We start from the raw sequence: 57,671 nt of genomic DNA, 5'->3' as shown, positions 1-57,671 counted from the left end.
ACTATTATTGATAGGAACTAAAGATTAAAATTAACCCATTAGCATCAGTGAGTATAACTAACTGATAGGTATTTGACAGACTTGTTAAGAGTTTATGTATGACACTATTAAAAGTTTTACAATTTCCCGATGAAAGATTACGGACACAAGCCACACCTATCACTGAGTTTAATGCTGAATTGCAGACTCAAATCGATGATATGTTCGAAACCATGTACCAAGAAAAAGGAATTGGATTAGCTGCAACTCAAGTGGATTACCATAAACAGCTTATTGTTATGGACTTACAAGATGAAGTCGAGCGGCCAAAGGTGTTTATCAACCCTGAGATTATCGCCAGTAGTGGTGACTTCTGCAACGAAGAAGGCTGTCTATCGGTTCCTGGTATTTATGCCAAAGTTGATCGCGCTGAATTTGTTACGGTAAAAGCCTTAGACAGGCACGGTAATGAATTTATTATTGAGGCTGATGAGCTCTTCGCTATCTGTATTCAACACGAAATGGATCACCTCAAAGGTAAATTGTTTGTTGATTATCTATCACCGCTAAAACGTCAGCGGATCAAACAGAAACTTGAAAAAGCGGCCCGATTGGACGCCAAAGAAGCATAGGATTAGATTTGAAACCACTCAACATCATCTTTGCCGGAACACCAGATTTTGCAGCTCGCCACTTACAAGCACTGTTGGACTCACACCATAATGTGATTGGCGTTTATACCCAGCCCGATAGACCTGCAGGTCGCGGCAAGAAGCTAACCGCAAGTCCAGTAAAAGAACTGGCCATAGCCAATAACATCCCTGTTTATCAACCCGGTTCATTACGCAAAGAGCCTGCACAACAACAGCTTGCCGAGCTTAATGCCGATATTATGGTAGTGGTTGCTTACGGTCTAATTCTGCCAAAAGTCGTACTAGATACACCACGTTTAGGCTGTATTAATGTTCACGGTTCTATTTTGCCACGCTGGCGCGGTGCAGCGCCTATTCAGCGCGCACTGTGGGCGGGCGACACTGAAACGGGTGTGACTGTCATGCAAATGGATGTCGGCTTAGACACGGGCGACATGCTGCTTAAAACCTATCTACCAATTGAAGATAGCGACACTTCAGCCAGTCTTTACGAAAAACTGGCGAAACAAGGCCCTGTTGCCCTATTGCAAGCCCTCGAAGGCTTAGCTAACGGTACTTTAACCGCCGAAAAACAAGATGAAGCCTTAGCCAACTACGCTGAAAAACTCAGCAAAGAAGAAGCCAGGCTCGACTGGAATAAATCTGCCAAACAACTCTGGCAAGAAGTCCGTGCCTTTAATCCTTGGCCAGTGAGTTACTTTGAACACCAAGGCAATACCATTAAGGTGTGGCAAACTCAAGTTAGCGAAACCATTAGCACAGCCGCTCCGGGTACGATTATCAGCGCCAGCAAGAAAGGCATCGACATCGCCACTGCCGATGGCGTGCTAACCCTGCTAAGCATGCAGCTACCAGGGAAAAAACCGCTCAGTGTTGCTGATATTCTCAATGCTCGAGGTGAATGGTTTAGCCCAAATACTCGCCTCGCAAGCGAGGCACAATAGCCATGAACTTGCGCGCGCTGGCAGCTAAAGCCATCTTCGAAGTATTAGAAAAAGGTGTGTCACTGTCAGTGGCACTGCCCGATCAACAAAAGCATCTTGCCAGCGGCAAAGATAAAGCCTTACTCGCTGAGCTTTGCTACGGCGTGATGCGCACTCTGCCACAAATAGAAAAACGCATCAGCGAATGCCTTGAGAAACCCCTCAAAGGTAAACAAAGGATTATCCACCAGCTGTTGATCATTGGGTGTTATCAGCTTTACTTCACTCGCATTCCAAGCCATGCCGCAATTTCAGAAACTGCCGAGGCCTGTCGCCAATTAAAATTTGAAGGCATGGTTAAGGTTGTAAACGGTGTCCTACGCAACATTCAGCGTCAGCTTTCGCCACTAAGCACAGAGTCTGATACGTTAAGTTACAACACACCCGCTTGGTTGATTAAGCGCTTAAAAGAAGCTTATCCCGAGCAGTGGCAAGAAATTATCCAACAGAGTCATGAGCGCCCACCTATGTGGCTGCGTAATAATCGCTTATCCCAGAGCCGTACCGAATACCTCGCCGCCTTAGCCGAACTTGATATTGAAGCGAGCGAAGGCACTAGCGCCGATGCCATTCTCTTGGCCCATCCCAAGGATGTCGCCACCCTGCCACGCTTCCATGACGGTGCGGCATCAGTACAAGATGGCGCAGCGCAATGGGCGGCGACACTGCTTGCCCCACAAGCTAATGAGCTAATACTTGATGCCTGCGCAGCGCCCGGTGGAAAAAGCTGTCATCTACTCGAGCTTGAGCCGAGTATCAAACTCGTCGCCGTCGACTTTGATGCCAAACGCCTCGAGCGCGTGCAACAGAACCTTGACCGCCTATCATTAAAAGCTGAGCTTATACATGGTGATGCGGCCAATATTGACTCATGGTGGCAAGGTGAACAATTTGATCGTATCTTACTGGACGCGCCTTGCTCTGCCACAGGAGTGATTCGCCGTCATCCCGATATCAAGTGGTTACGTAAAAACCATGACATTGAAGAGCTCGCAGGGCTACAACAGCAAATTCTCGATCATTGCTGGAAATGGCTAAAACCGGGCGGTACGCTGCTGTATGCCACTTGCTCGATTTTACCGCAGGAAAATCGCGACCAGATTAGTGCGTTTTTAGAAAGAACGGCAGATGCTAAGCTAGATACATTACCCCAGCAAAATTCGCCACAAGATATAGGTTGGCAAATCACGCCAGGACAAGACAATATGGATGGGTTTTATTATGCCCGTTTATTAAAAGCGACCGATTAGGAAGTAAGCAAGGCCATGAAAATTATCATATTAGGCGCAGGTCAAGTCGGGGGAACCTTGGCAGAAAATTTGGTAGGTGAAAACAATGACATCACCATAGTCGATAATGACAAATCCAGATTACGCGCCCTGCAAGATAAATACGACCTTCGCGTTGTAACAGGCCACGCAGCTAACCCTGATGTACTCAGAGAAGCTGGCGCGGAAGATGCCGACATGCTAATCGCCGTCACTAACAGTGATGAATGCAACATGGCCGCCTGCCAGATTGCTTACACCCTTTTTGGTACCCCCACTAAAATTGCCCGAATTCGTTCAGAACCTTATTTGGCAATGCGCGATAAACTGTTTATCGACAGTGAAACGAAAAATAGCGATGGTCGTCCCCGCGGTGGTTTTGTGATCGATGAGTTAATCGCCCCTGAACAGTTAGTGACTGCTTACATTCAACGTCTTGTTGAGTATCCTGGCGCATTGCAAGTGCTCGAATTTGCCGAGGGTCGCCTAAGTTTAGTGGCTGTTCGTGCCTATTATGGTGGCCCGCTGGTGGGTAATGCTTTAGCGGCACTTCGCGAACATATGCCAAATATTGATACCCGGGTCGCGGCAATTTTTCGCCAAGGTCGAGCAATTATGCCCCGCGGCACCACGATTATCGAGGCCGATGACGAAGTCTTCTTCGTTGCTGATAGTCGTCACATTCGCGCAGTCATGAGCGAAATGCAAAAACTCGATAGCACCTACCGCAATATTATGATCGCTGGCGGCGGTAACATAGGATTAGGCTTAGCCAAACGCCTTGAACGTACTCACTCAGTCAAGTTGATTGAGCATAAATATGAGCGGGCAGAAGCCTTATCGGAACAACTCGAAAATACCACCGTATTTTGCGGTGACGCATCAGATCAAGAATTACTGCTTGAAGAACACATAGACCAAACCGACGTATTCATTGCCGTTACCAATGATGATGAAGCCAATATCATGTCGGCTTTATTAGCCAAACGCATGGGCGCAAAAAAAGTCATGGTATTGATCCAGCGCGAAGCCTATGTTGATATCGTGCAAGAAGCGAATATTGATATCGCAATTTCACCACAACAAGCGACGATTTCAGCCCTATTAACCCATATTCGTCAGGGTGATATTTGTAACGTTTATTCGTTACGCCGCGGCGCGGCAGAAGCGATTGAGGCCATTGCCCACGGTGATTCAAGTACGTCAAAAGTGGTTGGTAAAGCCATTGGTGATGTGAAATTACCACCAGGTACTACAATTGGCGCCCTTGTCCGTAATGACGAAGTACTGATGGGCCACGATAAAACAGTGATAGAACAAGGCGATCACGTCATTTTGTTTTTAGTGAATAAAAAATTTGTTGGCGAAGTCGAGAAACTTTTCCAACCCAGTGCTTTTTTCTTTTAAACCTCTAAGCCCTATCCATGCTGAACTTTAGACCGCTATTGTTTATTTTAGGGCTGTTTTTGTCGATGCTGACAGCCTTCATGTTAATTCCACTACTTCTTGCTATATTCAATGGCGAAGAAACCGTGGGCTCTTTCATGCTATCTGCTTTATTAACTGGCATTAGTGCCAGCCTGTGTTTGCATAATGGGCAGAGTAAAACTATCAATCTTAATATTCGCGATATGTTCTTATTGACCAGCTTAACGTGGTTAATCGTCAGTTTATTTGCTGCCATGCCCTTTACCCTTTACCACGGCATTGGTTACACGGATGCTTTCTTTGAAACCATGTCAGGTATCACGACCACCGGCTCTACCGTCCTATCGGGTTTAGATACCATGGATCACAGTATCCTGATTTGGCGCTCTTTATTACAGTGGTTGGGCGGTATCGGCTTTATTGTGATGGCGGTAGCCATTCTGCCTTTTTTAAACGTCGGCGGAATGAGGCTATTTAGAACAGAATCCTCCGATTGGAGCGATAAAGCGGTTCCTCGTACTCAGAGTATGGCTAAGTATCTATTTCTTGTGTATATCACCCTTACCAGTATCTGTTGCGTAGCCTATCATCTTGCGGGCATGACTTGGTTTCAAGCCGTTAACCATGCTATGACTACCCTATCGACTGGCGGTTACTCAACCTCTGATAACTCAATGGCTGCATTTTCAAACTCTGCTCATTGGGTCGGTGTGGTGTTTATGGCTGCGGGTGGCCTGCCGTTACTGATGTTTGTACACAGCATACAGCAAAGAGATGTGCGGATTTGGAACGATGCTCAGGTTAAGGGCTTTCTGTTTTTTCTGACCATAGTGTCTTGCTCTATTGGATTTTGGCTATGGCAAACCCGCGATATCGCATTACTTGATGCATTGCGTTTATCCAGCTTTAACGTGGTTTCAGTGGTGACCACCACAGGTTATGGCTTAACGGATTACGGTGCTTGGGGCGCCTTTGCAAACATTGCTTTTCTATTTTTAATGTTTGTCGGCAGCTGCTCAGGCTCTACCTCTGGCGGGATAAAAATTTTCCGTTTTCAAATTGCTGGCGCTATTATGCGCGAGCAATTAAAACAACAGTGTCATCCGAATGGTATTTTTAGAGAACGCTACAATAACCGCATCATCAGTGAAGATATTGTGCGTTCACTGATCACTTTTGTGCTGTTATTTATGATGGTTATCGTGGGCTTATCAGTGATTTTAGTATTAACGGGACTCGACCCGATGACGAGCTTTACCGGTGCAATCACCGCGGTTACAAACGTAGGCCCAGGTTTAGGCCCTATTATCGGCCCTGCGGGTAACTTTTCGACGCTACCCGATGTGGCTAAATGGGCATTGGCTCTCGGCATGTTACTCGGACGCTTAGAGATATTGACCGTAGCGGTATTATTTCACCCGAGTTTCTGGAAGTATTAATTCTGTAGAGCTTGGATACTAAAAAGGCGCTTAACTTGTTAAGCGCCTTTTCTATTAAGCCTGACTCGTCCTAAATAGCGGTAACGTCGACTAATTCAAGCAGATGATCGGCATAGACCTTCACATCTTCCCAGTCGGTGTAATCGATAACCGACTTAGGATCGGTTGGGCCTTTGGTCATCTTCATAATCAACTGGATCATCCACCGGTCGTACCAAGGCCATGAAGGATAATCCACTTTACCGGCAATAATTTTAAGGTCTGCAGGTGTCCAAGGTGATAGTGTAATAAACTTTTGCAGATATTTATTATTCTCTGGGATGCGCTTTTCAGGGTTTCTCGCCACCACGTTGACGCAAAAGAAACTGTTTGGTAAGGCATCCAAAGCACGTGCATGCTGCTCAATAAATTGAAACACACTTTTATCATAACTGCCGTAGAGTACACAGGCGCCTAAAGCAACGGCTTGATAATCAGACCAGTTAATAGACTTAGCTGCTGCACTGTTGATATCAATGAGATCAACTTGAACTCCACGTAATATTAATTGGTCGGCAATTGCACTGGCTATCTTGGCGGTGTGGCCGCCACGGGTAAAATAAAGCACAAGAACACGTATCATAGGAAATTCCAAATCTACTCAGTTAGTAGGCTATTGTGGCAAGATTACGCGACATAAACCTCTGATAGGATCACAAAGTAGTCGTATCTCATATTCTTAGATGCAAAAATTGAGATCTACATGGCTGAGCAGTATGATTACGTTGACAGATGTGTTCAATTAGAATTATCTAATAAAAAGCGATAAAGTGAGTGACCTTATGCAAAATGATATAGATGTAGCTGCAATGGTAACTAATGCAGAAAGTGCGGCAAAATGGCTCAAAGCTATAGCGAACCCTTATCGCCTAATGATTTTGTGCCTACTACTCGACAAAGAGTTGAGCGTAACTGAGCTTAATGCCACGGTGCCTTTAAGCCAGTCGGCACTATCCCAACATTTAGCAGTATTACGTACTGAAGATTTGGTTGATACCCGTAAGAGCTCGCAAATTGTTTACTATAAGCTCAAGGACGAACAGGTAACTCAAGTAATTTCAATTCTGTATAGCCGCTACTGCGCGGCATAATACGGCAAATCAGTAAAGTTAAGCTCTAGCATTTTATGCCACTGGGGCTTAAATATCGTTAAGCTTGGCTAAACCGGTTACCAAAAGCGTCAACCTTATCCCAATCAGTAAACTCGAAGGTGCCCGAGATATCAGTAGGGCCTTTTGTCACCCACATGATGAAACGTATCATAGTTCTATCGAATAAACCGTATTTAGGATAATCAATTTTACCCGCAAATACTTCTAACAGCTGTGGTTGCCATAATGATAATTGCAGAAATTTTTGCATGTAAGGGTTAGTTTCTGGTGTATTTTTTAACGGTTTGCGCGCCACAACATTAACGGTAAAAAAACCATTAACCTTAGTATTTAATACTGCATGGTGGCGATTTACAAACTGGTAAAGCGCCGGTCTATGCTTACCATAACGAATGCTGGCACCAATCAATACTTTGTCAAAATCAACCAAGTTCAAAGCTTCAGCCTGTTCTAATGTAACTAACGAAACTTGTTCACCAGCTTGCTCAGCAATGAGCTTCATTTTTTGGCAAATAGCTAAGGTTTGGCCATCTATTGTTGAATAGATTATTAATGTTTGCATGATTAGTTCTTCCAAAAAGTTGGCGTAAACAAAATGAGTAAAGTAAAGACTTCTAATCGCCCAAAAAGCATAGCAATCAAGAGTACCCATTTAGCGCCATCACCAATACTGGCATAGTTGCTGGCAACGGCGCCTAAACCTGGGCCTAAGTTATTAAGGCATGCTGCTGTAGCGCTAAAAGCGGTAATATCATCAAGCCCTAGCGCCATCAGAGCGAGCATAGATACAACAAAAACAAGGGCATAAGCTGAAAAGAACCCCCACACTGCATCAATAACGCGATCAGATAGCACTTTAGAACCAATACGAATCGAAAACATCGCTTTAGGATGGACTAAACGTTTTAACTCACGGGAGCCTTGCAATAATAATAGAATAATACGGATAACTTTAATGCCGCCAGCAGTAGAACCACCACAGCCGCCAATAAAACTTGAAAAAATCAATAGGATGGGTAAAAAGAGTGGCCATAAATGGAAGCTTTCACTACCAAATCCTGCGGTAGTCGCCACCGATACCACCTGAAATAACGCATGATCGAGTGTTTCTTCAGGTGTATCGTAAATGCCAGACTGGTAAAGGGTTACAAAACAGATCGCCGTCAAGGTAAACTGAATCGCCACCAGCATTTTAAATTCAGTATCTTTAAAATATACTTTTACGTTGATACCTCTGCGGGAAAACGCCGCAAAATGCACACTAAAATTGACGGCTGAAACAATTAAAAAGAACGCACAAATAAGATTAATCGCAGGGCTATCAAAATAGCCCATACTGGCATCATGGGTAGAGAATCCGCCAATCGCAATCGTCGAAAATGAGTGACAAACCGCATCAAAAAGACTCATACCCGCCAACCAATAAGCGCTTGCACAAACAACGGTAAGGAATAAATAAATATACCACAGTGCCTTAGCTGTTTCGGCAATACGCGGGGTCATTTTATTATCTTTCACCGGTCCAGGAATTTCTGCCCGATACAGCTGCATTCCTCCAATCCCTAGTACAGGTAAAATAGCTACGGCTAATACGATAATCCCCATACCACCGAGCCATTGCAGCAAATGTCGATAAAATAAGATGGCTTTAGGTAGGGAATCAAGCCCTTCGATAACGGTTGCACCTGTGGTGGTTAATGCAGAAAAAGATTCGAAGAAACTATCCGTCCAGCTAAGATCTGGCTCGCTAGAGAATATAAAAGGTAATGCACCAATCGACCCCAGTACGGTCCAGAATAGAACAACAATAAGAAACCCCTCTCGGGTTCGTAACTCTTCTTTACAGCGACGATTAGGATACCAAAGCCAGAAACCAATAAACAAACTGACAAAAAATGCTTGCACAAATGCTGTACCACCACCATCGTTGTACCATACGGCAATTAGTGCTGGGGGCAACATAGTGATGGAAAACAAGCCGACTAATAGGCCTATAATTCTTATTATTGTTTTATATTGCATTACGCGAGTTCAATTATTCCATAGGCTGCAAAGGTATTTTCAGCATTTAAGCTATTTTGGCATAGTTTACGCAGGCATCACAGCTCAAACTCAGGCAGCAAACTTCCCTGGCTAAGTGTTGCCAGCAACTCACAAAGTAATGCTTGTTGCTGCCGTCCGATTTCAAACTCAATATCAACAGCCTCAGTAAATTGCTTATCAATAATCACCGCATCTACTTGCTGTAAGACATGCTCAACGTCGCGCAGTTGTGCATAATCACAATGCAGCTTAGCAGGATAACGTAATTGTTTAAGCCTAGTCGGTAATTGAAGTAATCCTTGCCTTAATCCGGAGGTGTAAGCGCGTACTAAACCACCAACGCCTAACTTAGTGCCACCATAATAGCGCACTACAATAGCGCCAATTTCGCCAATGTTCGCGCCCTGTAATAGCGTTAACATAGGACGTCCCGCACTTCCTGCTGGCTCGCCATCATCACTCGAACCAATCAAGATGCTATTATCTGGCGCACCGGCAACAAAGGCGTAGCAATAATGGCTTGCACCAGGATAATCACGCTTTATGTCAGTGAGTACTAACTTTAATTTATCAACACTATCGCAATGAAACAGAAAAGAGATAAAGCGGCTATGCTTTATCTCCTCTTCAATCACGATATTCTCGCAGGGAACCTTATAACTTTCGAGCACATATCCGCCCTAACGCTTACCTATGATCAATCAAGTCAAACCGAATTCACGAGTCATATTCTCGTTCCTATCTTGATGTACTATGACGTTATCCTCAATACGAATACCGCCAAAAGGCCTTAACTCATCCACGGTTTTCCAGTTAATCTGCTGGCTACGATCATCTTGTTTTAGCTCATTAAGCAAGGTATCGATGATGTATAAACCTGGTTCCATCGTCAGCACTTGGTTTGGCGCTAAAACTCTAGTACAACGCAGAAACGGATGAGTCGCTGGCGCAGCAATATGAGTACCGCGTTCATCGTGGGAGAAGCCACCAACATCATGCACTTGCAGACCCAACATGTGACCTAAACCATGGGGGAAAAAAGCACTGGTAATGCCCTGTTCGACCAAGCCTTGGATATCACCAGTGGCGAGATCAAAATCCAGCAGCATTTGCGCGATTTTAGCGTGGGTAGCCAAATGTAAATCTGGATAACGCACCCCAGGGCGCATCATGTCGATGAGCTCTAGCTGCGCTTTATTCATTGCCGTGATCAACTCATCAAAACGATTCTTCTCAAATGCATAGGTACGAGTGATATCAGAGGCGTAACCAAAGTAATTTGCTCCCGCATCGATTAAAAATGACAAACGACGCGTAGGATTTTGATTTTCTAATGCGGTGTAATGCAAAATAGCTGCATTTTGGTTGAGGGCGATAATATTACCGTAGGGTACTTCGTTCTCGCCCTGACCGACTGCAGATAAATAGTGCTGCTGAATTTCGAATTCACTCGCACCATTATAAAAAGCATTTTTAGCCGCTAAATGCCCCTGCACTGCGATGTGGTTAGCGCGGCGCATACATTCCAGTTCATATTCGGTTTTGGTACTTCTGTGATAATGCAAATAACTCATTACTGCATCGGGGTTACGGCTAGTAAATCCCAATACTTCAGCCACATCTAAATGTTCCCCCAGATACGCCCAATTCGCGATATCTGTTGGTAATAATTCGGCGACCTTATCAGCCTTAGTTAATAATTTAATATCAAAATGCTCAGTCCAAAACATCTCTGGCACATCAGAAACTTTATGCCAAAAATCAACGGGACGATAAAAAATCAATTGCGGCTTATCGCGGCCATTAACCACTAACCAACAGTTTGGATTGTCCAAAACAGGTAACCACGCCTTGAAGTGCGGATTGGTCTTAAAGGGATAATTAATATCATCTAAAAACATCCGATGGGGCTGACCCGAATGGATCACTAAACCAGAAAAGGCTTCTCGAGATAAAACCTCTGCAACTCGACGATTTAATTCGGCAATATGGGCACGATAGTGATGAGCCAGCTGATCCATTTGTCATCTCCTGCAATGAATAAAAGTTAATAATATGTGCCAGATTTGCTCACATTATCTTAATCTGATCATGAACAACAGATTCACCCAAAACGATAAATTGTTACTCAATCTAAGATGTATAGCCACTAAGTAAGGGACGATAAGCATGTAACTATCTGATTATATTTTAAGTTATATTAAAATATAATATAACTTAAGCTTTGAACTTCTCAGGTAAACAGCTACAAAGACCTATTTATCGGCAAAGTAATCTAATGCATTCTAAGTGTATTGTACTCTGTGCAGTGTATCACAAAGGTGAAAAACCACTCTAGCTGGCAACAAATTAAACAGTCGTTTAAATTGAGTGTTGTAATTTTTCGAATTTCAAAGCACACTGACATACAACTGGTCAAATGATGGCCGAAGCTGCTGTGAGATAGAGAGTTGTACTAATCACCAACACATAATGGTGGGTATTACTTTTAAGCCAAAAGGAAGCAAGCAATGATCTACCAAAGTCCTACAATTCAAGTTGAGTTACTCGAGGATAATATTGCCAAGCTGTGCTTTAACGCACCCGGTTCGGTGAATAAATTCGATAGAGAAACCCTCGCCTCGCTCGATGCAGCATTAGATAGCATCAAGCAAGATTCTAATATCAAAGCATTAGTGCTGACCTCAAGTAAAGACACCTTTATTGTAGGTGCCGATATTACCGAGTTTTTAGGTTTATTTTCGCAAGATGACGCAGTTCTGCTCTCTTGGGTTGAACAAGCTAACGCTGTATTTAATAAACTCGAAGATTTGCCTTTCCCAACAGCATCAGCAATCAAAGGCTTTGCCTTAGGTGGCGGCTGTGAAACTGTTTTGGCAACCGATTTCCGTATCGCAGATACCACAGCCAAAATCGGTTTACCTGAAACTAAACTCGGCATCATCCCAGGTTTTGGTGGCACGGTTCGTTTGCCACGCGTGATTGGTGCAGATAACGCACTTGAGTGGATAACCACAGGTAAAGACCAACGCGCTGAAGATGCATTAAAAGTCGGTGCTGTCGATGCTGTGGTTGCACCGCAAGTACTAGAAGCCGCTGCGATTCAAATGCTGAAAGATGCGGTTGCTGAGAAGCTAGATTGGCAAGCACGACGTAAGCGTAAGCTATCGCCGCTCACGCTGCCAAGACTTGAAGCTATGATGTCATTTACTACTGCTAAAGGCATGGTGTTTGCGGTTGCGGGTAAACACTACCCTGCACCAATGGCAGCCGTTAGCGTGATTGAGCAGGCATCAACTAAAGGCCGCACTGAAGCATTACAAATCGAACATCAAGCCTTTATCAAGTTAGCTAAAACTGACGTAGCTAAAGCACTTATTGGTATTTTCCTTAATGATCAATTTGTTAAAGGAAAAGCGAAAAAAGCAGGTAAGTTAGCCAAAGCAGTAAACAATGCGGCCGTATTAGGCGCAGGCATTATGGGCGGCGGCATCGCCTACCAAAGTGCCAGCAAAGGTACACCAATTGTCATGAAAGACATTGCCCAGCCAGCATTAGATTTAGGCCTCAATGAAGCCGCTAAACTACTGACGGCGCAAGTTGCCCGTGGCCGCTCAACGCCTGAAAAAATGGCTAAAGTACTGAACAACATTACGCCTTCATTAGATTATGCTGCGGTCAAACACAGTGATATCGTCGTAGAAGCCGTTGTTGAGCATCCAAAAGTTAAAGCACAGGTTTTAGCCGAAGTTGAAGGTTATGTGAGTGAAGATACGATTATCGCATCAAATACCTCAACGATTTCAATCAACTTGCTCGCTAAGAGCATGAAAAAACCTGAGCGTTTCTGCGGTATGCATTTCTTCAACCCAGTGCACAAAATGCCATTAGTTGAAGTCATCCGCGGCGAGCATAGCTCTGAAGAAACTATCGCTTCAGTTGTGGCTTACGCCAGCAAAATGGGCAAAACCCCCATAGTAGTTAACGATTGCCCTGGTTTCTTTGTTAACCGTGTACTTTTCCCTTACTTTGCCGGCTTTAATGGCTTACTTGCCGATGGTGGTGACTTTGCCGCTATCGACAAAGTGATGGAAAAACAATTCGGCTGGCCAATGGGCCCAGCTTACCTGCTTGATGTAGTAGGTTTAGACACAGGTCATCATGCTCAAGCAGTTATGGCCGAAGGTTTCCCTGACCGTATGGGTAAATCTGGTACTGACGCGATTGATGTGATGTTTGACAATAAACGTCTTGGCCAGAAAAACGGTAAAGGTTTCTATGTCTATTCAGTCGATAGCCGTGGTAAGCCAAAGAAAGATGTCGATCCAACGAGCTACGGCCTATTGAAAGATGCCTTTGGCGAGTTAAAAGCCTTCGAAGCTGATGACATTATTGCCCGTACTATGATCCCGATGATCATCGAAACCGTGCGCTGTTTAGAAGAAGGTATTGTCGCATCGCCTGCCGAAGCGGATATGGGCCTAGTTTATGGTTTAGGTTTCCCACCATTTAGAGGCGGCGTATTCCGTTATTTGGATACCATGGGTATCGCAAACTTTGTGGCCTTAGCCGATAAATACGCTCACTTGGGCGGCCTGTATCAAGTCACAGATGCGATGCGTGCAAAAGCCACCAATAACGGTAGCTACTACCAAGCCTAATTAGCGGGAAAGGAATTTAATCATGAAACAAGCTGTTATCGTAGACTGTATTCGTACTCCTATGGGCCGTTCTAAAGCAGGCGTATTTCGTAATGTGCGTGCAGAGACTCTGTCTGCCGAATTAATGAAAGGTCTGTTGCTGCGTAATCCGCAACTCGACCCTAACCTGATTGAAGACGTGATTTGGGGTTGCGTGCAACAAACCCTAGAGCAAGGCTTCAACATCGCCCGTAACGCTTCGCTATTAGCGGGCATTCCAAAGACTGCTGGTGCTGTGACGGTTAACCGTTTATGCGGATCGTCAATGGATGCAATCCATCAAGCGGCACGTGCAATTATGACTGGTATGGGCGACACCTTTATTATTGGTGGTGTTGAACACATGGGCCACGTACCAATGAGCCATGGGGTCGACTTCCACCCAGGTCTTGCCAAGAACGTGGCAAAAGCCTCTGGCATGATGGGTTTAACGGCTGAAATGCTAGGTAAACTTCACGGTATTACCCGTGAGCAGCAAGATGCTTTTGCAGTACGTTCACATCAACGTACCTATGCTGCGACTGTAGAAGGCCGCTTTGCCAAGGAAATCTATGGCATTGAAGGTCACGATGCTAACGGCGCCTTAATTAAAGTACTGCAAGACGAAGTAATCCGCCCAGAAACCACAATGGAATCTCTTGCGGCACTGCGCCCAGTATTTGACCCGGTAAATGGTACTGTAACAGCGGGTACTTCTTCTGCATTGTCTGATGGCGCTTCAGCTATGCTGATCATGGAAGAATCTAAAGCACGCGCACTTGGCTTGCCAATTCGTGCACGTATTCGCTCTATGGCGGTTGCAGGTTGTGATGCGGCGATTATGGGCTATGGCCCAGTTCCTGCCACGCAAAAAGCACTGGCTCGCGCCGGTATTACCGTTGCCGATTTAGATGTGATTGAACTTAACGAAGCATTTGCAGCGCAGTCTTTACCTTGTGTAAAAGATTTAGGCCTAGCAGATGTGGTTGACGACAAAATCAACCTCAACGGCGGCGCGATTGCACTAGGTCATCCATTGGGCTGTTCAGGCGCACGTATCTCTACGACGCTGATCAACTTGATGGAAGACAAAGACGCGACCTTAGGTTTAGCGACTATGTGTATTGGTTTAGGCCAAGGTATCGCAACAGTATTCGAACGCGTTTAATTTATTGCTCGAATCATTAAAGCCGGAACACATGTTCCGGCTTTTTTATATTAAAAATTAGCTATCACTCTATTTACAGCCGCTGTACATAACAAAATCTATAAATGTTCCACGTGAAACATTTAATATCTCACATGAATAATGACTCCCAATAATACCCGAGAACAACTCACAAATTTAAATCATCAACTTGGTTTATCATGGGTGCTGGAGTAACATTAGCTCATTCTGCTTAAACGTTCAGTAGAGGTAATATGAACGACGCTTTCTCAACCGCACAGCATAAACTCGACGCCCTTGGCTTACGCTGCCCAGAACCCGTAATGATGGTACGTAAAACAGTAAGACAAATGGCAGCTGGTGAGACATTGCTGATCATTGCTGATGATCCTGCAACAACGCGCGATATTCCAAGTTTTTGTGAGTTTATGGATCACACTCTTATCGCCAGTAAAACAACGCAAACACCCTATCAATATTTGATCAAAAAAGGCCTTTAAGTCGTATAGCAATACAATAACCCTGATCTACTGTGAGAACGTAAAGTTATGCCAAAACTGTTGGGTATTGCCTATAAGACTGCAAGGCGCGGCACTATGAACGAAGTTTTCTGCGCTAACGTCACCCAATTGAAAGGTGTAGAGAACGATATCTTTGGCCGCCCAGGTAAGCGCCAAGTAACGATTCTCTCCCAGCAACAGTGGCTACAGGCATGCCAGAGTATTCAGGCTGATTTACCCTGGATAACTCGCAGAGCAAACTTGCTTATTGATGGTCTGATGTTTAACCGTGCAGACGTAGGTAAACATTTACTGATTGGTGAGTTACGCTTAGAAATTACCGGCGAGACTGATCCCTGCCAAAAGATAGAAATAGCTCATACTGGCTTAGAAGCGGCGTTGAGCCCAGATTGGCGCGGCGGTGTAACCTGCCGAGTTATACATAATGGTATGATCCACCTCGGTGACGACGTCGAAATATTGATAGTCACCATCTAAATCCCGTCTCTTATCTTAAACTCCTTCAGCTCGCTAAACACAAACGCTTTGTTTGCTGCTTTATTTTACCCACGACATGCCCTCAGTCATCACTTGAAACAGTATTTACGTTCTCCTTCTTAGCTATTTATGCGATAACTAGGTTAAACATTAACAAAAATTAATTTTGCGATAAATACAATTTGAGTAGTCCATAAGAACGAGAACAGGAAGTGACATGTTTAAACCTAAACTTACCCCGCTTTACATCGCCCTCACTCTAGGGATAAATACCTTCGTAGTAAATGCCGCAGACACTAAAGAATCAACATGGAATGTTAACGCACCAGCAAATTCCCCCTTACAACAAGTCAATATTGATGTGAATGAGGGAACATGGATGAACCTCAGTGTCAGCCCAGACGGTAAACATATCGTCTTTGACCTACTCGGAGACATTTATCAAATTCCTGTCAATGGAGGTGAGGCTAAGCCATTAGTACGGGGAATTGCTTGGCAGATGCAGCCCATCTATAGCCCAGATGGCAAGCACATTGCATTTACTTCAGATGCCGATGGCGGAGATAATATTTGGATAATGGATGCCGATGGCAGCAATCCACGAACCGTCACCCAGGAAACGTTCAGACTATTAAACAGCCCAGCTTGGAGCCCTGATTCTCAGTATCTTGTTGCCCGTAAGCATTTTACCGCTAGTCGCAGTTTAGGCGCTGGCGAAGTATGGCTCTACCACGTCGCAGGTGGAGAAGGCATTAAACTAACCGAACGCCCTAATGAAGAGAAGGATTTAGGTGAACCGGCATATTCGCCTGATGGCCGTTATATCTACTTTAGCCAGGATGATACGCCTGGTAAGTCCTTCCACTACTCAAAGGACTCGGTAAATGGCATCTATAAAATTAAACGCTATGATACTCAAAGCGGTGATATCGAAATACTAATTGAAGGTACCGGTGGTGCAATTAGACCAACACCGAGCCCTGACGGTACTAAGCTTGCCTATATCAAGCGGGATGATTTTCAATCAGCGCTTTATTTGCTAGATCTAAAGTCTGGCGAAAGCACTAAACTGTTTGGCGAGCTAGACCGCGATATGCAAGAAACTTGGGCAATTCATGGTGTCTACCCAACAATGGCGTGGACTCAAGATAATAAGGATATTTTCTTCTGGGCGAAGGGAAAGATTAACCGCTTAAATATTGCTAATAAAACAGTTACTAATATTCCCTTTAATGTAAAAACCGAGTTAGCAGTTCAGCCCTCAGTGCGTTTTAAGCAAAATATAGATAACGATGTTTTTGATGTGAAAATGTTGCGTATGGCGCAGGTATCCCCAGATGGCAATAGGGTGGTATTCGAAGCACTGGGTAAAATTTGGTTAAAATCATTACCAGACGGAAAAATGTCGCGTTTAACTGAACTCAGCAACGAGATTGAAGAACTGTATCCACAATGGTCCCGTGATGGTAAAAATATTGTTTTCACCACTTGGAACGACCAAGACCAAGGGACAGTTCAAGTTATTAGCGCTAACGGTGGTAAGCCTAAGCAACTCACGGCTGACCCAGGAAAGTATATCGAAGCCACCTTTTCCCCCAATGGCGAACTTGTAGTGTATCGCAAAGCTCAAGGCGGTAACCTTACACCTCGAACTTGGTCGCAGGAACCTGGACTATATAAGGTCGATATCAAAGGTAAAAACAATAAAAAAATCAGCACTGATGGCTACCAAGCACAATTTGGTGCCAATGCCGAACGTATCTTTTTTATGGATAGCAGCGAAGATGAAACGCCACAGTTAGCCTCCATCAACTTAGATGGCTTCGATAAGCGGGTTCATTACAGTAGCAAACATGCGACTGAGTTTAGAGTTTCACCCGATGGTGAACAACTCGCGTTCGCTGAACGCTTTAAGGTATGGGTGACTCCTTTTGCCAAGCACGGCGAGACTGTTGAGATTAGCCCCAATGCCAGTAACCTACCCGTTAGTCAATTAAGCGTCCGCGCCGGTGAAAGTATCAGCTGGAATAGTAAGAGTGATCAACTGTATTGGACACTCGGCCCTGAGCTTTATCAAGCTAAGGTTGATACTCAATATCTCAACAAAGATCAAAAAGCCCAACCAAACATTATTAATTTAGGCTTTACCGAAAATGCAGATGTTCCACGTGGAACAATCGCCTTCGTCGGTGGCAAAGTGATTACCATGGAAAACGACCAAGTCATTGATAATGGCGTGGTCATAGTCAAAGACAATCATATTGTCGCCGTTGGTGATACCAATATTACCATTCCTAAAGATGCGCAGATTATCGATATCAAAGGAAAATCAATCATGCCGGGGCTATTCGATGCTCATGCCCATGGACCACAGGCGGATGATGAAATTGTGCCACAGCAAAACTGGGCATTATATTCAGCCCTTTCCTTGGGTGTCACCACTATTCACGATCCATCGAATGATACCTCTGAGATTTTTGCCGCTTCCGAACAACAAAAAGCAGGACATATCGTTGGCCCGCGTATTTTCTCTACTGGTACTATTTTATATGGCGCCAATGCACCGGGGTATACGTCGCACATCGACTCACTCGATGATGCCAAGTTTCACCTTGAGCGCCTTAAAAAAGTCGGCGCGTTTAGCGTAAAAAGTTACAACCAACCACGCCGTAATCAGAGACAGCAAGTTATTGCTGCCGCACGTGAACTCGAAATGATGGTTGTTCCTGAAGGTGGCAGTTTGTTGCAACACAATCTCACTATGGTCGCTGATGGCCATACTACGGTTGAGCATTCTCTACCCGTTGCGACAATTTATGATGATATCAAACAATTCTGGAGCCAAACTAAAGTCGGTTACACGCCAACCTTAGTCGTCGCCTACGGAGGCATTTCTGGAGAAAACTATTGGTATGATAAAACCGATGTATGGGCACATCCGCGCCTATCCATGTATGTGCCAGCAGATATTTTACAAGCTCGATCAATGCGACGCCCACATGCGCCCGATAGCCATTACAATCATTTCAACGTAGCTAAAGTTGCAAATGAACTCAATAAGGTAGGTGTTCATCCCAATATAGGTGCCCATGGACAGCGCGAAGGTTTAGCAGCACATTGGGAAATGTGGATGTTTGCCCAAGGCGGCATGAGTAATATGGAGGTACTTAAAGCTGCCACTATTAATCCAGCAACCACTTTTGGTATGGAACATCAACTTGGGTCTATTAAACAAGGTAAGCTTGCAGACTTGATCGTGATTGATGGTGACCCACTCGCTGATATACGCGTCACTGACAGAGTCAGTTATACCATGGTCAACGGCAAGCTTTTTAACGCTGAGACAATGAATGAGCTTAATGGGGATAAAGAAAAACGTCAGCCGTTTTTCTTTGAGAAAATCTAAGTTAATTCTTAAAGGCTAAAATTGCAGAATAGTTTGTTGCTGTAACTATTTTGGCGAGCAATACATAACCTTAAAAATCAAAAGGCATGTTCCACGTGGAACATGCCTTTTTGTCTCTGGATTTCAAATAGCACTGTGGTGCGCATTGTCGTCAAAAAATCAGCCAATAAAGTGATTAATGCTTCTCAAGATTATGCGTAAGTTAACTGAGTTCAACACATGCCTGATACGAAATACAATCGACTAGGTGATCGTTCACCATACCTACCGCCTGCATAAAGGCATAACAAATTGTTGGGCCGACAAAATTAAAGCCCTGCTTCTTTAATGCTTTAGACATAGCTTCTGATTCTGCTGTCTGTGTCGGAATCTGCGACATTGATGTGAATTGATTAACTATGGGTTTGCCACCAACAAAACTCCATAAAAATTCAGAGAAATCCTTTCCATCCGCTGTATAAGCTAAATAACCTTTAGCATTCTTGATGATAGAATTCACCTTTAATCGATTGCGTACTATGCCAGCGTTTAACATTAACTCTTCAACTTTCGCTTCATCAAAAGTCGCAATAACTTCAGGCTCAAAATTGGCAAAGGCTTGTTCATAGTTTTGTTGTTTCTTCAGGATCGTGATCCAAGATAATCCGGCCTGCTGCCCATCTAAACATAACTTGGCAAATAGCTCCCGAGGATCTCGAACCGGTCGCCCCCACACTTTGTCGTGGTATTCCCTATATAAGGGATCATCACTTACCCAGCCGCAGCGGATCTCATCCATCTCACATCCCCTATTGTTTTAATTAAGAAGGTAGAAAATAACCTACATAAGCAGATATCTACAAGGTATAATCGAAACCATTTTCTATTCAGGCTGACGGCAGTAGACAAGTAGACATGACGACAAAACACGACGTAAAAACATTCCAGGGTTTCATTCTCACCCTGCAAGAATATTGGGCACAGCAAGGCTGTGCAATCGTTCAACCTCTAGATATGGAAGTCGGCGCGGGTACATTCCACCCACAAACTTTCTTGCGTTCTTTAGGGCCAGAACCTATGAGCAGTGCCTATGTGCAGCCATCGCGCCGCCCTACGGACGGTCGTTACGGTGAAAACCCTAACCGTTTACAGCACTATTACCAATTCCAAGTCGTGTTGAAGCCTTCTCCTGACAATATCCAAGAACTCTATTTAGGCTCACTGCAAGCATTGGGTATTGACACTCAAATCCATGACATCCGCTTTGTAGAAGATAACTGGGAATCTCCAACGCTAGGTGCTTGGGGCTTAGGCTGGGAAATATGGCTCAACGGTATGGAAGTGACTCAATTTACTTACTTTCAACAGGTTGGCGGCATCGAATGTAGTCCGGTCACAGGTGAAATCACCTATGGTCTTGAACGTCTAGCCATGTATATTCAAGGTGTTGATAGTGTCTATGATCTCGTTTGGACCGATGGTCCGCTGGGGCGCATCACCTATGGTGATGTATTCCATCAAAACGAAGTCGAGCAATCGACCTATAACTTTGAGCACGCAGACGTAGATTTTATGTTTACCTTATTCGATCAGTGCGAAAAAATGTGTCAGCATTTATTGTCACTGGAAAAACCATTACCTCTACCCGCCTATGAGCAAGTAATGAAAGCCTCACACGCCTTCAACCTACTCGATGCTCGCCACGCTATTTCAGTTACCGAGCGCCAACGCTACATCTTACGCGTTCGAACTATGGCAAAAGCGGTCGCTGAATCTTATTATCAGGCACGCGAAGCACTTGGCTTCCCAATGTGTAAGTAGAGGTAAAAACATGAATTTTGAAAACTTACTCATAGAGTTAGGCACGGAAGAATTACCACCTAAATCATTACGTAAACTAGCTGAATCATTTCTAGCTAACTTTACCGAAGAACTCACCAAAGCCGATTTAGCGTTTAGCTCAGCCGTTTGGTACGCAACGCCACGTCGTCTGGCGATTAACATCACTGAACTTGCCCTTGCACAAGCCGACAAAGTGGTTGAAAAACGCGGCCCCGCCGTGAGTTCAGCCTTTGATACTGAAGGTAAACCGACTAAAGCCGCTGAAGGTTGGGCACGTGGCAATGGCATAACCGTTGAGCAAGCCGAGCGTTTAGCTACAGATAAAGGCGAATGGTTAGTCCATAACGCCAAAGTAGAAGGCGTTGAAACCAAAAGTTTAATTGCAGCTATGGCGCAGCGTGCTCTCGATAAACTGCCTATTCCTAAGCCAATGCGCTGGGGTAATAATAAAACCCAATTTATCCGCCCTGTCCATACTGCCACTATGTTGTTAGGCAGTGAGTTGATTGAAGGTGAATTATTAGGTATTAAATCGGCACGTACCATTCGCGGTCACCGCTTTATGGGTCTCAAGCAGTTTGAATTAGCGCATGCTGATAACTACCTTACTGAGCTAAAAGAAAAAGGTAAAGTCATCGCCGATTATGAAAGCCGTAAAACGTTAATCAAAGCTGATGCCGAAAAAGCCGCTACTAAGATTGGTGGCGCAGCCGATATCGAAGAGAATCTGCTTGAAGAAGTGACCTCTTTAGTTGAATGGCCGGTGGTATTAACCGCAAGCTTTGAAGATAAGTTTTTGGCCGTACCGTCTGAAGCTTTGGTCTACACCATGAAGGGCGATCAGAAATACTTCCCTGTTTTTGACGCTGCGGGTAAATTGCTACCCAACTTTATCTTTGTAACCAACATAGAATCTAAAGACCCAGCACAAATTATCTCTGGTAATGAAAAAGTTGTCCGTCCACGTTTAGCCGATGCCGAATTCTTCTTTAATACCGATAAAAAGCACACTCTAGAATCGCGCCTGCCAAGCCTTGAAACCGTATTATTCCAAAAGCAATTAGGCACATTAAAAGATAAAGTTAACCGTATCAGTTCCCTAGCCGCTTATATTGCGGAGCAAACTGGCGTCAATACCGTTGATGCAGCCCGTGCAGGTTTATTATCTAAAACCGATTTAATGACCAATATGGTAATGGAGTTTACCGACACTCAAGGCACTATGGGTATGCATTACGCCCGCCTTGATGGTGAAACTGAAGCCGTTGCTTTAGCACAGGAAGAGCAATACAAGCCTAAGTTCTCTGGTGATACAGTACCAACAGCGGGCGTATCTTGCGCCGTCGCATTAGCAGATAAGCTTGATACATTAGTCGGTATCTTTGGCATTGGCCAAGCACCTAAAGGCGCAGCGGATCCATTTGCCCTACGCCGCGCGGCCATTGGCGTACTACGTATTATAGTTGAAAATAAGCTACCGCTTGATTTGGTTGACCTTATTACTAAAGCACAAGCACTGCACGGCACTAACTTAAGCAACGCCAATGCAAGCGACGAAGTGTTAGAGTTTTTAATGGCACGCTTCCGCGCTTGGTATCAAGATAAAGGCATAGGTGTTGATGTGATCTTAGCCGTGCTTGCACGTCGTCCAACACGCCCTGCTGATTTTGATAGTCGTATCAATGCGGTATCCCACTTTAAAGGCCTAGAAGCTTCTAGCGCACTTGCGGCAGCGAACAAACGTGTATCTAATATTCTCGCTAAGGTTGAAGGGGCTTTACCGACAACCATCAATGCGAATTTATTAACCGAAGTCGCAGAACAAGCATTAGCAGCCAAATTAAACGAGCTGCAACCACAGTTAGCACCATTATTTGCCAATGCCGATTACCAGCAAGCATTAACTCTGTTGGCCGGCCTACGTGAAAGCGTAGATAAGTTCTTCGAAGATGTAATGGTTATGGCAGATGATGATGCTTTGAAAAACAATCGCTTAGCTTTATTAAATAACCTACGCGAGCAGTTCTTGCACGTAGCAGATATTTCACTACTGCAATAACGATACGGTGCTTACGCTTTATAAAAACGCGCTAACTAGCGCGTTTTTTTATTGTCCCGATTTTATTTAGCCCTTAAACGATGCGCCTAATTTAGCTAAACAGTAGGAATCCACATAACCTGAATTAGGGATAATGAGTATCGAAAAATCTAAATTTAACAAACTAAATCAATGCTATAAATGAGTAGTTTGAAACGAAAAATCTATTTTCCGACTGAATGCGCAGATTTTTGCGCATATCAAGGCGCTCTGCCGTACGGCAGAGCAACGCAGAGAGGCCCGAAAAGATGCCGATTCAGCGGCTCTGCTTATCCCGAGCTCAGGTTACATAATAAAAAATGTGCTAAATAGTAGATATAAAAAGGGAAAGCCTAAGCTTTCCCTTAATTACTAACTTCATCACGCGTCACTTAAAACGCATTACCTAGCTAGCACTATACGTCTAAGTTTGCCACGTTCAACGCGTTAGCTTCGATAAACTCGCGACGTGGTTCAACTTGATCACCCATCAAACAAGTAAATAACTGATCGGCGCCCACAGCATCATCAATCGTTACTTGCAACATACGGCGTGATTCAGGATCCATTGTAGTTTCCCACAATTGCTCAGGGTTCATCTCACCCAATCCTTTATAACGTTGGATATATAAACCGCGTTTAGCTTCAGAAATCGTCCAATCTAGTGCTTCAAGGAAGCTATCGACTTCTTTAACACGTTCGCCACGTTGTACATAACCACCTTCTTCAATCATGCCTTCTAACGCTGCACCTAACTTACCGATACGTTGATAATCGCTTGATTGGAAGAAATCATAAGTAAACAGATAATTAGTATCGATACCGTGTTTACGAATAGTGACTTTAGGCAGATAAACTTTACGCTCAGGATCCAAAATTGGCTCAGCAGAATACAAGACGCCGCTACTCTCCATTTCCACCAGTTCATTGATAAAGGCATCGATCCATTCTTTCATCTTGCCTTCATCGGCCAACATCTCATTGGTGATCATTGGGTGGTAAAGCATACGGTTAGTAATATGTGTTGGATAGCGCTGTGCTAAACGAGCCACAATAGCTTCTACTTCACGATATTGAGTCACTAAACGCTCTAACGGTTCACCAGACATTCCCATTGCGCCCTGCGTCGGGTAGACAATAGTGCCATCCAATGCTTGAGTTGTTAGGTATTGAGTCAACGCAGGCTCATCTTTAAGATACTGTTCTTGTTTACCCTTTTTAACTTTGAATAAAGGTGGCTGAGCAATATAGATGTAACCACGCTCAATCAATTCAGGCATTTGACGGAAGAAAAAGGTCAACAGCAAAGTACGAATGTGCGAGCCGTCGACGTCAGCATCCGTCATGATGATGATGTTGTGATAACGTGTTTTATCAGGGTTATATTCATCGCGACCAATGCCACAGCCAAGTGCCGTGATAAGTGTGGCCACTTCTTGAGAAGACAGCATCTTATCGAAGCGCGCTTTCTCAACGTTTAGAATTTTACCTTTAAGTGGCAAAATCGCTTGGTTTTTACGGTTACGCCCCTGCTTGGCACTACCACCAGCAGAGTCACCTTCCACAATATAGATTTCAGAAAGACCTGGGTCTTTCTCTTGGCAATCGGCCAGCTTACCTGGCAAACCACCTAAATCGAGCGCGCCTTTACGACGAGTCATTTCACGGGCTTTACGCGCCGCTTCACGGGCACGAGCCGCATCAACAATCTTACCGACGATTAACTTAGCATCTGAAGGGTTTTCCAACAGATAATCGTTCAGTTTTTCACCCATGGTTTGCTCAACCGCGGTTTTCACTTCGCTTGAAACCAGTTTATCTTTGGTTTGTGAGCTGAACTTTGGATCAGGTACTTTAACAGAGATAACAGCAGTCAAACCTTCGCGGGCATCGTCGCCGGTCGCGCTAGTTTTACCTTTTTTGTTATAGCCTTCATTTTCCATGTAACTGTTAAGGTTACGCGTTAAAGCACTACGGAAACCGACTAAGTGAGTACCGCCATCACGTTGTGGAATATTGTTGGTAAAACAGAAGATACTTTCTTGATAACCATCATTCCACTGCATAGCCACTTCAACAGTAATACCGTCATCACGTTCTTGAATGAAGTGGAACACATCTTTGTTGATGGGTGTTTTATTGCGGTTCAAGTAATCAACGAATGCGCTAATGCCGCCTTCGTATTTGAATAATTCATTTTTATTATCGCGTTCATCAATCAGGCGGATACCCACGCCTGAGTTGAGGAATGATAATTCACGCACACGTTTTGCCAGAATTTCAAAATGAAACTCGATATTACTAAAAGTATTTTCACTTGGCCAAAAACGGATTTCAGTACCGGTTTTAGTCGCATCACCAATCTCTTTTATTGGCGCATCAGGTACGCCGTGTGTATAAAATTGCTCATACACTTTGCCTGCACGACGAATGGTCATCTGCAGCTTTTTAGATAAAGCATTAACTACCGACACGCCCACACCGTGTAAGCCGCCAGACACTTTATAAGAGTTATCGTCAAACTTACCACCGGCATGCAATACCGTCATAATAACTTCAGCTGCCGATACACCCTCTTCTTCATGGATAGAAACCGGAATACCACGGCCATCATCCTTAACAGATACAGAGCCATCAACATGGATAGTAATCGTAATTTCACTACAGTGGCCGGCTAAGGCTTCATCGATAGAGTTATCGACTACTTCGAACACCATATGATGTAGACCCGTACCGTCGTCGGTGTCACCAATATACATCCCAGGTCTCTTACGTACTGCATCAAGGCCCTTAAGGACCTTAATACTCGAAGAATCGTAACTATTCTCTGACATATTATTCTCTCAATGGTTATTCAATTACCGTTACACGTCCCTGTTCCACATGGAACATCCTACTAGGAGGCGTGTGTAACGAATCGACTATTGCAGCAGGATCGATAGCGGTCACAAACACTTGTGCTCCGGTATCCGTTAACTGCTTAAGCAATAGCTGCCTATGCTGTGCATCCAACTCGGACGGAAGATCGTCCACAAGATAAATACTGTGCTTATCTATTTGTTGTTTGAGCAACTTTCCCTGTGCAATACGCAGTGCACAGACTAATAATTTTAATTGACCACGGGACAGGGCATCCTGCGCTGGCAAAGTGCCTACACGAAGTCTAAGGTCAGCTTTATGGGGACCGCTGACGGTATGACCTGTGGCCAAATCTCTGGAATATTGATTTTCGAGTAGTTCAGCAAAATCCGTTTTACTATCCCAGCCGCGCGTAAATGAAACCTTCACATCTACACTCGGTAAAAACTCCCCGATTATACCCTTAAGTAGCTCATTTAACGAGTCTACATAATGGTTTCGTATTTCGGTAACCTGCTCGGCATAACGTACAAACTCTTGGTCCCAAAATTGAATATTACCATAGGACGAACCACTCCTAAGTAGTTGATTTCTTTGCTTAAGAACTCGCCTAACATTCACCCAAGCAGTGTAAAACTGTGGATCAGCATGAAATGCTCCCCAATCGATAAATTGTCGACGAGATTTAGGGCCTTCAAACAGTAGAGAAAAACTTTCAGGCGTGATCACTTGGATAGGTAAAGTTTCAGCCAATGTCGATAATCGTTTAACTTTTTCGCCATCAATTTTTACTTCGGTCTCACCACTACGAAACCGTCGTAAACCGATTTTACTGTCACCACGCGCTAGGTTTAACGTGGCAAATAAGGTCAACTTCTCATCATCGTTATTAATCACGCGCTGGGATAAATGGCTACGAAACGAGCGTCCCATGCCAAGAAAATAAATCGCCTCAAGAATACTAGTTTTGCCACTGCCATTTTGGCCGTAAATCAAGTTAATCCCCGGTGCAGGAATTAGCTGGGCAGATTGAATATTACGAAAGGCTTCGATATTAAGACGAGTCAGGCTCATGTATTACTCATAGCGCCGCGTAAACAGCATAGACAAAGACTCATAGCACTTAGCATATCGAGCTCGCTGCTGACCGTCAAAACGACTGGGACATAAATGAAGGAGTCGCCAATGCTGCATATTAAACATAACGCCGCGCTTAGGCGGCATCAGCATTAAAGACAAAGGAGCTAACACGGATAGCGTAAAAATAGAGCTTATAAGCGCATCGGCATAACCACATACATGGAATCTTCTTCCAAATGGTTTTCGATTAGGGCGCTGGAGTTACCATCAATCAGCGTGATACGTACATCGTCTGACTTAAGATTGTTAAGCACGTCCAGTAAATAGCTTACGTTAAAACCAATTTCTAAGGCTGGATGATTGTATTCAACATCGATGATCTCTTCCGCCTCTTCCTGCTCAGGATTATTAGCAGTGATTTTTAGCAAACCATTTTCGAGTTGAATGCGTACGCCACGGAATTTTTCATTAGATAAAATAGAGGCACGTGTCAGCGCTTGCTTTAAGTGATTACGACTCGCTATCACAATTTTATCACCGCCCCTAGGCAGTACACGTCGATAATCAGGAAAACGACCATCGACTAATTTACTGGTAAAAACGGTATTACCGGTCGTGGCTCGAATGGCGTTATCGCCAATAGCAATCGTGATATCAAGATCATCCGACTCTAATAAACGTGCCATTTCCATTATGCCTTTACGCGGCACAATCACTTGTTTTTCAGGTAATTGCGCTTCAATCTTTCGGTGGCTTAACGCTAGACGATGGCCATCAGTCGCAATCGCACGTAACGTATTACCTTCGGTTTCAAACAGTAAACCATTGAGGTAATAGCGCACATCTTGGTTAGCCATAGAAAACTGCGTTGAATCAATAATCGACTTTAACATGCCCTGCTTTATGCTAAATTCAATCTCTGCTTGGAAAGCTTCAACGTTAGGATATTCTTCCGCGGGTAAAGTCGCTAACGAAAAACGGCTGCGGCCTGAACGCAGCAACCATTTGTTATCTTGTTGTTCGACTTTTAATTCACTTTGTTCTGGTAAAGATTTAACAATATCGAGTAACTTCCTAGCCGGCACGGTAGTGCGGCCTTCAGCGATATCGCCGTGAATAGCGGCTTGGCCAACGAGTTCAACTTCTAAATCTGTGCCGGTCAATTTAAGTGTGTGACCACTTACTTCTACAAGAAGATTCGACAAAATTGGCACATTATGGCGCTTTTCAACAGCACCACAGACCAATTGTAACGGCTTTAATAGGGTGTCCCTATCAATTGAGAATTTCATCGTGTCCAAATTCCTTGTTTAAGAAGATAAAGTTCTAATTAAATTAGCGTAATCTTCTTTTATATCGTGACTTTCTTCCCGTAGCTGAGCAATTTTACGACAGGCATGCAATACAGTGGTGTGATCTCGACCACCAAAAGCATCACCTATTTCCGGCAAGCTTTGGTTAGTTAATTCTTTAGATAACGCCATTGCAACTTGTCTTGGCCGCGCCACACTGCGTGAACGGCGTTTAGACAACATATCAGCCATCTTAATCTTGTAGTATTCCGCTACGGTTTTCTGAATATTGTCTATAGTGACTAATTTTTCTTGAAGTGCCAAGAGGTCACGTAAAGCTTCACGAACAAAATCAATGGTTATTGGCCGACCGGTGAAGTTAGCGTTAGCAATAACACGGTTTAACGCCCCTTCCAGCTCTCGCACGTTAGAACGTAAACGCTTGGCAATAAAGAAGGCCACTTCATCAGGTAAATTAATGCCACTTTCTTGTGCTTTACGCATCAAAATCGCGACACGGGTTTCTAACTCGGGTGGTTCAATTGCTACCGTTAACCCCCAGCCAAAACGCGATTTTAATCTATCTTCGACACCATCGATTTCTTTTGGATAACGATCCGATGTTAAAATAATTTGGTGATTACCCTCAAGCAAGGCATTGAAAGTATGAAAGAACTCTTCTTGTGATCTGTCTTTGTTGGCAAAAAATTGAATATCATCAATAAACAATGCATCGACGCTACGGTAGTAACGCTTAAATTCTTCGATCGCATTATTTTGCAGTGCTTTAACCATATCCTGCACAAAACGCTCGGAATGCATATAAACCACTTTGGCATTGGGATTATTTTTAATGATCCCGTTACCGACAGCATGCAACAAATGCGTCTTACCCAAACCCGTACCGCCATACAAGAAAAGTGGGTTATAAGCACCACCTGGATTTTCAGCCACTTGCATTGCTGCAGCTTTACCTAATTGGTTTGACTTACCTTCAACGAAGTTATCAAACTGGTAGCTTGGGTTAATGTTACTGCGATGATTTGCATTCGCCATAGGCTCAGCTTGGACATTAAATGTTGTACCCACAGTCGCTTTAGTTTGAGTATACGGAGTCCGAGTTGGCGCAATAGGTGCCGGCACGCTAGGCTTTTTCGCCGAAGGGCGACTACCAATATCAAAACGTAATTTAGGCGCATTACTGCCCATTTGCTCAATAAAGAACTGATTAATGATATTAATGTATTTATCTCTGACCCAATCAAGCACGAAGCGGTTGGGCGCATAAAGCACCAGAGTATCTCCATCCATTTCAGCTTGTAACGGTCTGATCCACATACTAAACTGCTGAGCAGAAAGCTCATCTTGCAGACGTCCGATACATTGTTGCCAAAGTGAAACCGCCACTTAGTTATCCCCAAAAGATCATCAAAAAAGAGGTGTATTCTATAGCGAGATCTCAATGATCGCCATCCTTAAAAAATATTTATCCCCAGCGAGATCATTCTGCTTAAAACTCGTCGATCATCAAAGATCTAAAACGATCCTTTTATTCTGCACTAAGCGCAAATCCTGCTTTATTAAGCGATCCACATTGATCTATAATAGCGGCCCTTAGATCGGCTTGAACATAGGCTTAACTACTATATGTAGTGTCTATGCACAGAGTTATCCACATCTTATAGTGTATTTTGAGGATTAATCTAAGGACTCGCTGGCAGAAATAAAATACTTACTTACTTTCGTTGTTGACGGGACTCAGTAAAGTGATTACAATTCGGCCTCTTTTTTGCCCTTACCTCTAACTTTGGAGATAAGGATATATTCACTAATAACAAAGACGGATTGCCATCATGAGTAAACGTACTTTTCAACCTAGCAACCTGAAGCGCAAGCGTTCTCACGGCTTCCGCGCTCGTATGGCTACTGTAGGCGGCCGTAAGGTGCTTGCACGTCGTCGTGCGAAAGGTCGCGCTCGTTTATCTGCTTAATAAGTGGGTAACTAGTTGACTAGCTATACCTTTACGCGGGAGTTACGTTTGTTAACTCCCGCGCAATTTAAATCTGTATTTTCCAATCCCATCAAAGCATCTTCTGCTGAAATTACCTTGCTCGCTATTCCTAACACGGAACAACATCCGCGTATGGGCCTTACTGTTGCTAAACGTTATGTAAAACGCGCTAACCAACGCAACCGTATTAAACGCGTAATAAGAGATAGTTTTCGCTTAAATCAACACGACATTCCTCATCTTGATATTGTTGTGCTTGTCAGAAATGGCGTGATGGAAATGGAAAACGCTGAAATCAACAAATTGATAGAGAAGCTATGGCGCAAACTCAGTCGCCGCTACAATGGCTAGCGACCACGTTTATTCGTGGCTATCAAGTATTCATAAGCCCTATACTGGGCCCTAGATGCCGTTTCAATCCCACCTGCTCTCACTACGCTATTGAAGCAATAAAAGTGCATGGAACTGCAAAAGGTTGTTGGTTTGCATTGAAACGCATATTAAAATGTCACCCTTTACATCCCGGCGGTAGTGATCCCGTCCCCCCTAAAAATGACAGGTGTAATAAATAGGCTATGGAATCTCAACGCAATATATTGCTCATAGGACTACTGTTTGTCAGCTTTTTGCTGTGGCAACAGTGGCAAACGGATAAAGCTCCTAAACCCGTTACAACCGAATCGTCATTAGTGGCGAACGCGGCAAGCTCACACAGTGCCGATGTTCCAGAAGCTGATACTGGTGTTCCTGCTGCAGCTGTAACAGCAAACAGCAAACTGATTACCGTAAAAACTGATCAGTTAGATATTCAGATTAATCCTGTTGGTGGTGATATCGTATTTGCTGCGTTAGTTTCGCACAAAATGGAACAGGACAAAGAGCAGCCATTCGTATTGCTTGAGCAAACGAAAGATTTCACTTATATCGCCCAAAGCGGTCTAATTGGTCGCGATGGTATCGACAGCAGTGCAAAAGGTCGGGCGTTATATAACACCGCAGCCACTGAATATACGTTAGCTGAAGGCCAAGACACCTTAGAAGTGCCGTTAACCTACGTAGCTGACAATGGCGTAACTTATACTAAAGTATTCGTATTCCATCGCGGTAAGTTCAACGTTGATGTTGATTATAAAATCAATAATACTTCGACAACACCGTTACAAGTTCAGATGTATGGTCAAATTAAGCAAACCATTAAACCGTCTGAAAGCAGCATGGTTATGCCCACCTATCGTGGCGCTGCATTCTCAACGCAAGATGTGCGTTATGAGAAATACAAGTTTGATGACATGGCAAAAGGCAACCTGAACCAAGCGACATTGGGCGGTTGGGCAGCCATGCTACAACATTATTTCGTTTCAGCTTGGATCCCACCAGCTACCGACAGCAATACTATTTTTTCTAGTGTTAGTGCCGGCGGTTTAGCGAATATTGGTTTTCGCGGCGCAGTATACGATATTGCACCTGGATCAACTCAAGAAATCAGCTCACAGTTCTATGTTGGTCCTAAGGATCAAAAAGCACTTTCTGCAATCTCTGATACCTTAAATCTAGTCGTTGATTACGGTTTCCTATGGTGGTTAGCGGTTCCAATTCACTGGTTACTGATGTTCTATCAGTCATTTGTTGGTAATTGGGGTGTCGCTATTATCCTGATCACTTTAACCGTTCGTGGTTTACTGTTCCCGTTAACAAAAGCGCAGTACACCTCAATGGCGAAAATGCGTAACCTACAACCTAAATTGACAGAGTTGAAAGAACGCTTTGGTGATGACCGTCAAAAGATGGGTCAGGCCATGATGGAACTGTATAAGAAAGAAAAAGTTAACCCTATGGGTGGCTGTTTACCTATTATTTTACAGATGCCAATCTTCATTGCCTTATACTGGGTATTGCTAGAAAGCTTCGAACTACGTCATGCACCATTTATGTTATGGATCCACGATTTATCGGTACAAGATCCTTACTACATATTGCCGTTGCTGATGGGCGTATCTATGTTTGTGATGCAGAAAATGCAGCCTATTGCACCGACAATGGATCCAATGCAAGTGAAAATGATGCAGTGGATGCCAGTCATCTTTACCGTATTCTTCCTGTGGTTCCCATCAGGTCTAGTATTGTACTGGTTAGTAGGTAACATCGTTGCTATAACGCAACAAAAGATTATTTATGCAGGTCTGGCGAAAAAAGGCTTAAAATAAGCCTAAGATTTCCAAGACTCTAGCGCATCGTTACATATTAATATGAACGATTGACACTAAAAGGCGGCTTAATTGGCCGCCTTTTCCTTTATATGATTAGTAGACATTAGTTGGGTAGGTATTCTTGTGACAACTGACACTATTGTGGCTCAAGCCACCGCACCCGGACGTGGCGGCGTTGGCATCATTCGTATTTCAGGCGACAAAACCTGTGATGTCGCTATGGCCGTATTAGGTCATCTTCCTAAAACTCGATACGCCGATTATTGTGATTTTAAAAGTGCATCGGGCCAAGTGATAGACCAAGGTATTGCGCTATTTTTTAAAGGACCTAATTCCTTTACTGGCGAAGATGTACTTGAACTGCAAGGCCACGGTGGCCAAATCGTTCTCGACATGCTGATCAAACGTGTAATGGAAGTCGGTGGCATTCGTATCGCAAAACCCGGTGAGTTCAGCGAACAAGCCTTTATGAACGATAAGCTCGATTTAACCCAAGCTGAAGCGATTGCTGACCTTATTGACGCAACCAGTGAGCAAGCCGCTAAAAGTGCGCTGCAATCTTTGCAGGGTGAATTTTCTAAGGAAGTCCACGAGCTAGTGGACCAAGTCACTAATCTACGTTTATACGTAGAAGCTGCGATTGATTTTCCCGATGAAGAAGTCGACTTTTTAAGTGATGGCAAAATTGCGAATGCACTCTATAAAATCATCAACAAACTCGACCTAGTACAAGCCAGCGCGAAGCAAGGTTCTATCATCCGTGAAGGCATGAAAGTAGTGATTGCAGGTCGTCCTAATGCCGGCAAATCGAGTTTATTAAATGCATTAGCCGGTAAAGAATCGGCGATTGTGACCGAAATAGCCGGTACAACACGTGACGTATTACGTGAACATATTCATTTAGATGGCATGCCACTGCACATTATTGATACCGCAGGTCTACGTAATACTACTGATACCGTTGAACAAATTGGCATTGAGCGAGCATGGCATGAAATTAATACAGCCGATCGCGTACTGTTTATGGTTGATGGCACCACAACTGCCGCCGTGGATCCCCATGATATTTGGCCAGACTTCGTTGATCGCCTGCCTGCAAACTTAGGCGTAACTGTGGTTCGTAATAAAGCCGATCTCACTGGTGAAGACTTGATGGTGACCGAAGAACAAGGTTATAGCGTCTATCGGATCTCGGCTAAAACAGGCCTAGGTATCGAAGAATTAAAACAGCACTTAAAGTCACTTATGGGTTATCAGAGTAATCTCGAAGGTGGTTTTATCGCCCGTCGTCGTCACTTAGAAGCCCTTGAATTAGCAGCTGAACACTTACAACTAGGTAAAGAACAGTTAGAGGTTTATTTAGCAGGAGAGCTACTGGCCGAAGAGCTACGTATGTGCCAATTAGCATTATCAGAAATTACTGGCCGCTTCACCTCAGATGATTTACTCGGCAAGATTTTTAGCTCTTTCTGTATCGGGAAGTAATATTCTCGCCGTGTAAACTGCTTTCTAGCTAAGGCTTGTTGTACTCAACAAGCCTTTCTTTTAACTAAAATCTCCTCAATTCCGCTTATATTCATTACTAAATCCCTCTCGTTTTACGTGCATAAATCCCAGATTTACACACCATCTCATAGAGACAAGCCTTGTTTTACCTTATGATGACTCCGTATTAGCACCTGAATACAGCCCTAAAAAGGGAGTAAACGAGTGTATTTCAGCTAAATTATCTACAAAAGGTATCGTCATAAATGGCAAAGATTGAAGTAATAGTCGGCACAACATTGGGCAGTGCAGAGTACGTCGCTGACGAAATGATGGCGCAATTGACAGAACAAGGGCACCAAGTTCAAGTACATTTAACGCCAACACTGTATGAAATAGATACCCATGCTCTATGGATTATCGTGTCATCAACTCACGGGGCAGGTGATCTTCCAGATAATATTCAGCCTTTTTTTAACGAAATTACCGAGCAGAAACCGGATCTCAGCCAAGTAAATTTCGCCCTATGTGCAATTGGTGATTCAAGTTACGACACTTTTTGCCAAGGACCCGAAAAATTAATTTCAGCGATTCAACACTGCGATGCAAAAGCTTTTGTGGATAAGATCCAGATCGATGTACAACTCGATCCTGTACCAGAAGACCCTGCCCTTGCATGGTTAGCGCAATGGCAACAAGATATTTAAGATCGCATATAGAATAAGGTCGCGATCTATGTACAGTTTAGATCATACTTACCCACAATTTACTTATAAAAAGTATAAAACTGTGGATAAGCTATTATTTAGATCTGATCAACCTCTGTACTATTCACACTCCGATCTGCTTAATGATCGACCCTGTGGATAAGTAGCCGATCTATCCCCATGTTTAATGCAGTTAGATCGCAATCAGATCACAGGATCCAGATCATGCTAAGTAATGATAAATAAGGATAATTAGGCTTATACACAGAAAATAGCGATCCTAATAGTAAACATAATAAGAAGATCTATATAAAGATCTTAAGATCTATTAGTCCGGATCAACTCGATCGAACAGCGTAAAATGATCATTCACCTATCGCAAAGCAAGTGCTAAAATACGCAGCTCGTACTGAGTCTCTTAGCAATTAAAGGTAGTGGAATGCATTTTCATGAACGGTTTGATGTTATTGTTGTTGGTGGTGGTCATGCCGGAACTGAAGCAGCGCTAGCCGCAGCAAGAATGGGATCTAAAACATTATTACTAACGCACAATATCGATACGTTAGGACAAATGTCATGTAATCCAGCAATCGGTGGCATAGGTAAAGGCCATTTAGTGAAAGAAATTGATGCCTTAGGTGGTTCAATGGCAATCGCAACCGATTATGCAGGCATCCAATTTAGAACCTTAAATTCAAGTAAAGGACCAGCAGTACGAGCAACACGGGCACAAGCAGATCGTGCATTGTATCGTCAAAAAATCCAAAATATATTACAAAACCAACCTAATTTACGTATATTCCAACAAGCCGTAGATGACTTAATTGTTGAAAATAATCAAGTAGTTGGTGTCGTGACTCAAATGGGATTAGCTTTTGAATCCCCTACTGTTGTACTAACAACAGGTACATTTTTAAGCGGTAAAATACACATAGGTTTAGAAAACTACAGCGGTGGCCGTGCAGGCGATCCACCCGCTATTGCATTAGCAAATCGTTTACGTGAATTACCGATTCGAGTAGGTCGTTTAAAAACGGGTACACCACCGCGTATCGATGCTAACACCATTGATTTTTCACAAATGGCTGAGCAAAAAGGTGATTCTCCTTTAGCGGTAATGTCGTTTATGGGGGATGTTAGTCATCATCCAAAACAGATTTCTTGCTGGATCACCCACACCAATGAAAAAACCCATGAAATTATTCGTGGTGGTTTAGACAGAAGCCCAATGTATTCAGGAGTAATTGAAGGTATTGGTCCACGTTATTGCCCTTCAATTGAAGACAAAATTCATCGTTTCGCAGATAAATCTTCACATCAAATTTTCATTGAACCTGAAGGCTTAAATACCAATGAGATCTACCCTAACGGGATTTCTACTAGCTTGCCTTTTGATGTGCAATTGAATTTAGTTCGCTCTATTCAAGGCATGGAAAACGCGGAAATTATGCGCCCTGGTTATGCGATCGAATATGATTATTTCGATCCTAGAGATCTAAAAAACTCATTAGAAACTAAAGCGATTAATGGTTTGTTCTTTGCGGGACAAATCAATGGCACTACGGGCTATGAAGAAGCGGCTGCTCAAGGTTTATTAGCAGGCATGAATGCTTCACTGCAAATTCAAGGTAAAGAAGCTTGGTGTCCACGTCGTGATGAAGCCTATCTTGGTGTATTAGTTGATGATTTATCAACACTTGGTACCAAAGAACCGTATCGCATGTTCACAAGTCGCGCCGAATATCGTTTATTGCTGCGTGAAGACAATGCTGATATTCGTTTAACGGCCAAAGGTCGTGAATTAGGCTTAGTTGATGATATCCGCTGGGCGGCTTTCAGCGAAAAATTAGAATCTATTGAACTTGAGTTACAAAGATTACGTAGCCAGTGGGTTCATCCTAATTCACCATTGCTTCCAGCATTAAATCCGCATTTAAATACACCTATTTCACGCGAAGCTTCTTTTGAAGAATTATTGCGTCGTCCAGAAATGGACTACAGCAAGCTAATGCAGATCGAAGGTTTTGGTCCAGGACTTGAAGATCCACAAGCTGCAGAGCAAGTTCAGATCCAAGTTAAATACTCGGGTTATATTCAACGTCAGCAGGAAGAGATCAACAAAGCCGTGCGTAACGAGAACACAGGTTTACCTTTAACACTCGATTACAAAGAAGTACCTGGTTTGTCGAACGAAGTGATTGCTAAGTTAAATAACCATAAACCAGAAACCATAGGTCAGGCATCACGGATCTCTGGTGTTACCCCTGCGGCTATTTCAATTTTATTAGTGCATCTCAAAAAGCGTGGCTTATTACGTAAGAGTGCCTAAAAGCTAGTTTAATCGCTGCTTAGGTCATAGAAGGGAAGCATTCAGGCTTCCCTTCATCGTTTTCGGGCTTCATAATAGCCTTCGCATTCATAATCGTATTTTTGTTGAGGTTGCTCCGTGTTATCTGCCCAGTTAGAGGCTTATTTAGCCGAAATTAATTTGCCCGCAACTATCGAGCAAAAAAAACAACTAATTGATTTTGTTGGCATGCTCAACAAATGGAATAAAGCCTATAACCTAACGGCAGTTAGAGATCCTGAGGCTATGTTAGTGCGTCATATCATGGACAGCTTAGTAGTTTCAAAACATCTGCAAGGTGAGCGTTTTATTGACGTGGGTACAGGACCGGGTTTACCGGGTATTCCGTTAGCGATTATGAATCCAGATAAACAATTTGTGTTATTAGACAGCTTAGGTAAACGTATTCGTTTTCAAAAACAGGTATCGTTTGAATTAGGCATTCATAACATCAGTTCCGTTGAAAGTCGTGTAGAAGCTTATCAGCCAGAGCAAAAGTTCGACGGTGTTTTAAGTCGTGCATTTGCTTCAATCCAAGATATGCTAACTTGGTGCCATCATCTACCCGCCGAACATGGACAGTTTTATGCGCTTAAAGGCCAGTTGAATGATGAAGAAATGCAACATATCCCAAGCGGGTTTGCAGTAAAAGAAGTCATCGAGCTTAAAGTGCCTAAACTCGACGAACAAAGACATTTATTGAAAATAATCAAAGAATAACAGGCTTGAAAGTGATGAATAAATTCATATTCAAGCAAGGGCAATAAACCAGCATTTACATACAGGGTGATATTGTGGGTAAAGTAATTGCCGTGGCTAACCAGAAAGGTGGCGTAGGAAAAACAACTACTTGCGTTAACCTTGCCGCTTCGTTAGCAGCAACAAAACGTAAAGTATTATTGATCGATCTCGATCCCCAAGGTAATGCCACTATGGGGAGCGGCGTCGATAAATATGAGGTTGAAAATACCGCCTACGAATTACTGGTTGAAGACAAACCCTTCGACGAGCTAGTGATTAAAAATACTGCGGGTAAATATGATCTTATTGCCAGTAATGGTGATGTGACAGCAGCAGAAATAAAACTAATGGAGTTTTTTGCTCGCGAGGTGCGTTTACGCCATGCGTTAGCGCCGATTAAAGATCAATATGATTATATCTTTATCGATTGCCCTCCTTCATTGAACATGCTGACGGTAAACGCTATGTCTGCTGCTGATTCAGTACTCGTGCCAATGCAGTGTGAATATTATGCTCTTGAGGGCTTAACTGCATTGATTGATACCATTACTAAGCTTGCCGCAATGGTCAATCCTGGGCTTTGTATCGAAGGGATTTTACGTACTATGTATGATCCGCGTAATCGTTTATCTAATGATGTGTCCGATCAGCTAAAACAGCATTTTGGTGACAAGGTATATCGTACTGTGATCCCGCGTAATGTCAGATTAGCTGAAGCGCCGAGTTTTGGTGCCCCGGCTATGTATTACGATAAATCCAGTGCCGGCGCTAAGGCGTACCTAGCACTTGCGGGTGAAATGATCCGTCGTTCAGAACAACAAACTCAGGCTAAGCAAGCGTAAAGGATCACCATGACGTTAAAAAAAAGAGGATTAGGCAAAGGGCTAGATGCCCTACTGAGTAATAGCCATGCAGCCAGCAAAAAGCACATCGAAGAAGCTGGTGTTATTGATAAAAAAGAAGAACTTATCCATCTTGATTTAGACTTATTACAACCGGGTAAGTATCAACCACGTAAAGACATGTCACCTGAAGCGTTAGAAGAATTAGCGCACTCTATTCGCAATCAAGGCATTATTCAGCCCATCGTTGTGAGACAAGTGACCAATGATATGTATGAAATCATTGCTGGCGAACGTCGCTGGCGTGCAGCGCAACTTGCTGGTTTAAATAAAATTCCCTGTATTGTCAAACAAGTCCCCGACGAAGCTGCTGTTGCTATCGCTTTGATTGAAAACATTCAACGTGAAGACTTAAATGCTATGGAAGAAGCCATTGCATTACAACGTTTAATGCAAGAATTTGAGCTAACTCACCAACAAGTTGCCGATGTTGTGGGAAAATCCCGAGCGAGTGTATCTAACTTGTTACGTTTAAACGGTTTAAATGAACCGGTGAAACGATTACTTGAGTATGGCGATATTGATATGGGCCATGCACGCGCTTTGTTGGCAATTGAGGGAGAAGAACAAACAAATCTTGCGAGATTAGTGGCAGCTAAGGAATTAACCGTTCGTGAAACTGAACGATTAATTAATCAAACCTTAAATCCATCCAAACCAGCCGAAACTACGACTAAAGATCAAGATGTTTGTCGTTTAGAACAGCAGTTAATTGAAAGATTAGGCGCCAAGGTTTCTATTGCTCATAGTAGTAAAGGAACGGGTAAAATTGTAATTAACTATCAGAACCTCGCTGAATTAGACGGGATTCTTAGTAAAATACACTAAGTTCTGTAGATTAACTGTTTTTAATGTAAATTTGTGACATGTGCAAATATTACATTTTACTTGTTTGGTGTGAGATAACGTTAAAAGTGCTGTTTTTCCTCATCTCAAAGTTGCAATGAAGGCGTTAAACGGTATACTTTCGCAAGCTTTTTGTGCATCGACTAAATACGGATATTTGTCATCCGGTCATCGAAACAAAAAGTAAAAATGCGGAGATGATGAATTGAGTAAGGTTTTAGCGCGTCGTGGCCGGTGGTCAGCCTATAAATTGGTGATGATGCAGGCGGCGGTCGCTGGGGGTACTTCAATTCTCTTTTTCGCCGTGTGGGGAGTTCAGTTTGGCTATTCTGCATTAGCAGGTGGTTCAATTGCTGTACTCCCTAATTTTGTATTCGCAACCCTCGCTTTTTCCCACACGGGAGCAAGTTCAGCTGCAAAAGTCATAAAGACTTTTTACTGGGGGGAAGCGGTAAAGTTGCTGTTAACCATCGCAATGTTTTCGTTTGTATTTATCAATATTAAGGTCGCTTTTATGCCGCTTTTTGTTTGCTATGTGCTGGCGCTAACTGTGCATTGGACAGCTCCTTTATACTTCAAGCAAAGTTAAGTGGGATGAATCATGGCTGCAACTGGTGAAGCGTTAACACCGCAGGGCTATATCCAACATCACCTTACGAACCTGCAGGTTTGTGCTACCGATAATGGGTTAGCAGTTAATCATGCATGTGAAAAGGCAGGCTTTTGGACATGGCACATTGATTCGTTGTTCTTTTCGGTTGGTCTTGGTGTTCTGTTCCTGTGGATTTTCCGCAGCGTTGCTAAAAAAGCGACTTCAGGTGTTCCTGGCAAACTTCAATGTTTTGTCGAAATCCTTGTAGAGTTCGTTAATAACAGCGTTAAAGAAAGTTTTCATGGTCGCAATGCTCTGATCGCGCCTTTAGCTCTGACCATTTTTGTATGGGTATTCATGATGAACCTCATGGATTTGATGCCGATAGATTGGCTGCCTCACGCAGCAAGTTTGATTGGTATTCCCTATCTTAAAGCGGTTCCGACTACTGACGTTAACATCACTTTTAGCTTAGCTATTGGTGTGTTCTTGCTGATTATTTTCTACAGCATTAAAGTCAAAGGTGTGTCTGGGTTTGTTAAAGAACTGACACTACAGCCCTTTAACCATAAGGCAATGATACCCGTCAACCTCCTATTAGAGACTGTTACTTTAGTTGCTAAGCCTATTTCATTGGCATTGCGACTGTTTGGTAATATGTACGCAGGTGAGTTGATCTTCATCCTTATTGCGCTGATGTATGGTACCAACTTGTTATTATCTACCCTAGGTGTGACTCTGCAACTGGGTTGGTTAATTTTCCACATTTTGATTATCACACTGCAAGCGTTTATCTTCATGATGTTGACCATTGTTTATTTAAGCATGGCACATGAAGATCATTAAGGATTGCTGAAGAAATTTTAAACTAAATCATCAACTAACATAGATTTAGATACTGGAGATACTGATGGAAACGATTTTAGGCATGACAGCCATTGCTGTTGCTTTGCTGATTGGTATGGGTGCACTTGGTACTGCTATCGGTTTCGGCTTATTAGGCGGTAAGTTCTTGGAAGGCGCTGCGCGTCAACCAGAAATGGCTCCTATGCTACAAGTTAAAATGTTCATCGTAGCGGGTCTTCTTGACGCCGTAACAATGATCGGTGTTGGTATTGCATTATTTATGCTGTTTACCAACCCATTGGGTGCAATGCTGTAAAAAAACGCTTCTGTCTTAACTCTAAATAGGAGGCTGTTGTGAATTTCAACGCTACCCTAATCGGTCAGACGGTCACCTTTGTTATCTTCGTGTGGTTTTGCATGAAGTTTATTTGGCCCCCTTTGATGAATGCCATCGAAACGCGCCAAAAAAGGATTGCTGACGGTCTAGCTGACGCTGATCGTGCGGTAAAAGACCTGGAGTTGGCACAAGCGAAAGCGACTGACCAACTAAAAGAAGCCAAGGTAACGGCAAACGAGATTATTGAGCAAGCTAACAAGCGCAAAACTCAAATAGTCGAAGAAGCCAAAACCGAAGCAGACGCTGAGCGTGCTAAAATCATCGCTCAGGGTAAAGCAGAAATTGAAGCTGAACGTAATCGCGTGAAAGAGGATCTGCGCAAGCAGGTTGCTACTCTAGCCATCATGGGTGCTGAGAAGATCCTTGAGCGTTCTATAGATCCAGCCGCCCACAGTGACATAGTTAATAAACTAGTCGCTGAAATTTGATAAGGGAGTTGAGTTATGGCTGAATTAACCACCATCGCTCGCCCTTACGCAAAGGCAGCTTTTGACCTTGCAATTGAACAAGATGCAGTAGATACCTGGGTAGAAATGCTCACGTTTGCTGCCATGGTAAGTGAAAACGAAACCATGCAACCACTGTTAGCTGGCTCTTTAGCCAGTACTAAGCTTGCAGCACTCTTTATTAGTGTGTGTGGTGAGCAAGTCAATGCGCAAGGCCAAAACCTGATAAAGGTAATGGCTGAAAACGGTCGCTTAAAGGTACTTCCTGCTGTATCTCAGTTATTTACTGAATACCGTAATGAGTGGGCAAAAGAAGCTGAGGCCACTGTGGTTTCTGCAACTGAGCTTAGCTCTGAACAAAAGCAGCAGATTAGTATTTCTTTAGAGAAACGTCTCGCACGCAAAGTTAAGCTGAATTGTAGCACTGACGCCGCGCTCATAGCCGGTGTAATCATCAAGACAGGAGACCTAGTCATAGATGGCTCGGTCCGCGGTAAGTTATCGCGTCTGTCTGATAAGCTGCAGTCGTAATTGGGAGTTTGAGCATGCAACTGAATTCCACTGAAATCAGCGATCTGATTAAGCAGCGGATCGAGCAGTTCGAAGTCGTTAGCGAATCTCGTAACGAAGGAACTATCGTTGCGGTAAGTGACGGCATCATCCGCATCCACGGCCTAGCCGATGTGATGCAAGGTGAGATGATCGAACTGCCTGGTAACCGTTTTGCAATCGCGTTGAACCTTGAACGTGATTCTGTCGGTGCCGTAGTAATGGGTCCTTATGCTGATTTAGCAGAAGGCGTAAAAGTAAAAACGACTGGCCGTATTCTGGAAGTTCCAGTTGGCCGTGGCCTATTAGGTCGCGTTGTTAACACTCTAGGTGAGCCTATTGACGGAAAAGGACCTATCGAAAACGATGGTTTCTCTCCTGTTGAAGTAATTGCTCCTGGTGTTATTGAGCGTCAGTCGGTAGATCAACCCATACAAACAGGTTACAAAGCCGTTGATGCCATGATCCCTATCGGTCGTGGTCAACGTGAACTGATCATTGGCGACCGTCAAACTGGTAAAACAGCAATGGCGATCGACGCAATCATCAACCAGAAAGATTCTGGCATTAAATGTGTGTACGTAGCGATTGGCCAAAAAGCCTCTACTATCGCTAACGTAGTACGCAAGCTAGAAGAACACGGTGCTTTAGCTAATACTATTGTTGTTGTTGCAACCGCTTCTGAAGCCGCTGCACTGCAATATTTAGCACCTTATTCTGGTTGTTCTATGGGTGAATATTTCCGCGACCGCGGTGAAGATTCTTTGATCGTATACGATGACCTGTCTAAGCAAGCAGTTGCTTACCGTCAGATTTCGTTATTGTTAAAGCGTCCACCAGGCCGTGAAGCTTACCCAGGTGACGTATTCTATCTACATTCACGTTTGTTAGAGCGTGCATCACGCGTTAACGCGATTTATGTAGAAAAGTTCACTAAGGGTGCAGTAACAGGTAAAACTGGTTCATTAACCGCGTTGCCTATTATTGAAACTCAAGCAGGTGACGTATCTGCATTCGTACCGACTAACGTAATTTCGATTACTGACGGTCAGATCTTCCTAGAAACAGACCTATTTAACTCAGGACTTCGTCCAGCGGTTAACCCAGGTATTTCTGTTTCTCGTGTTGGTGGTGCGGCTCAGACTAAAATCATCAAGAAACTGTCTGGTGGTATTCGTACCGCGCTAGCACAGTATCGTGAACTTGCTGCGTTCTCACAGTTTGCATCTGATCTTGATGATGCAACTCGTGCTCAGCTAGAGCATGGTGTGCGTGTTACCGAACTGATGAAGCAAAAGCAATATGCTCCAATGAGCGTAGCCGCTCAAGCTGTGTCTATTTTTGCAGCTGAAAAAGGTTACCTGAAGAGTGTTGAGCTGAACAAGGTCGGTAATTTCGAAGCCGCTCTGCTCTCGTTCATGAACAGCGAGCATGCTGCTTTAATTAAGCTTATTAACGATACTGGCGATTATAACGCTGAAATCGAAGCGGAATTAAAAGCTAGCCTCGACAAGTTCGTAGCAACCCAAACCTGGTAACAATGATAGAGGTGTCTTAAGACACCTCAGGTCCAGATTGGAGAGTAGAGATGGCCGGCGCTAAAGAGATTAAAACCAAGATCGCGAGTGTTAAAAATACTCAGAAGATCACGTCCGCCATGGAAATGGTGGCAGCCAGCAAAATGCGCAGAGCGCAGGAACGCATGGCTGCAAGCCGTCCATATGCGGAAAGCATGCGTAAGGTGATCGGTCACGTAGCGCAAGGTTCTCTCGAGTATAAACACCCCTATTTGGAGGTGCGAGAGGCTAAGCGGGTTGGTTACATTGTTGTGGCAACCGACCGTGGTCTTTGTGGTGGTCTGAACGTTAACCTTTTCAAAAAGGTTATGGCAGACATGAAAATCTGGAAAGCCCAAGGTGCAGAATTTGAATTTTGCCCTATTGGTGCACGTAGTGTTCAGTTTTTCAAAAACTTCGGTGGACAAGTGTCTGCTCACGCTTCAGGTCTTGGCGATGCTCCAAAGCTCGCAGACTTGATCGGGACAGTCAGTGTCATGCTTGAAGCTTACAACGAAGGCAAACTGGATCGTCTGTATGTAGTGTTTAACAAATTTGTGAACACTATGACGCAGACTCCTGTGATCGAGCAGCTGCTACCTTTGCCTAAATCGGAAGACGATGAAATTGCTCATCGTTGGGATTATATCTACGAGCCAGATCCAAAAGCACTTTTGGATACGTTATTGGTTCGTTATGTAGAATCTCAGGTTTACCAAGGTGTTGTTGAAAATATTGCGTCTGAGCAAGCTGCCCGTATGGTGGCAATGAAGGCCGCAACAGACAACGCTGGTGAGCTAATCGACGACTTGCAATTGGTCTATAACAAAGCACGTCAGTCTGCGATTACGCAGGAACTGTCGGAAATTGTTTCTGGCGCCTCTGCGGTTTAGGTTAGGTAACGAATACAAGTTTTAGAGGATTAATCATGAGCACAGGTACTGTTGTCCAAGTGATTGGCGCGGTTGTGGACGTCGAGTTTCCGCAAGATGCTGTACCTCAGGTATATGACGCTCTGAAGATCACAGGTGAAGGCACTTGTAATGGTTTGGTGCTGGAAGTTCAGCAACAGCTAGGTGGTGGCGTAGTCCGTACCATCGCTATGGGTTCTTCTGATGGTCTGCGTCGCGGTCTTGAGGTCGTAAATACGGGTTCACCTATTTCTGTTCCAGTTGGTACTGCCACTCTTGGTCGTATCATGAACGTATTAGGTGAGCCTATTGATGAAGCGGGTCCAATCGGTGAAGTTGAGCGTTATGAAATTCACCGTGCAGCGCCTTCATATGAAGATCAATCGAGCTCTACTGAGCTATTAGAAACGGGTATTAAGGTTATCGACCTTGTTTGTCCGTTTGCTAAGGGTGGTAAAGTCGGTTTGTTCGGTGGTGCGGGTGTTGGTAAAACAGTTAACATGATGGAACTGATTAACAACATCGCTAAAGCCCACTCGGGTCTTTCTGTATTCGCCGGTGTAGGTGAACGTACTCGTGAAGGTAACGACTTCTACTACGAGATGAAAGATTCTGGCGTTCTCGATAAAGTGGCCATGGTTTATGGTCAGATGAACGAGCCACCAGGTAACCGTTTGCGCGTTGCACTGTCAGGTTTGACAATGGCAGAAAAATTCCGTGACGAAGGTCGTGACGTATTGTTGTTCGTTGACAACATTTACCGTTATACCTTAGCCGGTACTGAAGTATCTGCATTGTTAGGTCGTATGCCTTCTGCGGTAGGTTATCAACCAACATTGGCTGAAGAGATGGGCGTTCTGCAAGAACGTATCACTTCAACTAAGACGGGTTCTATTACCTCTGTACAAGCGGTATACGTACCTGCGGATGACTTGACCGATCCGTCACCAGCAACAACCTTCGCTCACTTAGATGCGACTGTTGTACTGTCACGTCAAATTGCTTCACTGGGTATTTACCCAGCGGTTGACCCATTGGATTCGACTTCACGTCAATTAGATCCATTGGTTGTTGGTCAAGAGCATTATGATGTTGCTAACGGCGTGCAAACTGTACTGCAACGTTACAAAGAGCTGAAAGACATTATTGCGATTCTGGGTATGGATGAATTGTCAGATGATGACAAGACTATGGTATTCCGTGCTCGTAAGATTGAACGTTTCTTGTCTCAGCCTTTCTTCGTAGCAGAAGTCTTTACTGGTTCTCCTGGTAAGTACGTTTCTCTTAAAGACACTATCCGTGGCTTTAAGGGTATTCTGAATGGTGAGTTCGATCACCTGCCAGAACAAGCGTTCTACATGGTTGGCTCAATCGATGAAGTCATCGAGAAAGCGAACAAAAAGAAATAACTGAGTAGTAATACTTAGTTTTTTAAGGAGAACGGGATGGCAGCCATGACAGTACATCTTGATATAGTAAGCGCTGAGAGCAACATCTTTTCTGGTCGTGTAGCAAGTCTACAAGTGACTGGTTCAGAGGGTGAGTTGGGCATAATGCATGGTCACGCTCCTTTACTTAGTTATATCAAACCTGGCATGGCGCGCATCGTCAAGCAAGACGGTAGTGAAGAAGTGTTTTACCTTTCAGGTGGTATTCTGGAAGTACAACCCTCTTCAGTTTCCGTATTGGCTGATGTGGTTATGCGTGCCAAAGATATTGATGAGCAAGCGGCATTAGAAGCTAAGCGTCGTGCAGAAGCCCATATGGCAACTGCAGGTGCTGATTTCAATTATGACGCAGCTATGGTTGAGCTATCAAAAGCAATGGCTCAATTACGTGTTATTGAAACCATCAAGAAAAACATTGCCAGATAAGGTTATTGTTTGTGAAAAAAGGCGACCATAAGGTCGCCTTTTTTGTATGTTAAATAAATCAACACATATTTATATGTGTTGATTTATTTAACATACTATCCATTTCGCTTTTCAATGTGCTTTTTGTTAAAATCGCGCCGCTAATACCAATCGTATTAAATATCTGTTTATTTATTGGGAGTTTAACTTACTTTAGACAAGGCGAAGGCTTGAAAGCATAGTGGTGCTCTGTCGAAAGTCTTAAACGCAGTATAAAGCGCGTTGCCATGCAGTTAAATCAACTTAGATAGTTAATGTGATTGGTATACGACCATAATTTCACCCTTTTGGGTATTTGTTCAAGGACATGATAATGGCATTAAACGTAGTGATCTTAGCGGCAGGCAAGGGAACTCGGATGCGTTCAGATCTTCCTAAGGTCTTACACCCTATTGCACATAAAAGCATGGTGCAGCACGTTATTGATACGGCTAAAAACTTAGGTAGTGATGCAATTCAATTAGTTTATGGTTACGGTGCTGACAAATTGCAAGCCGCGCTCGGTGAGCAGGATGTGCAATGGGTATTACAGGCAGAGCAGTTAGGTACAGGCCATGCGGTGGCGCAGGCTAACCCGAATATCAGTGACGATGACACTGTGCTTATTCTTTATGGTGATGTGCCACTTATCCAGCAATCAACATTAATAGACTTATTGGCTGCACGACCAGATAACGGTGTTGCTGTGTTAACGGTGAATCTAGCTAACCCAATGGGTTATGGCCGGATTGTACGTGAAGATGGCAAAGTTGTCGGCATTATCGAGCAAAAAGATGCCAGTGCTGAGCAATTACTGATTAACGAAATCAACACCGGCATTATGGTCGCCCCCGGTAAGCAACTTAAAGACTGGCTTAGCCGCTTGTCGAACAATAATGCTCAAGGCGAATATTATCTAACTGATATTATTGCAATGGCGCATAGCGATGGTGTGGCTATTGATACTGCCCAGCCGCAATCGGCGATTGAAGTGGAAGGCGCCAATAACCGCGTGCAATTAGCGCAGCTTGAACGTGCTTACCAAGCCCGTGAAGCGGAAAAGTTAATGTTAGCAGGAGCAAACCTTCGCGATCCTAACCGTATAGATATTCGTGGTGATGTCACAGTCGGTATGGATGTGATGATTGATGTAAACGTAGTATTTGAAGGTAAAGTGGTGCTGGGCAATAACGTCAGCATTGGCGCTGGTGCGATTTTGATTGACTGTGAGATTGCTGATAACGCAGAGATCAAGCCTTACTCTATTATTGAAGGTGCTAAGTTGGGTGTTGCAGCCAGTGCTGGCCCATTTGCCCGTTTACGCCCAGGCGCTGAGCTTAAACAAGATGCGCATATTGGTAATTTTGTTGAAGTGAAGAAAGCTATTATTGGTGTGGGCTCTAAAGCTGGACACTTAGCTTATTTAGGTGACGCGATAATAGGTGATGGTGTGAATATTGGTGCGGGTACTATTACCTGTAACTATGATGGCGCAAATAAACATCTAACAGTAATTGAAGATAATGTTTTTGTTGGTTCTGATACCCAGCTGGTGGCTCCCGTCACTATTGGTAAGGGCGCAACCTTAGGCGCGGGTTCTACTATTACTCATAATGTGGCTGAAAATGAATTAGTGATCACCCGTGTTAAACAAAAACACCTTACGGGTTGGCAACGTCCAGTAAAAATTAAAAAGTAACTTATAAAACTTAATCCCCAAAAGCGACTATATGTCGCTTTATTTTTTAGATTTTACTTTGCTTAAATAAGAGTTTTACCCGCGCTTATTTAAGGTCTGATTAATGTTGGTGTGTTAAGTGTTTTGTTGTTTTTCAATAAGTTAGACATGGATCACACGCAATTGTAAATTCATGTAAAGAACTATAAATAAAAACACTTCTCATTTATATTGCCTGCAATTTATGAGGCTTCAAATTAATTAGAGGTGTTGGCAATGACATTTAAGTATTCAGGTGTAGGTTTAGCAGTATGGGCAGCACTCAGTGCTATGCCTGTTTTGGCAGAAGATGCCGCTGCAGATAAAAGTCTAAAAGCAGAAAATATTGAACGAATTAATGTCACTGGCCGCACTTTTAATGATTATAAAGTTGGTACAGCCTCTGGTGCTATGCGCGGTGATATTGATTTAATGGATACGCCGCAATCAGTCAATGTGATCCCAGACTTTGTGACCGATGAACAACTAGCTACTAACCTTGCAGAAGTGTTAGTTAATGACTCAAGTGTTACTGCGGGGACGACACGCTGGAACCGTCAAGTTTTTAGCATCCGTGGTTTCGAATTAGATTCTGGCAATGGTTACCTTATTAATGGCCACCAGCAATGGTCTCACTATGTACAGCCTATCGAAACCTTACAGCAGGTCGAAGTCTTAAAAGGCCCTTCGAGTATGTTGTATGGTCAATCTGGCCCTGGTGGCTTAGTGAACATGGTCACTAAAAAGCCAACCTACGATTCTATGCTCGATTTAGGATTTGATACCGATGGTTACGGTTCTACTCGTGCTCAGCTAGACGCGGGTGGTAGTTTAAATGAAGCACAAAGTATTCGTTATCGTACTGTGTTGGTTAAGCAAGATACAAAATACTGGCGTGAATATTCCGCTAATGATGAGAATCAAGAGCGCGACCGTTGGTTAGGCTATCTCAATGTGGAATTTGACCTAAGCGATGATGTACTGTTGTCGGTTAAATACGATCATACTCAAGATAAAGCCGGTATTGATGCCGGTGGTTGGTTAGATAAACAAGGTAATGTTGTTGGCAATCGTAAAACCGTTTGGGATGCCCCTTGGGCTTTTACCGATAATACTGTGTCGAACTTAGGTGCAGATTTAACTTGGCACATGAGTGATAACTGGAAAGTTAAAGGCGGTTATAACGATCAACAGTTTGATCGCCAGCGTTTTGATTCCGCACCGCAATATACAGTCGATCCATTCACCGATGGTTATAGCATTAAGCCATTTGACCGTTACGATGATTGGCAACATAAAACTGCTTATGTTGATTTCACCGGTGAATTTGCTCTGGCAGGTATGGAACATCAACTGCTGATAGGTGCTAACTATGTAGATTATTTCTATCAACAGCAAATTCATCGTGGTGCAACCCAAATTGTAACGCCTGGTCAGCCTGTTGTTAAACCAGATCTGGATTATCATTCAAAGCCTAAAGGCGATGCGAGTACCTATAAGTATTATGGTTTCTATCTGCAGGATTTAATGACGCTCAATGATCAATGGAAACTACTTGCTGGCGTACGTTACGACGAACAAAAGAAAGACGGTGAGGGTGAAAACAGTTATGCCGTGTCGCCTAAGTTTGGCGTAATTTACTCGCCAATGGCTAATGGCAATATCTACGTTAACTATTCAAAAAGTTTCACACCACAAGGTGCTGTTAATAACGAATTCGATGTCAATAACGATCTAAATTTACAGCCTGAATACGGTATTCAGTATGAAGTGGGTACTAAGTGGGAATTGTTTGACGACAGATTACTGTTAACTGCAGCTGTGTTTGATATCACACTTGAAAACATCACAATTTCAGAGAAATTATCCACACCAATAGGTGATTATACTGATATTACGACGCAAGGCGGCGAGCAAAAGCATCGTGGTTTTGAAATGGGTGCTCAAGGTCAGTTAGGTGATAGTTGGTTTGTGACTTCATCAATGATGTATTTAGATGCTGAATACCAAACGGGTGATGCCAAAGATGGTAAAACACCTATTGATGCCCCTGAGTGGTCGGCTAATATCTGGACTCGTTATGAATTATCAGATGCATTAGCCTTTAACTTTGGTGCCATTTATGTTGGTGAACGCTTCGCTAATACAGATAACAGCATTACTAAAGATGGTTATGTGCGTTTTGATATCGGTGCCGCCTACACTATGGATATCATGGGTAAAGATGTGAGCCTGCGTGCTAACGTTAGAAACCTATTCGATACTGAATATTTAGACGGTGGCAGCGATAAAATGGTCACCATCGGTCAAGATCGTAACTTTAGCGTTGCTGTTGAAGCCAAGTTCTAATATTTATTCCGATTTAGCCTTATGAAGGCCGCTTCCTTAATGGAAGCGGCTTTTTTGTTGGTATGCTCTGGTCTAAATTTGGGGTATTCAGATTGAAAAATGCGCTATTTTGCATGAAATAGCACTTCAAAAAGCTAGTAAAAAAATGCGATTTCATTATAATGCATCTTTCGAATCGAAACTTAATTGAAAGATTTTATGAATAAACGAAACACACAACAACGTCGCCACAGTATTATCACCATATTAAATGAGCAAGGTGAAGTGAGCGTTGATGAGTTATCGTTAAGATTTGAAACCTCAGAAGTCACCATTCGTAAAGATCTTGCCACGCTTGAAAAAACGGGTCTATTACTGCGCCGCTATGGTGGCGCTGTTGCGATTCCCGATGAAGTCACCCAACAATTTTCTGCCAAAATAGCGCCCAATAAATTATCTATTGCGAAAACCGCAGCGCAGCTGATTAAAGATCACAATCGCATCATTATCGATAGCGGCACGACCACCTCAGGTTTAATTGAACAACTGAACGATAAGCGTGGGCTGGTGGTCATGACCAATGCGCTGCACCTTGCCAATGCCATCCACGAACTCGAAAACGAGCCAACCTTATTGATGACCGGTGGCACTTGGGACCCGCATTCAGAATCCTTTCAAGGCCAAGTCGCCGAGCAAGTGTTGCGCTCATATAACTTTGACCAACTGTTTATCGGTGCCGATGGTATCGATCTTAAGCGTGGCACCACCACCTTTAACGAGTTAACTGGCCTAAGCAAAGTCATGGCTGAAGTTTCCCGTGAAGTGATCGTTATGGTCGATTCAGACAAAATCGGCAAACGGATCCCCAATTTAGAGTTGCCGTGGGCCAAAGTTAGTGTGCTGGTCACTGACGATCGTATCGACGAGAGCACGCTAACACAAATTTCAAATCAGGGCGTACGAGTGCTGTTAGCGCCCTACGCTCACGAGTGAGTACAAAATAGCTTAACAACTTCATTTTTAATTTATAGGTAAAGACTATGTGTGGAATCGTAGGCGCTGTAGCGCAAAGGGATGTGGCTGAAATTCTGGTAGAAGGCTTACGCCGCTTAGAATATCGCGGATATGATTCCGCAGGCGTTGCCGTTATTAACAATGGTGAACTCAATCGCACACGACGCGTTGGCAAAGTACAAGAGCTGTCAGCTGCACTTGAAACCGATCCATTAGCGGGCGGAACAGGTATCGCGCACACTCGCTGGGCAACCCACGGTGAACCGAGTGAGCGTAATGCTCATCCGCATTTATCGGAAGGTGATATCGCGGTGGTGCATAATGGTATTATTGAAAACCATAATAAACTGCGCGAGATGCTTAAAGGTTTAGGCTATCACTTTAGTTCAGATACAGATACCGAAGTAATTTGTCACTTGGTACACCATGAGCTGAAAACTAACAGCACTTTGCTTTCTGCCGTACAAGCTACAGTTAAACAACTCGAAGGCGCCTATGGAACTGTTGTGCTCGATCGCCGCGACAGTGAACGCTTGATTGTAGCTCGATCAGGTAGTCCTTTAGTGATTGGTTTTGGTCTAGGTGAAAACTTTGTCGCCTCTGATCAACTGGCGCTATTACCTGTGACTCGCTCATTCGCATTCTTAGAAGAAGGTGATGTGGCCGAAATCACTCGCCGCAGTGTAAGCATTTTCGACTTAAACGGTAACGCAGTTGAGCGTGAAGTGAAAGAGTCTGAAGTGACACACGATGCCGGTGATAAAGGTGAATATCGCCATTACATGTTAAAAGAGATTTACGAGCAACCATTGGCACTGACACGCACCATCGAAGGCCGCATTGCTAATAAGCAAGTTTTAGATAGCGCCTTTGGTGATAATGCTGCTGAGTTTTTAAAAGATATCAAACACGTACAAATCATCGCCTGTGGTACTAGCTACCATGCGGGTATGGCGGCGCGTTATTGGTTAGAAGATTGGGCTGGCGTATCTTGTAACGTCGAAATTGCCTCTGAGTTCCGTTATCGCAAGTCGCACTTATTCCCAAATAGCCTGTTGGTGACGATTTCACAGTCTGGTGAAACTGCCGATACCTTAGCGGCCATGCGCTTAGCCAAAGCAATGGGTTACAAAGCCACATTGACGATTTGTAATGCGCCAGGTTCTTCACTAGTACGTGAATCAGACATGGCTTACATGATGAAAGCTGGCGCCGAGATTGGTGTTGCATCCACTAAAGCGTTCACGGTACAGCTTGCTGGTTTATTAATGTTGACTGCGGTGATCGGTCGCCACAATGGTATGTCTGAGCAAATGCAGGCTGACATCACTCAAAGCCTACAATCTATGCCAGCTAAAGTGGAACAAGCTTTAGGCTTAGATGCTGCGATTGCTGAACTGGCTGAGGATTTTGCCGATAAACACCATGCGTTATTCCTTGGCCGTGGCGATCAATACCCGATTGCGATGGAAGGCGCGTTAAAGCTGAAAGAGATTTCTTACATTCATGCTGAAGCCTATGCCTCTGGCGAATTAAAACACGGCCCATTAGCGCTTATTGATGCCGATATGCCAGTAATTGTGGTTGCGCCAAACAATGAGTTGTTAGAAAAGCTTAAATCGAATGTCGAAGAAGTGCGTGCTCGTGGTGGCTTAATGTATGTATTTGCCGATGTGGATGCCGAGTTCGAGTCGGACGACACGATGAAAGTGATCCCCGTGCCACATTGTGACATCTTTATGGCGCCGCTGATTTATACCATTCCATTACAGCTATTGTCATACCACGTTGCATTAATTAAAGGTACTGACGTAGATCAACCACGTAATCTAGCAAAGTCTGTAACTGTCGAATAAATATAGTTTATAAATAAAAACCGCCTTGTTGGCGGTTTTTTTATTTAGAGTAATAATGACTTTTCATTCACAGTAATAACGAATGCTGGTGGCTTAGCCTTTTATGCTGCTATGGTATCTAGCTCGTGTTGCTTTTTTGCCTCAATTCGTTTCCATACTTTTTCATGGAAGTAAAAAACCACTGTGTTGATAGCGGGTTCTACTAGTGCCACTGCACCACCTATTATCACACTGCCAGTGAGCAAATAGGTTACGGTAAAAGCAACGCTAAAATGAAGTACGGCAAAAGTAAGTGTCTTAGTCATGATCTTATCCTCTAAATTGGTTCCCAAAGGGAATACCTAGATGATAACGCTTCTCATTAAAATTAACAGCTGTGTTTTCAGATTAGTTTAAACGGTTTTATCTATTGGTCAGACTTTAAAAACATAAAGCCCTCACAGTGGAGGACTTTGGGGTGTTTAGTCGAAAATTCAAGTTGTTTTAATCAACTAGTAGTGCCAAGGGAAAGCTGAAAAATCTTGATCGCGCTTTTCGAGGAAAGCATCACGCCCTTCCTGTGCTTCGGCACTGGCATAGGCTAAACGTGTGGCTTCTCCAGCAAATAATTGCTGACCGACCATACCATCATCAGTCATATTAAAGCCGTACTTCAGCATACGCATGGCGGTTGGTGATTTAGAGTTAATCTCTTTAGCCCACATTAACGCTTCGGTTTCTAGTTCAGCATGGGGAACGGATTTATTGACCATTCCCATATCAAAGGCTTCGTCAGCGCTGTAGTTAAAACCACAGAAGAAAATTTCTCGGGCACGCTTTTGGCCGATCATTTTAGCTAAATAAGCGCTGCCATAGCCTGAGTCGAAACTCGCTACATCGGGATCGGTTTGTTTAAATATTGCGTGTTCTTTTGAGGCTAAGGTTAAGTCACATACAACATGTAAACTATGGCCGCCTCCTACTGCCCAACCTGGCACAACGGCAATGACTACTTTAGGCATAAAGCGAATTAAGCGCTGTACTTCTAATATATGTAAGCGTCCCATTCTGGCTTGATCGGCTTTACCTTCTTCGGCGCCTTCGTATTTGTAGCCATCTTTACCACGAATCCGTTGATCGCCACCTGAGCAGAACGCCCAGCCACCATCTTTTGCCGAAGGGCCATTACCTGTTAGCAGTACACAACCTACATCTGACCATTGGCGCGCATCGTCGAGAGCGATAAATAATTCATCAACGGTTTTAGGTCTAAATGCATTGCGGCACTCTGGGCGGTTTATGGCGATACGCACAGTGCCATGGGCTTTAGCTCTGTGGTAGGTGATGTCGTCAAATTTAAATCCACTGACTTCATCCCATAGGGTGGGATCAAAAATATCTGATACTTGTTGGGTCATAATACATAGGCCTTTGTACTGTAATGTCTCAAAGGCTAGGCGGAATAACATATAAGGTCAATCACCTAAGCTTAAACCTTAGCGTGTGTTAGCTAAATTCTGTTTACCTATAAGAGTGATAATTACAGGTGATCACATAAATAAAGCTGATTGTCCTTACTAAACACAGGATGTTCAGGTGCCATAGTGCCGCAATAATTAGTTTTAAAGTCTGCAATTGACTCTGGAGTCATTGGGATTTGATTAAATGCATTAAGTTCTAATGTCGATAAACGCTCGACGATGTCGGTTCTTACCTTGGCCAATTTATGGTCGATTTTTATGATTTTTGTTCCCGTCATAGAATCAACTTTATCCTCTATTTTTTTTACCATCAGTTCAGTCTTGGCAATAGGTGCATCCAGTTTGTCTGTTTCTGTATATAAGTAATATAATGCGCCAGCAAGTAGCGCCAATATGAGCCAACCTTTCATCTTTTAGTCCAACATAAGTGAATAACCATTAATAATATGGGTATAATAAGCTAGTTTTCGCCCAATATTAAAGCAGTAAAAGGCCGTAACGATGAAGTCAGAATCAAATAACAAGGATTACTCCAAAACGGATCGAATTAAAATTCATCAACCAGATGCGAGTAAAGCGGATCGCTTTAGCCCTGGTAATCGAATTTATGTCCGAGCTATTGATGGTTTATGGACGAGTGTGCGCCGCCGAATGGGTTGGATAACAATGCTATTCTTCCTACTTTTACCGTGGATCCCATGGGGGAACCGCCAAGCCGTATGGTTTAATTTAGGCGAACAAAAGTTTCATGTTTTCGGTTTAACCATTTGGCCCCAAGATCTTACCTTGCTTGCTGCCATTTTTGTTATCGCTGCTTTTGCACTGTTTTTTGTGACGACATACCTTGGTCGGGTTTGGTGTGGATATACCTGCCCGCAAACCGTATGGACATTTATGTTCATTTGGTTTGAAGAAAAGCTCGAAGGAGCACGTAACAAGCGTATTAAGCTTGACCAAATGCCGTGGAGTTTTAATAAAATATGGCGAAAAACGGCTAAACATACCGCTTGGATACTGCTTTCCCTGATGACGGCAATGACCTTTGTGTCCTATTTTGTGCCCAGCCGTGAAGTCTATATAGATGTGTTTACGCTTAATGCCTCTGGTGGTATCTACTTCTGGGTGGTGTTTTTCACGCTTGCAACATACGGTAATGCGGGTTGGATGCGTGAAATCATGTGTATTCACATGTGCCCTTACGCCCGTTTCCAAGCGGCCATGTTTGATAAGAATACCTATATAGTTGGTTATGATACAAAGCGTGGTGAGGCGCGTGGCCCGCGTTCACGTAAAAATGATCCTAAAGAATTAGGTCTGGGTGATTGTATCGACTGTGATTTATGTGTTCAGGTATGCCCTACGGGGATCGATATCCGCAACGGCCTACAGTATGAGTGTATTAACTGTGGTGCATGTATCGATGCTTGCGATAATACAATGGATCGCATGGGTTACGCTAAAGGACTCATCAGCTATACCACCGAGAACAAGTTAGAAGGTATAAAAGAAAAAGTACTACGACCTAAACTGATTGGTTATGGTGTGGTGCTAACGGTGATGATATTAGTCTTCTTATACGCCAGTGCGACCATAGCGCCAGTCCGTATGGACATCATTCGAGATCGCAATCAGCTATATAGGGAGAACAATCAAGGTTTGATTGAAAATACCTTTACCTTGAAAATTCTTAACAAGACCGAAGAGTCTCATGAATACACTATGAGTGTTGAAGGCTTAAATAACTATAAATGGTATGGACCGACATCCGTCACTATTGCAGCGGGCGAAGTATTAACCTTACCTATTAGTATTGGTATCGATCCAGTTGAGCTTTCTCGCTCAGTGACCAACATAGCGATACAAGTAAAAACTCATGTTGATGGACAAGAGGTCGTGGTTGAACAAGAATCTCGCTTCTTTAGTCCATAAATACCGTCTTTAGTACGAGTTTGATATTAGTAACTCGCACATATTGACCTAAGACATATAAAAAAGGGGCTTTTTAGCCCCTTTTTTATGCGTATCGTTTGATAAATAAACGTCTAAACGGTGAAACATAATTTTCTCACGAAAAGCTCTTGCACAAAATCTCCTGCTGCCTATAATGCGCATCCACTGACACGACGATGCGCGTAAGCGATACGGCGAGTGAGGTTGAATTGAACAGGTTACTCTCTGTTGAGAATGGCACTTAATTCAACAGCAGCAAGAAGTTGTAAAAAACTCCTTGACGCACAATGGGAAATGCGTAGAATACGCAGCCCTAGCCACCTGGAAGCATTTGATGCTCAGCGTGGTACTCAGATTCTCTGATGAGATTGAGTTGCTCTTTAACAATATAAAACAAGAAATCTGTGTGGACACTCACAGGTGTTGAGTTAATCGAAACTGCTTAGCCTTCGGGTTGGCAGTCAAAAATTTAAATCAATGTAACAATGAGTGTTCATAGCAATATGTACAGTTTGTTTCTGCTTCCTTTATAAGGATGTGGAAACAAAAAAATCAGAATTCATTGAGCCGCTGATTGGCTTCTTAT

Annotated in this window: 50 protein-coding genes; 37 read left to right on the top strand and 13 right to left on the bottom strand. The window is 43.5% G+C overall.

What is annotated here, in order from left to right:
- The first annotated feature begins 98 nt into the window (after window positions 1–98).
- The 5 genes from def to BW947_RS16850 are packed head-to-tail and all read left to right on the top strand — an operon-like array spanning window position 99 to window position 5,750.
- Window positions 99–611 (top strand): peptide deformylase, encoded by a 513-nt coding sequence (gene def / locus BW947_RS16870; protein ID WP_076501735.1) that lies wholly within the window; start codon window positions 99–101, stop codon window positions 609–611.
- 8 nt (window positions 612–619) lie between these two features.
- Window positions 620–1,576: a methionyl-tRNA formyltransferase gene (gene fmt / locus BW947_RS16865; protein ID WP_076501732.1), complete on the top strand. Its 957-nt coding sequence runs from the start codon at window positions 620–622 to the stop codon at window positions 1,574–1,576.
- Window positions 1,577–1,578: 2 nt separating this feature from the next.
- Window positions 1,579–2,865, top strand: a complete 1,287-nt coding sequence (gene rsmB, locus BW947_RS16860; RefSeq protein ID WP_076501729.1) for a 16S rRNA (cytosine(967)-C(5))-methyltransferase RsmB — start codon at window positions 1,579–1,581, stop codon at window positions 2,863–2,865.
- Between the two features lie 15 nt (window positions 2,866–2,880).
- On the top strand, window positions 2,881–4,290 hold the full coding sequence (gene trkA, locus BW947_RS16855) for a Trk system potassium transporter TrkA (RefSeq protein WP_076501726.1): 1,410 nt from the start codon (window positions 2,881–2,883) through the stop codon (window positions 4,288–4,290).
- A 17-nt stretch (window positions 4,291–4,307) separates the two neighbouring features.
- A complete protein-coding gene (locus BW947_RS16850) occupies window positions 4,308–5,750 on the top strand; it encodes a TrkH family potassium uptake protein (protein WP_076501724.1) in 1,443 nt (480 codons plus the stop codon).
- Between the two features lie 70 nt (window positions 5,751–5,820).
- On the opposite strand, the gene hemG (BW947_RS16845) is transcribed toward BW947_RS16850, so the two are convergent.
- On the bottom strand, window positions 5,821–6,372 hold the full coding sequence (gene hemG / locus BW947_RS16845) for a menaquinone-dependent protoporphyrinogen IX dehydrogenase (protein ID WP_076501721.1): 552 nt from the start codon (window positions 6,370–6,372) through the stop codon (window positions 5,821–5,823).
- A 199-nt stretch (window positions 6,373–6,571) separates the two neighbouring features.
- Here hemG (BW947_RS16845) and BW947_RS16840 point away from each other — a divergent pair, with 199 nt between their 5' ends.
- Complete coding sequence (locus BW947_RS16840) at window positions 6,572–6,880, top strand: ArsR/SmtB family transcription factor (RefSeq protein WP_076501717.1); 309 nt, start codon at window positions 6,572–6,574, stop codon at window positions 6,878–6,880.
- A gap of 58 nt (window positions 6,881–6,938) precedes the next feature.
- Here BW947_RS16840 and hemG (BW947_RS16835) read toward each other — a convergent pair whose 3' ends face one another.
- From hemG (BW947_RS16835) to pepQ, 4 genes are all read right to left on the bottom strand, one after another.
- Window positions 6,939–7,463: a menaquinone-dependent protoporphyrinogen IX dehydrogenase gene (gene hemG, locus BW947_RS16835; RefSeq protein WP_076501715.1), complete on the bottom strand. Its 525-nt coding sequence runs from the start codon at window positions 7,461–7,463 to the stop codon at window positions 6,939–6,941.
- 2 nt (window positions 7,464–7,465) lie between these two features.
- Complete coding sequence (locus BW947_RS16830; RefSeq protein ID WP_076501712.1) at window positions 7,466–8,923, bottom strand: TrkH family potassium uptake protein; 1,458 nt, start codon at window positions 8,921–8,923, stop codon at window positions 7,466–7,468.
- Window positions 8,924–9,000: 77 nt separating this feature from the next.
- Complete coding sequence (locus BW947_RS16825; RefSeq protein ID WP_076501709.1) at window positions 9,001–9,615, bottom strand: YigZ family protein; 615 nt, start codon at window positions 9,613–9,615, stop codon at window positions 9,001–9,003.
- Between the two features lie 30 nt (window positions 9,616–9,645).
- Window positions 9,646–10,965: a Xaa-Pro dipeptidase gene (gene pepQ / locus BW947_RS16820; RefSeq protein ID WP_076501707.1), complete on the bottom strand. Its 1,320-nt coding sequence runs from the start codon at window positions 10,963–10,965 to the stop codon at window positions 9,646–9,648.
- 489 nt (window positions 10,966–11,454) lie between these two features.
- Here pepQ and fadB point away from each other — a divergent pair, with 489 nt between their 5' ends.
- The 5 genes from fadB (at window position 11,455) to BW947_RS16795 (ending at window position 19,195) form a co-directional block, all read left to right on the top strand.
- Window positions 11,455–13,605: a fatty acid oxidation complex subunit alpha FadB gene (gene fadB, locus BW947_RS16815; protein ID WP_076501704.1), complete on the top strand. Its 2,151-nt coding sequence runs from the start codon at window positions 11,455–11,457 to the stop codon at window positions 13,603–13,605.
- A 22-nt stretch (window positions 13,606–13,627) separates the two neighbouring features.
- On the top strand, window positions 13,628–14,791 hold the full coding sequence (gene fadA, locus BW947_RS16810; protein ID WP_076501701.1) for an acetyl-CoA C-acyltransferase FadA: 1,164 nt from the start codon (window positions 13,628–13,630) through the stop codon (window positions 14,789–14,791).
- Between the two features lie 254 nt (window positions 14,792–15,045).
- Window positions 15,046–15,291, top strand: coding sequence for a sulfurtransferase TusA (gene tusA / locus BW947_RS16805; protein ID WP_076501699.1), 246 nt, complete (start codon window positions 15,046–15,048; stop codon window positions 15,289–15,291).
- 48 nt (window positions 15,292–15,339) lie between these two features.
- Complete coding sequence (locus BW947_RS16800) at window positions 15,340–15,789, top strand: MOSC domain-containing protein (protein WP_076501698.1); 450 nt, start codon at window positions 15,340–15,342, stop codon at window positions 15,787–15,789.
- A gap of 217 nt (window positions 15,790–16,006) precedes the next feature.
- Window positions 16,007–19,195 (top strand): amidohydrolase family protein, encoded by a 3,189-nt coding sequence (locus BW947_RS16795; protein ID WP_076501696.1) that lies wholly within the window; start codon window positions 16,007–16,009, stop codon window positions 19,193–19,195.
- 202 nt (window positions 19,196–19,397) lie between these two features.
- Here the strand turns inward: BW947_RS16795 and BW947_RS16790 are convergent, their stop codons facing one another.
- Entirely contained in the window at window positions 19,398–19,973 is a 576-nt protein-coding gene (locus tag BW947_RS16790; RefSeq protein ID WP_076501693.1) for a DNA-3-methyladenine glycosylase I, read from the bottom strand.
- Between the two features lie 116 nt (window positions 19,974–20,089).
- Between BW947_RS16790 and glyQ the strand changes: the two genes are divergently transcribed.
- The gene (gene glyQ / locus BW947_RS16785; protein WP_006083814.1) at window positions 20,090–20,995 is read left to right on the top strand and encodes a glycine--tRNA ligase subunit alpha; all 906 of its coding nucleotides are present in this window, start codon (window positions 20,090–20,092) and stop codon (window positions 20,993–20,995) included.
- Between the two features lie 10 nt (window positions 20,996–21,005).
- Window positions 21,006–23,075 (top strand): glycine--tRNA ligase subunit beta, encoded by a 2,070-nt coding sequence (glyS, locus tag BW947_RS16780; RefSeq protein ID WP_076501690.1) that lies wholly within the window; start codon window positions 21,006–21,008, stop codon window positions 23,073–23,075.
- Window positions 23,076–23,509: 434 nt separating this feature from the next.
- Here the strand turns inward: glyS and gyrB are convergent, their stop codons facing one another.
- The 4 genes from gyrB to dnaA all read right to left on the bottom strand — a co-directional run bounded on the left by gyrB (window position 23,510) and on the right by dnaA (window position 29,731).
- Complete coding sequence (gene gyrB / locus BW947_RS16775) at window positions 23,510–25,927, bottom strand: DNA topoisomerase (ATP-hydrolyzing) subunit B (protein ID WP_076501688.1); 2,418 nt, start codon at window positions 25,925–25,927, stop codon at window positions 23,510–23,512.
- 16 nt (window positions 25,928–25,943) lie between these two features.
- The gene (recF, locus tag BW947_RS16770) at window positions 25,944–27,026 is read right to left on the bottom strand and encodes a DNA replication/repair protein RecF (RefSeq protein WP_076501685.1); all 1,083 of its coding nucleotides are present in this window, start codon (window positions 27,024–27,026) and stop codon (window positions 25,944–25,946) included.
- A gap of 197 nt (window positions 27,027–27,223) precedes the next feature.
- On the bottom strand, window positions 27,224–28,324 hold the full coding sequence (gene dnaN / locus BW947_RS16765) for a DNA polymerase III subunit beta (protein ID WP_076501682.1): 1,101 nt from the start codon (window positions 28,322–28,324) through the stop codon (window positions 27,224–27,226).
- A gap of 18 nt (window positions 28,325–28,342) precedes the next feature.
- Window positions 28,343–29,731, bottom strand: a complete 1,389-nt coding sequence (gene dnaA / locus BW947_RS16760) for a chromosomal replication initiator protein DnaA (RefSeq protein WP_076501679.1) — start codon at window positions 29,729–29,731, stop codon at window positions 28,343–28,345.
- 446 nt (window positions 29,732–30,177) lie between these two features.
- Here dnaA and rpmH point away from each other — a divergent pair, with 446 nt between their 5' ends.
- The 23 genes from rpmH to glmS all read left to right on the top strand — a co-directional run bounded on the left by rpmH (window position 30,178) and on the right by glmS (window position 53,675).
- Window positions 30,178–30,315, top strand: coding sequence for a 50S ribosomal protein L34 (rpmH, locus tag BW947_RS16755; RefSeq protein WP_006083827.1), 138 nt, complete (start codon window positions 30,178–30,180; stop codon window positions 30,313–30,315).
- 15 nt (window positions 30,316–30,330) lie between these two features.
- Entirely contained in the window at window positions 30,331–30,687 is a 357-nt protein-coding gene (gene rnpA / locus BW947_RS16750) for a ribonuclease P protein component (RefSeq protein ID WP_076501676.1), read from the top strand.
- Window positions 30,654–30,908 (top strand): membrane protein insertion efficiency factor YidD, encoded by a 255-nt coding sequence (yidD, locus tag BW947_RS16745; RefSeq protein WP_076501674.1) that lies wholly within the window; start codon window positions 30,654–30,656, stop codon window positions 30,906–30,908. The genes rnpA and yidD overlap by 34 nt, the downstream gene beginning before the upstream one ends.
- A 3-nt stretch (window positions 30,909–30,911) precedes the next feature.
- Window positions 30,912–32,540, top strand: a complete 1,629-nt coding sequence (gene yidC, locus BW947_RS16740) for a membrane protein insertase YidC (protein ID WP_076501672.1) — start codon at window positions 30,912–30,914, stop codon at window positions 32,538–32,540.
- A gap of 126 nt (window positions 32,541–32,666) precedes the next feature.
- Complete coding sequence (gene mnmE, locus BW947_RS16735) at window positions 32,667–34,028, top strand: tRNA uridine-5-carboxymethylaminomethyl(34) synthesis GTPase MnmE (protein ID WP_076501670.1); 1,362 nt, start codon at window positions 32,667–32,669, stop codon at window positions 34,026–34,028.
- Window positions 34,029–34,294: 266 nt separating this feature from the next.
- Window positions 34,295–34,735, top strand: coding sequence for an FMN-binding protein MioC (gene mioC / locus BW947_RS16730; RefSeq protein WP_076501668.1), 441 nt, complete (start codon window positions 34,295–34,297; stop codon window positions 34,733–34,735).
- Window positions 34,736–35,174: 439 nt separating this feature from the next.
- Complete coding sequence (gene mnmG, locus BW947_RS16725) at window positions 35,175–37,064, top strand: tRNA uridine-5-carboxymethylaminomethyl(34) synthesis enzyme MnmG (RefSeq protein WP_076501666.1); 1,890 nt, start codon at window positions 35,175–35,177, stop codon at window positions 37,062–37,064.
- A gap of 117 nt (window positions 37,065–37,181) precedes the next feature.
- Window positions 37,182–37,802 (top strand): 16S rRNA (guanine(527)-N(7))-methyltransferase RsmG, encoded by a 621-nt coding sequence (gene rsmG, locus BW947_RS16720; RefSeq protein WP_076501664.1) that lies wholly within the window; start codon window positions 37,182–37,184, stop codon window positions 37,800–37,802.
- A 74-nt stretch (window positions 37,803–37,876) separates the two neighbouring features.
- Window positions 37,877–38,665: a ParA family protein gene (locus BW947_RS16715; RefSeq protein ID WP_076501662.1), complete on the top strand. Its 789-nt coding sequence runs from the start codon at window positions 37,877–37,879 to the stop codon at window positions 38,663–38,665.
- A 9-nt stretch (window positions 38,666–38,674) separates the two neighbouring features.
- Window positions 38,675–39,553 (top strand): ParB/RepB/Spo0J family partition protein, encoded by an 879-nt coding sequence (locus BW947_RS16710; protein ID WP_076501660.1) that lies wholly within the window; start codon window positions 38,675–38,677, stop codon window positions 39,551–39,553.
- Between the two features lie 223 nt (window positions 39,554–39,776).
- Window positions 39,777–40,160 carry an ATP synthase subunit I gene (locus BW947_RS16705; protein WP_076501658.1) on the top strand — a complete coding sequence of 128 codons (384 nt, stop codon included), beginning with the start codon at window positions 39,777–39,779 and terminating at the stop codon, window positions 40,158–40,160.
- A gap of 12 nt (window positions 40,161–40,172) precedes the next feature.
- Complete coding sequence (gene atpB / locus BW947_RS16700) at window positions 40,173–41,009, top strand: F0F1 ATP synthase subunit A (RefSeq protein WP_076501656.1); 837 nt, start codon at window positions 40,173–40,175, stop codon at window positions 41,007–41,009.
- A gap of 64 nt (window positions 41,010–41,073) precedes the next feature.
- Window positions 41,074–41,325: a F0F1 ATP synthase subunit C gene (gene atpE / locus BW947_RS16695; protein ID WP_006083840.1), complete on the top strand. Its 252-nt coding sequence runs from the start codon at window positions 41,074–41,076 to the stop codon at window positions 41,323–41,325.
- Between the two features lie 38 nt (window positions 41,326–41,363).
- Window positions 41,364–41,834: a F0F1 ATP synthase subunit B gene (gene atpF, locus BW947_RS16690; protein WP_076501654.1), complete on the top strand. Its 471-nt coding sequence runs from the start codon at window positions 41,364–41,366 to the stop codon at window positions 41,832–41,834.
- Between the two features lie 15 nt (window positions 41,835–41,849).
- The gene (gene atpH / locus BW947_RS16685) at window positions 41,850–42,383 is read left to right on the top strand and encodes a F0F1 ATP synthase subunit delta (protein WP_076501652.1); all 534 of its coding nucleotides are present in this window, start codon (window positions 41,850–41,852) and stop codon (window positions 42,381–42,383) included.
- Window positions 42,384–42,397: 14 nt separating this feature from the next.
- Window positions 42,398–43,939, top strand: a complete 1,542-nt coding sequence (gene atpA, locus BW947_RS16680; RefSeq protein ID WP_076501650.1) for a F0F1 ATP synthase subunit alpha — start codon at window positions 42,398–42,400, stop codon at window positions 43,937–43,939.
- 50 nt (window positions 43,940–43,989) lie between these two features.
- Window positions 43,990–44,850, top strand: coding sequence for a F0F1 ATP synthase subunit gamma (atpG, locus tag BW947_RS16675; protein WP_076501648.1), 861 nt, complete (start codon window positions 43,990–43,992; stop codon window positions 44,848–44,850).
- 35 nt (window positions 44,851–44,885) lie between these two features.
- Window positions 44,886–46,277 carry a F0F1 ATP synthase subunit beta gene (atpD, locus tag BW947_RS16670; RefSeq protein ID WP_076501646.1) on the top strand — a complete coding sequence of 464 codons (1,392 nt, stop codon included), beginning with the start codon at window positions 44,886–44,888 and terminating at the stop codon, window positions 46,275–46,277.
- Window positions 46,278–46,313: 36 nt separating this feature from the next.
- A complete protein-coding gene (locus BW947_RS16665) occupies window positions 46,314–46,742 on the top strand; it encodes a F0F1 ATP synthase subunit epsilon (RefSeq protein WP_076501644.1) in 429 nt (142 codons plus the stop codon).
- A gap of 352 nt (window positions 46,743–47,094) precedes the next feature.
- Window positions 47,095–48,459 carry a bifunctional UDP-N-acetylglucosamine diphosphorylase/glucosamine-1-phosphate N-acetyltransferase GlmU gene (gene glmU / locus BW947_RS16660; RefSeq protein ID WP_076501642.1) on the top strand — a complete coding sequence of 455 codons (1,365 nt, stop codon included), beginning with the start codon at window positions 47,095–47,097 and terminating at the stop codon, window positions 48,457–48,459.
- Between the two features lie 255 nt (window positions 48,460–48,714).
- Entirely contained in the window at window positions 48,715–50,826 is a 2,112-nt protein-coding gene (locus BW947_RS16655) for a TonB-dependent siderophore receptor (RefSeq protein ID WP_076501640.1), read from the top strand.
- Between the two features lie 198 nt (window positions 50,827–51,024).
- Entirely contained in the window at window positions 51,025–51,798 is a 774-nt protein-coding gene (locus tag BW947_RS16650) for a DeoR/GlpR family DNA-binding transcription regulator (protein ID WP_076501638.1), read from the top strand.
- Window positions 51,799–51,845: 47 nt separating this feature from the next.
- Window positions 51,846–53,675 (top strand): glutamine--fructose-6-phosphate transaminase (isomerizing), encoded by a 1,830-nt coding sequence (gene glmS, locus BW947_RS16645; protein WP_076501636.1) that lies wholly within the window; start codon window positions 51,846–51,848, stop codon window positions 53,673–53,675.
- A 101-nt stretch (window positions 53,676–53,776) separates the two neighbouring features.
- On the opposite strand, the gene BW947_RS16640 is transcribed toward glmS, so the two are convergent.
- The 3 genes from BW947_RS16640 to BW947_RS16630 form a co-directional block, all read right to left on the bottom strand.
- Window positions 53,777–53,980, bottom strand: coding sequence for a DUF2061 domain-containing protein (locus BW947_RS16640; protein WP_076501634.1), 204 nt, complete (start codon window positions 53,978–53,980; stop codon window positions 53,777–53,779).
- Window positions 53,981–54,166: 186 nt separating this feature from the next.
- Window positions 54,167–55,072 (bottom strand): 1,4-dihydroxy-2-naphthoyl-CoA synthase, encoded by a 906-nt coding sequence (locus tag BW947_RS16635; protein WP_076501758.1) that lies wholly within the window; start codon window positions 55,070–55,072, stop codon window positions 54,167–54,169.
- A gap of 122 nt (window positions 55,073–55,194) precedes the next feature.
- On the bottom strand, window positions 55,195–55,545 hold the full coding sequence (locus tag BW947_RS16630; RefSeq protein WP_076501632.1) for a hypothetical protein: 351 nt from the start codon (window positions 55,543–55,545) through the stop codon (window positions 55,195–55,197).
- Between the two features lie 91 nt (window positions 55,546–55,636).
- Between BW947_RS16630 and ccoG the strand changes: the two genes are divergently transcribed.
- The gene (ccoG, locus tag BW947_RS16625; protein WP_076501630.1) at window positions 55,637–57,064 is read left to right on the top strand and encodes a cytochrome c oxidase accessory protein CcoG; all 1,428 of its coding nucleotides are present in this window, start codon (window positions 55,637–55,639) and stop codon (window positions 57,062–57,064) included.
- The last annotated feature ends 607 nt before the right edge of the window (window positions 57,065–57,671 follow it).

Origin of the sequence: Shewanella morhuae, from assembly GCF_900156405.1 — a bacterium.
GTDB lineage: Bacteria > Pseudomonadota > Gammaproteobacteria > Enterobacterales > Shewanellaceae > Shewanella > Shewanella morhuae.
This window is presented reverse-complemented; position numbering and strand designations above follow the sequence as displayed.

What these genes read in the sequence shown, in the direction of transcription:
- rpmH (WP_006083827.1), top strand. Translation starts at nt 30,178, where the DNA reads ATGAGTAAACGTACTTTTCAACCTAGCAACCTGAAGCGCAAGCGTTCT.
- BW947_RS16795 (WP_076501696.1), top strand. Translation starts at nt 16,007, where the DNA reads ATGTTTAAACCTAAACTTACCCCGCTTTACATCGCCCTCACTCTAGGG.
- atpA (WP_076501650.1), top strand. Translation starts at nt 42,398, where the DNA reads ATGCAACTGAATTCCACTGAAATCAGCGATCTGATTAAGCAGCGGATC.
- hemG (WP_076501715.1), bottom strand. Translation starts at nt 7,463, where the DNA reads ATGCAAACATTAATAATCTATTCAACAATAGATGGCCAAACCTTAGCT.
- glmU (WP_076501642.1), top strand. Translation starts at nt 47,095, where the DNA reads ATGGCATTAAACGTAGTGATCTTAGCGGCAGGCAAGGGAACTCGGATG.
- fadB (WP_076501704.1), top strand. Translation starts at nt 11,455, where the DNA reads ATGATCTACCAAAGTCCTACAATTCAAGTTGAGTTACTCGAGGATAAT.
- atpE (WP_006083840.1), top strand. Translation starts at nt 41,074, where the DNA reads ATGGAAACGATTTTAGGCATGACAGCCATTGCTGTTGCTTTGCTGATT.
- BW947_RS16630 (WP_076501632.1), bottom strand. Translation starts at nt 55,545, where the DNA reads ATGAAAGGTTGGCTCATATTGGCGCTACTTGCTGGCGCATTATATTAC.
- glyS (WP_076501690.1), top strand. Translation starts at nt 21,006, where the DNA reads ATGAATTTTGAAAACTTACTCATAGAGTTAGGCACGGAAGAATTACCA.
- mioC (WP_076501668.1), top strand. Translation starts at nt 34,295, where the DNA reads ATGGCAAAGATTGAAGTAATAGTCGGCACAACATTGGGCAGTGCAGAG.
- dnaN (WP_076501682.1), bottom strand. Translation starts at nt 28,324, where the DNA reads ATGAAATTCTCAATTGATAGGGACACCCTATTAAAGCCGTTACAATTG.
- BW947_RS16790 (WP_076501693.1), bottom strand. Translation starts at nt 19,973, where the DNA reads ATGGATGAGATCCGCTGCGGCTGGGTAAGTGATGATCCCTTATATAGG.
- pepQ (WP_076501707.1), bottom strand. Translation starts at nt 10,965, where the DNA reads ATGGATCAGCTGGCTCATCACTATCGTGCCCATATTGCCGAATTAAAT.
- glmS (WP_076501636.1), top strand. Translation starts at nt 51,846, where the DNA reads ATGTGTGGAATCGTAGGCGCTGTAGCGCAAAGGGATGTGGCTGAAATT.
- BW947_RS16665 (WP_076501644.1), top strand. Translation starts at nt 46,314, where the DNA reads ATGGCAGCCATGACAGTACATCTTGATATAGTAAGCGCTGAGAGCAAC.
- BW947_RS16850 (WP_076501724.1), top strand. Translation starts at nt 4,308, where the DNA reads ATGCTGAACTTTAGACCGCTATTGTTTATTTTAGGGCTGTTTTTGTCG.
- glyQ (WP_006083814.1), top strand. Translation starts at nt 20,090, where the DNA reads ATGACGACAAAACACGACGTAAAAACATTCCAGGGTTTCATTCTCACC.
- tusA (WP_076501699.1), top strand. Translation starts at nt 15,046, where the DNA reads ATGAACGACGCTTTCTCAACCGCACAGCATAAACTCGACGCCCTTGGC.
- atpH (WP_076501652.1), top strand. Translation starts at nt 41,850, where the DNA reads ATGGCTGAATTAACCACCATCGCTCGCCCTTACGCAAAGGCAGCTTTT.
- ccoG (WP_076501630.1), top strand. Translation starts at nt 55,637, where the DNA reads ATGAAGTCAGAATCAAATAACAAGGATTACTCCAAAACGGATCGAATT.
- trkA (WP_076501726.1), top strand. Translation starts at nt 2,881, where the DNA reads ATGAAAATTATCATATTAGGCGCAGGTCAAGTCGGGGGAACCTTGGCA.
- BW947_RS16655 (WP_076501640.1), top strand. Translation starts at nt 48,715, where the DNA reads ATGACATTTAAGTATTCAGGTGTAGGTTTAGCAGTATGGGCAGCACTC.
- BW947_RS16635 (WP_076501758.1), bottom strand. Translation starts at nt 55,072, where the DNA reads ATGACCCAACAAGTATCAGATATTTTTGATCCCACCCTATGGGATGAA.
- def (WP_076501735.1), top strand. Translation starts at nt 99, where the DNA reads ATGACACTATTAAAAGTTTTACAATTTCCCGATGAAAGATTACGGACA.
- BW947_RS16830 (WP_076501712.1), bottom strand. Translation starts at nt 8,923, where the DNA reads ATGCAATATAAAACAATAATAAGAATTATAGGCCTATTAGTCGGCTTG.
- atpG (WP_076501648.1), top strand. Translation starts at nt 43,990, where the DNA reads ATGGCCGGCGCTAAAGAGATTAAAACCAAGATCGCGAGTGTTAAAAAT.
- recF (WP_076501685.1), bottom strand. Translation starts at nt 27,026, where the DNA reads ATGAGCCTGACTCGTCTTAATATCGAAGCCTTTCGTAATATTCAATCT.
- BW947_RS16800 (WP_076501698.1), top strand. Translation starts at nt 15,340, where the DNA reads ATGCCAAAACTGTTGGGTATTGCCTATAAGACTGCAAGGCGCGGCACT.
- mnmG (WP_076501666.1), top strand. Translation starts at nt 35,175, where the DNA reads ATGCATTTTCATGAACGGTTTGATGTTATTGTTGTTGGTGGTGGTCAT.
- BW947_RS16710 (WP_076501660.1), top strand. Translation starts at nt 38,675, where the DNA reads ATGACGTTAAAAAAAAGAGGATTAGGCAAAGGGCTAGATGCCCTACTG.
- hemG (WP_076501721.1), bottom strand. Translation starts at nt 6,372, where the DNA reads ATGATACGTGTTCTTGTGCTTTATTTTACCCGTGGCGGCCACACCGCC.
- gyrB (WP_076501688.1), bottom strand. Translation starts at nt 25,927, where the DNA reads ATGTCAGAGAATAGTTACGATTCTTCGAGTATTAAGGTCCTTAAGGGC.
- atpD (WP_076501646.1), top strand. Translation starts at nt 44,886, where the DNA reads ATGAGCACAGGTACTGTTGTCCAAGTGATTGGCGCGGTTGTGGACGTC.
- rsmB (WP_076501729.1), top strand. Translation starts at nt 1,579, where the DNA reads ATGAACTTGCGCGCGCTGGCAGCTAAAGCCATCTTCGAAGTATTAGAA.
- atpB (WP_076501656.1), top strand. Translation starts at nt 40,173, where the DNA reads ATGGCTGCAACTGGTGAAGCGTTAACACCGCAGGGCTATATCCAACAT.
- BW947_RS16650 (WP_076501638.1), top strand. Translation starts at nt 51,025, where the DNA reads ATGAATAAACGAAACACACAACAACGTCGCCACAGTATTATCACCATA.
- fadA (WP_076501701.1), top strand. Translation starts at nt 13,628, where the DNA reads ATGAAACAAGCTGTTATCGTAGACTGTATTCGTACTCCTATGGGCCGT.
- BW947_RS16640 (WP_076501634.1), bottom strand. Translation starts at nt 53,980, where the DNA reads ATGACTAAGACACTTACTTTTGCCGTACTTCATTTTAGCGTTGCTTTT.
- BW947_RS16840 (WP_076501717.1), top strand. Translation starts at nt 6,572, where the DNA reads ATGCAAAATGATATAGATGTAGCTGCAATGGTAACTAATGCAGAAAGT.
- yidD (WP_076501674.1), top strand. Translation starts at nt 30,654, where the DNA reads ATGGCGCAAACTCAGTCGCCGCTACAATGGCTAGCGACCACGTTTATT.
- yidC (WP_076501672.1), top strand. Translation starts at nt 30,912, where the DNA reads ATGGAATCTCAACGCAATATATTGCTCATAGGACTACTGTTTGTCAGC.